This window comes from Microbacterium profundi (assembly GCF_000763375.1).
GTDB classification, from domain to species: domain Bacteria; phylum Actinomycetota; class Actinomycetes; order Actinomycetales; family Microbacteriaceae; genus Microbacterium; species Microbacterium profundi.
Genome location: NZ_JPSY01000001.1, coordinates 112,226 through 169,896, shown reverse-complemented (window position 1 = coordinate 169,896; position 57,671 = coordinate 112,226). Strand labels below are relative to the sequence as shown.

Genomic DNA, 57,671 nt, shown 5'->3' with positions numbered 1-57,671 from the left:
CCTCCAGAAGAACAAGGAACTGCAGGAGATCATCGCGATCCTCGGTGTCGACGAGCTCTCCGAAGAGGACAAGATCGTCGTGTCGCGTGCACGTCGCATCCAGCAGTTCCTCTCGCAGAACACCTACATGGCGAAGAAGTTCACCGGTGTCGAGGGCTCGACCGTTCCTCTCAAGGAGACGATCGAGTCGTTCGACGCGATCGCAAAGGGTGACTTCGATCACGTTGCCGAGCAGGCCTTCTTCAACGTCGGTGGCATCTCCGACGTCGAAGAGCGCTGGGCTCAGCTCCAGAAGGAGAACGGCTGATCATGGCTCTGAACGTCAGCCTCGTCTCCGCGGACGCGGAGGTCTGGACGGGAGACGCGACTCTCGTCGTCGCCAAGACCGTCGAGGGTGAGATCGGAATCATGAGCGGTCACGAGCCGATCCTGGCGATCCTCGCAGAGGGCCAGGTGCGCATCACGCGCGCCGACGGCAGCAAAGTGCTCGCGAACGCGCAGGACGGCTTCCTCTCCATGGAAGGCAGCCAGCTGACGATCGTCGCCGGCAACGCGGCCCTCATCGCCTGAGCGCAATCATCACGGACGCGTCCGCCTGTCACCCTCGAGTTGACGGGCGGGCGCGTTCTCGTCTGCTGCCACCGATCTGATTCGGCATCTCGAGCCCCATGAAAATACTCCTCCCTCCCTCCGAGACCAAGCGCCCAGGCGGGTCGGGTGCCCCGTTGGCGATCGACTCCCTCGCGCTGCCTGCTCTGGCTGCCGAACGAACTGCCGTCGTGACGGCGCTCATAGGACTCGCGGCGGATCCGGCCGCAGCCAGGCGCGTGCACAAGCTCAGCGACCGTCAACTCGGCGACATCGACCACAATGCCGCTCTGGGTTCCGCGCCGACCATGGCCGCGGTCGACCGCTACACGGGCGTTCTCTACGATGCCCTGGATGCGACGTCGTTGGACGCCGTTGCCAGGCGATGGTTGGACAGGCACGTGTGGATCCATTCGGCGCCGTTCGGTCCGATCGCCGCGCTCGATGCGATTCCGACGTATCGGCTCGCGGCGGGCACGTCGCTTCCCGGGATCGCGCCGTTGCGTCGGCACTGGGCGCTCGCGACGTCAGAGGCGATGGCTCAAGACGCGCCAGGGTTCGTCTTGGACCTCCGCAGCGAGGCCTATGTCGCACTCGGCCCGGTACCGGCATCCGTTCCGTACGCGTACGTGCGTGTCGTGACAGGTGAAGGACGTGCCCTCAACCACTTCAACAAGAAGGCCAAGGGCGAACTCGTGCGAGCGCTGGCCGAGGACCGACCCAGGGTGCGCTCCCTCGCAGCCCTGCAGGGATGGGCGCGTGCACGATCGATCATCATCCGGCAGGCGGAGCAGGCAGGCGTGCTCGAGCTCGTGACGGAGACCTGAGCGTCGTGTCGACACATCACGATGCGGGTGAGTGTGTCATTGCCAGTGAGCGGATGACCCCGCTACCATGGCCAATGCGCGAAGCGAAGGCTTCGTAACCGGGGGGCGAGGTTCGCTCCCTGTCTTCAAGGATTGAGAGTCTCATGTCCTCCTACGATTCCCAAGGCCTCGCGATACTCGGGGCGGTGTACCTCGTCGGGTTCCTCGTCGCCGTCGCCATCTACGTCATCGGTTCGATCTTCATGATGAAGATCTTCGAAAAGGCCGGCGTCCAGGGTAAATGGCGCGCGTGGATCCCGGTATACAACAGCATGGTTTTCCTCAAGCTGGGTGACCTCAGTCCGTGGTTGTTCCTCTACGCGATCGGTGCGACGATCGTGCTCGGCTGGATCCCGGTGATCGGCCAGGTCCTCGGCCTCGCATCCTTCGCCCTCATGACTCTCGCGGCTTACCGCATCGGTCTCAAGCTCGGCAAGACTCCGGCCTGGGTCGTGCTGTATGCCCTGGGTATCATCACCGCCGGCATCACGTCCCTCATCTGGCTCGGAATCAATGCGTTCGACAAGTCGCGCTGGAACCCGCAGATCCCGGCCTCCCCTTGGGGCGGCAACGCGTTCTTCGCCGACCGCACCGCGTGGGACGGCATCCCGGTTCAGCCTTCGGCGCAGGTCGCACCCGGTGCGGCCCCCGGCTACGGCGCAGCCCCGCAGGGATACGCACCGCCGCAGGGATACGGTCCGCCGCAGGGATACCAGCAGCCTGCTCCGGGTTACCAGCAGCCCGCTGCGCCCGGCTACCAGCCGCCGGCTGCTCCCGGATACCAGCCGCCGGCCGGCCCCGCGACGCCTCCCGCAGGGCCCGTGACGCCGCCGCCGGCTGCACCGTCCACGCCGCCGGCAGCACCGGCCACTCCGCCGGCCGCACCGACGACGCCGCCCGCGACTCCGCCGGCACCGCCCGCCGCTCCACCGGCACCGCCGACGCAGCCACCAGCCTGATGAGCTGAACGAAGGACCCTCGATCGTGATCGGGGGTCCTTCGTCGTACCCGGCGGAGATTCCGATAGCGTGGACACATGGCCATGTCGTAGTTCCACTACTATGTGTGAGAATCCTGCGGCCACTCGCACCGCCGCATCCAACCCGGAGGAACCCTTTGTCTGAGACGTCCACGCAGACCCATCGCGTCGCGGCCCCGGACGGCGGGGAGATCGTCCTGGTCTGGGCTGGAGTGACCGATACCGGGCGTCGCCGGGACAACAATCAGGATGCGTTCCTGGCGCAGTACCCGCTGTTCGTCGTGGCAGACGGCATGGGCGGGCACGCGGGCGGGGAGATCGCGAGTCAGAGTACGATCACGCGCCTGCAGGAGGTCGTCGACTCCGGCGAGGTCGGCACCGCTGCCATCGAGAATGCCCTCACGCAGGCTGTGGGCGACATCGCCTCGCACCCGGAGACCACTGACGAAGGAACCGGTACTACTCTCACCGGCATCTTCTTCGACACGACGGACGACGAACCCCGGTGGGTTTCGCTCAATATCGGCGATTCCCGTGTCTATCTGCTTCGTGATGAGCGGCTGGTTCAGGTCACGACCGACCATTCCGTGGTGCAGGAGCTGATCAGCTCGGGACGGCTCAGCGCGGAGGAGGCGGAGAGCCACCCCTATAGCAACGTCATCACACGCGCTGTCGGGGCGAGCGAGCTCACGCCGCCGGACTACCTCGGAATCGAGGTGCTCGACGGTGACCGGTTCGTGATCTGCTCCGACGGATTGACCAAGGAGCTCACCGATTACGGCATCCAGCATTTCCTGCGTGAGCAGGCGGACCCCGCAGTCGCCGCTGACGCGATGCTGGCTGCGGCGCTGGAGAACGGCGGCCGCGACAATGTGACGCTCATCGTCGTTCAGGTGGAGCGGCCGGGGCACGCTCCTGCCGCAGGTGATGACGCGGTCACGACCGAAGACGAATCATCCTCCGAATCTTCCTCCACAGCGGAGCCCACCGAAGAATAGCTCCGCGGAGCTGTGGACAACGGCATCCGCCGTGTTCGGATGCCGTGCAATGAGGTCATGGACCTCGAACCGCTCACGCTTCCCGCTGCTGCCGCCGAGCCACGACGGCAGTCCGTACCGGTGCTCGCCGCCGTCGTGCCGATCGCCGCGGGCATCGTGCTCTGGCTCATCACCGGATCGATATTCTCACTCGCTTTCGCGGCGCTCGGCCCGCTGATGATCGGCGCTTCGCTGCTGGACGGTCTGCGCACTCGACGCCGCGAACGACGGGCCGCAGCCGATGACGAGACGGCCGGGTGGCGTCGCGCAGAGCAGGACCTCATGCGACGGCATCAGACCGAACGTCGTGAGCTGCGGCGTGTCCATCCGGACGCGGCCGCGTCCGTCGTGGATGCGCCCCTGCGCGATCTTCGGCCGATCGACGATTCGACACCGATCGTCGTCGGTTCAGGCGCCAGGCGCAGTGCGCTCCGGGTGACCGGCGATGACGGCGAACGCGCACGTGCCTTCAGAGAGCGCGCATCGCAGGTGAAGGGCGTTCCGATCGCCGTCGCGATGGGACGCGGAATCTGCCTGCGCGGACCCGCGGCCGTCGCCGGCGCTGCCGCGAGGGCGCTGGTGGTGCAGCTGTGCCTGCGTCATTCGTCTGGACAGCTCGCACTCATCGGCGGGGGACTGGAGGTGCTCGGGCTCGCAGGCTTTCCGCACGCCGGAAGACCCAGGCGCGGGGCGTGGCGGCTCGCCGTAGTGGTGGGGGATGAGGAATGTCCGGATGCTTCCGCGCAGATACGCGTGTGCGAGACGGATGGCGAAGTGCCTGAGGGGGTGACGACACTCATCGACTTCGCAGATCCGGCACGAGCGCGGCTGCGTACCTCGGCAGGCATCGAGGGGATCGCTGTGGAATGCCTCTCCCGCGCGCAGGCGATGGCGATCGCCGCGGGCAGCGCCGAACGGGAGGGCGAGGCGGCACAGTTGCCGGACGCGGTGGCGCTGGGTGAGCTTGCGATGACTGCGGAGCCGGGCCGTGCAGGTCTTGCGGCCGTGATCGGTCGCACAGAGAGCACCGACGTCGTGCTCGACCTCGTAGAGGACGGCCCGCACGCCATCGTGACGGGGATGACCGGGTCGGGCAAGAGTGAACTGCTCGTGACCTGGATCGCCTCGATGGCGCGCTCGCACGGCCCGGACGAGGTGGCATTCGTACTGGCTGACTTCAAGGGCGGCACCGCATTCGACCCGCTGCGGGCGCTTCCGCACGTCGCCGCGGTGATCACCGATCTCGACGAGGAGGGCGCGCGGCGCGGAGTGGAGAGCCTTACGGCGGAGCTTCGTCGTCGCGAGGCGGTGCTCGCCGAACTCGGCGTGCGAAGTGTCTCCGAGGCGTCTGGTCGGCTCGGCCGACTCGTGATCGTCGTCGATGAGTTCGCCGCGCTTCTGCAGGAGCATCCGGACCTCGGCGCTGTGTTCTCAGACGTCGCAGCCCGTGGCAGAGCCCTCGGGATGCACCTCATCCTCGGCACGCAGCGAGCGGCCGGTGTCATCCGTGACGGGCTCGCGGCGAACTGTCCGCTTCGGGTGAGTCTGCGGGTGACCGAGGCCGCGGACAGCCGACTCGTCATCGGATCCGATGACGCGGCCGAGCTCCCGGGCGGCGCGGCCTCCAGGGGCCTCGCATTCGTCCGGCGTCCGCAGGACACGGCAGCGGTGGCCGTGCGTGTCGCTCTCACGGGTGCGGGCGACCTGCGCCAGATCGGCGCCCGCTGGTCTGACGCCGGCGAGCCGGCGAGCCCGTGGCTCGCGCCGTTGCCACGAAGGCTCGATCTCGATGAGCTGGTCACCGCCTACCCGCACGAGGGCGCATTGCTGGTCGGACTCACGGATGAGCCGGAACGACAGCGTCAGAGACCCATGCTGCTGCGGCCCGGAATCGACCGTGGGCTTGCCGTGATCGGGGGCAGCAGCTCAGGGCGCACGTCTGTGCTGCGCGCCCTGGCGACCCAGAGCACACGGTCGATGCTGTTGCGTGCCGAACCCGAGCGCGCCTGGGATGCGCTGGCCGAGCTGCTCGACGCCGGCGCGGACGCACCGGAACTCGTGCTGTGCGACGACCTCGATCAGCTCCTCGCAGCCTTCCCGGTGGAGTACGCGCAGGCGTTCCTGGAACGGATGGAGAAGCTGGTGCGGTCGGCTGCGGCGCGAGGATGCACCGTCGTCATCACGACAGGGCGCGCGTCCGGCCAGACTGCACGCGTGCTCGAGGCACTGCCGACGCGGATGCTGCTGCGGATGGGTACCAAGATGGAGCACCTCGCCGCAGGCGGGGACAACGACGGCTACCGTCGCGACCGTCCGGCGGGTCGTGCCAGAGTCGATGATCGTGAGGTGCAGGTCGTCTGGGTTGAAGCAACCGGCGAAACGGATGCCTCCGGAACCGGCGCCGTGGAACGGTGGACCCCGACCGCGCGCGTGGTCGGCGTGATCGCACTCGGCGTCCGACGGGTCGTGGAGGGCCTGCGAGCCGCCTATCCCGATCACGTGGTCTCGCCGGTCGCGGATCAGCATCAGGATGCTCCGTCGGCGCTGCCGGTCGTCGGAGTGCCGGGGGCCGCGATCTCAGCCGGGGCCGCGCCGACGATACTGATCGGCGACGCCGACAGCTGGCAGCGCCAGTGGCCGCTGTGGCAGCGGATTCGCCTCGAGGGCGAGATGCTGTTCCTCGCCGAATGCGGGGGAGAGCTGCGGTCATTCGCGAGCATCCGAGAGTTGCCGCCGTTCGCCGAGCCGCATGCGGGCCGGGCCTGGACGATCCATGACGGTCGCGCCCCGCAGCGCGTCGTCATCCCCGAACTGGACGCCTCGCGGTGATGGGCGCGCGCACGGCTGATTCCGCACCGGATCTCACAGCACGGATGCGATCGCGCTCGCCTCCAGGCCGTGGGCGACTGCCACGCCATCGTTGATCACGGCGCCCTTCGCGGTGTTGAGTCCGCTTGCGAGTGCGGCGTCCGCGCCGAGCGCGTCGCGCCAGCCGCGGGATGCGATCTGGCGCACGTAGGGCAACGTCGCGTTCGTGAGAGCCGAGGTCGAGGTGTTCGGCACCGCCCCTGGCATGTTCGCAACGCAGTAGAACACGGTGTCGTGCACCCCGAACGTCGGGTTGTCATGCGTTGTCGGGTGCGTGTCCTCGAAGCAGCCGCCCTGGTCGACGGCGATGTCGACGAGCACGCTACCGGGTCGCATCTGGGCCACCATCTCGTTCGTGACGAGCTTCGGCGCCCGCGCACCCGGGATCAGCACCGATCCGATGACGAGATCGGAGTCGATCACCGCGCGGCGCAGGTCCAGCGGATTGGAGGCCGCCGTCTTCACCCGTCCAGCGAAGTGGTCGTCCAGCATCCGCAGTCTCGGGATGTTCGTGTCGAAGATCGTGACATCCGCGCCCATGCCGCTCGCGATGACCGCGGCGTTCGCTCCGGCCACGCCGCCGCCGATCACTGTGACCGTCGCCGGTCGGGTGCCCGGCACGCCGGACATGAGCAGTCCGAGGCCGCCGTTGGAGCGCAGCAGGGTGTTGGCGCCGACGAGCGGGGCGAGCCGCCCGGCGACCTCGCTCATCGGCGCGAGAAGCGGAAGCCCGCCTCCGGGAAGCTGCACCGTCTCGTATGCGATCGCTGTGACGCGGTCGGCGAGGAGCCGGTCGGTCAGCGGACGGTCGGCGGCCAGGTGCAGGTAAGTGAACAGGGTGAGGTCGTCGCGGAAGTGGTGGTATTCACTCGCGATCGGCTCCTTGACCTTCAGCAGAAGTTCGGCGCGCGCCCAGACCTCTGCGGCGTCGTCCAGCATCGTCGCGCCGGCTTCGGCGTACTCGGCGTCGGGCATGGACGAGCCGACGCCTGCTCCGGACTGCACGAAAACCTCGTGACCGGAACGCACCAGATCGTGCACTCCCGCCGGTGTCAGAGCGACACGGTACTCGTTGTTCTTGACCTCGGTGGGGACGCTGATCCTCATCGTGGCTCCTCTCCTCCCTCGACTCTGAGGGGATACTGCCCCGGGTCAGGGCATCAGACGGCGGCGCCGGGACGGATCATCCCGACGTCGCTCCCTCCGCCGAGGACGGCGAGGGGAAGTGCGTTGGCGAGCGTCGCCAGATCGGCTTCGCTCAGTGCTCCGGCGCGAGCGAGCAGTGTCGCCGCGACGATCACGAGTGCGCGTGCGCCGCCGTCGAGCATCTTGAGCACGACGGTCGTACCGTCAGGGGCGACCATCGTCATGATCCCTTCAGCACCGCTCTTGGCGAACACGCCGAGTGTCTCGATCGCGATCGTGTCCGCTCGTCCGGAGCCCTCGATCGTCCACGGGTTCTCCTTGACAGCGCGGACAAGGGTGCCCGCGACCCGATGCAGGGCGAACGGCGATCGCTCGGAGGCGGACCCGATCCGGTGAATGGCACGTCCGAGCCCGGCGAGGGTGATCGCGTGGATCGGCGCACCGCATCCGTCCACCGCCGTGTGCGCGATCTTCTCGCCGCTCAGGCGTTCGACCACCTCGCGGATGTGAAGCTGCAGCGGATGCGACGGATGCAGATATCCCTCGGTCGGCCAGCCGGTGGCGACGCACGCGCGAAGCATCGCGGCATGCTTGCCGGAGCAGTCCATCCGGATGCGCGTGGGTCGTCCGTGCTCTCGGACGAGTTCGTCGCGCGTGCCGGTGTCTCGCGGCCACGTCGAGGGACAGCCGAGGTCGTCTTCTGTGAGACCGCCGGCGGTCAGGATCTCGCGGACCAGATCGACGTGACGATCGGTGCCGACGTGACTCGCCGTGGAGATCGCCAGCTGTTCACCCGCCAGCTCGGCGCCCGCAGTGACGCATGCGATGGCCTGAAGCGGCTTCAGACTGGAGCGGGGGAGGACCAACGCGTCAGGGTTTCCCAACCGGCGCACGACATCTCCGTCCGGCGACAGGACGATGGCCGAACCGGCATGGCGGGATTCGATGAATCCGCTGCGTTCGACGACGGCGAGTTCGACAGCATCCGCAACAGTGAAAGTCTCCAGCACGCCACCAGCCTAACGCCGACGTCGCCGACGGCACCGAGCCGCACCGAGCCGCACCGTGTCAGACTGACCTCATGACTCTCGGCGAACACCGGTACGCACTCACCGCCACCTGGCAGGGCAACCGCGGCACCGGAACGAGCGGGTACCGCGACTACTCCAGAGACGTCACGATCGAGGTCGAAGGCAAGCCGGTCATGCTCGCGTCGGCCGACAAGCCGTTCCGCGGTGATCCGGAGCGCTGGAACCCTGAGGACATGCTGATCGCCTCATTGTCCGAGTGCCACCTGCTGTCGTATCTGCATGCATGCGTCGGTGCAGGCGTGGTCGTCGTGTCCTACATCGACCGCGCCAGCGGAGTGATGCGCGAGGACGGCAGAGGCGGAGGCGCCTTCACCGAGGTTCTGCTGCGTCCTGAAGTCGTCGTCGCGGATGCGTCGATGATCGAGGCAGCCGAGAGCGCCCACAAGGACGCGCACCGGATGTGCTTCATCGCGAACTCGGTGAACTTCCCGGTCCGCCACGAGGCATCGGTCACGTCTCGCTGAGGGCGCTCGGGCCGGCCGGTCCCTGAGCCCGTCGAAGGGTCAGCGCCGCTCGTGCGGAAGAGCCTGTTTGATCTTCTCGATCGGGCCCTGAGCGGGGGGCTCGTTGTACATGCCGGCGAGTTCCTGGCCGCTGAGCGCGTGGATCGCCGCCATGATCTCGTCGGTCGCGAGACGTCGTGCCTTGCCGCTGCCGGCTGCGCCGTGCACCGTCACATCGATCGGATCCCCGAATCGGACGGTGATGCGCTCGCTGAGCGAAGGCATCTTCGCACCTTTCGGCATTGCCATGTCCGTGCCGACGAGTCCGACCGGAACCACGGGTGCACCGGTCTGCAGCGCGAGGAACGCCACCCCGGTTCGCCCTTTGTAGAGCCGGCCGTCCGTGGAGCGAGTGCCTTCGGGGTAGAGCGCGACGGCCAGTCCCTGCTCGAGCAGCAGACGCTGCTGATCCAGCGCATCGAGCGCGGCCTGTCCGGCGCCGCGGCGCACCGGTATCGCACCGATCGACTGGAAGAAGGTCCGCGACACGGCGCCCTTGAACCCTGGGCCCTCGAAGTACGCCGATTTGGCGAGGAAGTGCACCGGACGTGGCGCCGCGACCGGGATCGCGATCGAGTCGATGAACGACAGATGGTTGCTCGCGAAGATGACCGGGCCGTCGAGAGGGACGCGGTCGCGTCCCTCGACGCGCGGGCGGTAGACGAGCCGTGCCAGCGAGCCGATCACAGCTCGTCCGAACGCGTATGCGGCGCCGGCTCTGCGCGGCGATGATGCTTCCTCCCTGGTCTGCTCCTGATCCGATTCTTCGGTCGGCTCGGGAACGGCAGACTGCTCAGAGGTCATCAGATCAGGCTACTCCGCGATTCATGCCATCCGTGGAATGCGACGCGTGCGGTGCGATGCGCCCCGACGCCGGATGCTTCTCAGCGAGGGCAAAGGCGAATAAGACATCATGGAGTGTCCCTCCCCACGATCACGAGGTCTCACTTTGCGCAATCGCCCGCTCATCGCTCTGTCCACCATCGCCGTCGCGACCATGATTCTGGCCGGCTGCTCTGGCACGAAGGGCACGACCGCAGACGACACCGAGGCTCCGGCCGCCGACCTGTGCTCGGCGACCGTCGAACCGGGTGATGCCTCTGACGGAGTGAAGGTGGAAGGCGACTTCGGCACAGCTTCGACGGCGAACTTCCAGCTCGGCGAGAAGGTTGAAGAGGCGCAGCGGACGGTCATCAGCGAGGGCGACGGTGACAAGGCCGCCAACGGCGACTACGTCAGCTACGCCTTGAGCGCATTCGACGGCGACACGGGCGAGCGGCTCGGCGATGCGGGATACACCGAGGGAGAACTGCTTCCTGCCGCGCTGACCGCTGATGCGCCGCTCGGACAGCTCATCGGCTGCGCGAGTGTCGGGTCGCGCCTGTCCATCGTCTTCCCGACGACCGAGGACGCGGCCGCGCAGTACTACGTGCTGGACGTCCTCGACGTGGTCCCCACCGCAGCATGGGGCGAGGAGCAGGCACCGGTCGCCGGCATGCCCGTCGTCACGCTCGACGATGACGGTGCCCCCACGGTCGAGATTCCGGATGCCGCGGCTCCCACAGAAGTGCAGATCTCGGTACTGAAGCAGGGCGATGGCATCGCGGTGGGCGATGGGGACACGACGCTTCTCCAGTACCACGGCGTCGGCTGGGAGACCGGCGAGACCTTCGACTCGTCGTGGGCGAAGGGCGCCCCGATCACGAGTGAGGGCAACGGCTACGTTCCCGGGTTCGTCCAGGCACTCGCCGGACAGAAGGTCGGCTCTCAGGTGCTCGTCGTCGTCCCGCCGGCAGCGGGATACGGAGAGGGCGAGATCAACGACGAAGACCTCAAGGGTCAGACACTCGTCTTCGTGATCGACATCCTCGCCACGATGCATCCTGCCGCGGCTTAGCACTTCACGGCTTCGCACTTCGCGGTTTCGTCCTTGGCGGCTTCGCCGGGAAGGACGCGCCCGCGCATTAGGCTGACGGTATGCGTCGTATCATCGTCCTCGGCTCGACCGGTTCCATCGGCACTCAGGCACTGGATGTGATCCGCGCCAATCCTCGTCGTTTCGAGTTGGTCGGGCTCTCGGCAGGTGGCAACGCCGAACTGCTCGGCGAGCAGGCTGCGCAGTTCCAGGTCGAAGACACGGCATTGGGCGCGCACGAGTCGGAGCAGCTGGTGCGCGACGTCGAGGCTGATGTCGTGCTCAACGCGATCACCGGATCGATCGGGCTCGGTTCGACGCTCGCGGCGCTCAAGGCCGGTCGCACCCTGGCGCTCGCCAACAAGGAATCGCTCATCGTCGGCGGCGAACTGGTGAAGTCGGCAGCGGCCGAGGGTCAGATCGTGCCCGTCGACTCGGAGCACTCCGCGCTCGCGCAGGCGCTGCGCTCCGGGACGCATGATGAGATCAGGCGCCTCATCGTCACAGCATCCGGCGGTCCGTTCCGCGGACGCACGCGGGACGAGATGGCGGAGGTGACCCCCGCCGAGGCACTCGCGCATCCGACCTGGGCGATGGGGCGTGTCGTGACGACGAACTCCGCCACCATGGTGAACAAGGGGCTCGAGGTCATCGAGGCGCATCTGCTGTTCGATGTCGAGTACGAGGACATCCAGGTGGTCGTGCACCCGCAGTCGATCGTGCACTCGATGGTCGAGTTCATCGACGGCTCGACCATCGCTCAGGCGTCACCGCCGGACATGCGGCTGCCCATCTCGCTCGCTTTGGACTGGCCGCATCGTATCGGCGGGGTCGGACGTCCGCTGGACTGGACGAAGGCGAGCAGCTGGGATTTCGAACCGCTCGACGATGCGGCGTTCCCCGCCGTCGCGCTGGCCAAGAGCGTCGGACGCGCGGGCCGGACCTTCCCTGCGGTCTTCAACGCGGCCAATGAGCAGGCGGTCGAAGCGTTCCATGAGGGTCGGCTTCCATTCCTCGGCATAGTCGACACGATCGCGAGGGTGGTCGATGCCCATGAGTCGCCCGACCAGCTGACGATCGAGTCGCTCGCGCAGGCCGAGACCTGGGCGCGCGAGACCGCGGACCGCCTGATCGCGCAGCAGTAGACGCCTCGGTTCGTGAGCCTGTCGAACGCTCAGTCGGAGTACGGCACCGGCCAGTGCGGCTCCGGCACAGGCCACCCGGCGTCGCGCAGAGCGCGGCGGGCCAGCTCGCGAGCCGAGTACGGCGTGCGGACGCCGCGGATGTCCCGGTAGTCCTGATGTCCCGGGCCCGCCCAGAGGATCGCATCGCCGTCGCCGACAAGGCCCACCGCTGCGATGATCGCCTTCTCCGGCGGGGAGTACTCGTGGATCTCGGCATCCGGCCTGGCCATTCTTGCGCCCTCGATCAGCGTGGCGCGGATCGACTCCGGGTCCTCGAAACGGGGATGGTGGTCGGTGACCACGAGGATGTCACTGCCGAGCACGGCCGTGCGGCCCATGTCGTGACGCTTCGTGGCGTCGCGATCGCCGTCGGCCCCGAACAGCATGAGAGTGCGCCCCGGCGTCACGCGGCGGATCGCAGCCAGGGTCTTCTCGAACGCGTCGGGTGAATGGCCGAAGTCGACGAAGACCGCGGGGCCTTGTTCGCCGGAGACGAGCTCGGTGCGCCCTGGCAGGTACGCATCGATGCGTCCGTCTCGTTCGAGCGCCGCGGTGATGCGCTCCCACTCGTATCCGCCCTCGAGCAGCATGACGATCGCGAGGGCCGCGTTCGCCGCCATGTGCGGGCCGATCACAGGCACGACCGCGGTGAGGGTGCGCCCCTGCGGGCCGGTCATCGTGAAGCGGGTGCCGCGCTGACGCTCCTCGTCGATCGTGACCACCCAGTCGGCGTCACCGGCAACGGATGCGTCCGCGGCGATCGCGGGGGTGCCGACGGTCACGACGGGGATCTCGGCGGCTGCGACGACGTCGACGCCGGACGCCGAGTCGAGGCAGATCACCGCACGCCTGGCGCGGTCCGGCTTGAACAGGGGGAGCTTCGCGGCGAAGTACTCCTCCATGTCGGCGTAGTCGTCGAGGTGGTCGTGGCTGAGGTTCGTGAAGCCGGCGACGTCGAACACGAGTCCGTCGACGCGCTTGCGCGACAGCGCCTGAGCACTGACTTCGACGGCGACGGCTTCGACCGCTCGTTCGCGCATGAGTGCGAGGAGGGCGTGCATCTCGGATGCTTCGGGTGTCGTGAGCCTGGAGACGATGACCTCACCGGCGATGTGCCGTTCCGCGGTGGAGGAGAGGCCGGTCACGACGCCGAGCTGGTCGAGGATTCCCTCGAGCAGATGCGAGACGCTCGTTTTGCCGTTCGTGCCGGTGGTCGCGAACAGCAGAGGCAGCTCGTCATCGGCGCCGGTCCCGTAGACCCAGGCGCTGAGGGCTCCGAGCACACCGCGCGGATCGTCGACGATCACGATCGGCAGACCGATGTTGCCTGCGATGTCGGCGCCGGCCTCATCGGTGATGATGGCGACGGCACCCTTCTCCGCGGCCGCGGGTGAGAACACCGCTCCGTGCTGATTCACTCCCTGGATGGCGACGAATGCCTCTCCGGCGCGGAGATCGGCGGTCGCGAGGGTGATGCCGGTGAGGGTGACGCCTGCGGTGTCTCCGCGGGTGGCGGTGGCGAAGCGGGTGGCGAGATCCGTCAGGTTCCGCTGTGGCGGAGCGTCTGGACGGAGCACGGGAGGAAGGCTGGGCTGTGTGGTCGACATGGCATCACCATGATCTCATGAGCGGGTGCCCGAGACACGTTCAGGCGGGTCCCTCGCTGAGCGTCCTCCTGAGCATTCGAGTGCTCCGTGTGCGCAGCATCCGCCTTGCTCTCGTCGCCTGCGGCCACCGTCACGACCGGCGCCGGCGGATCCCGAGACGGATCGTCGGGTGGTGGCCGCCACTGATATGCGACGGCCGGCGTCAGCGGGGCGGGGCCATGACGCGGTGGCCCCGAATCCAGCCTATGCGGCGGATTCCTAGTTCGCGCGCAGTAGCGTTGGGACGTGGAAATCCTGCTGTACGTCACCGGCATCCTGTTCATGCTGGTCGGGCTCGGTCTGTCGATCGGTCTGCATGAGATCGGGCACCTCGTGCCCGCCAAGCTCTTTGGCGTGCGCGTGGGGCAGTACATGATCGGTTTCGGGCCCCGGCTGTGGTCGAAGAAGATCGGCGAGACCGAGTACGGGTTCAAGGTGCTGCCGCTCGGCGGATTCATATCGATGTCCGGCATGTATCCGGCATCCGACGGCAGGCCAGTGCGCGGGCTGTTCCGCACCCTCGTGCAGGACGCCCGATCCGCCAACGACGAGACGATCGCTGAAGGCGCCGAGGAACGCGTCTTCTACAGGCTGCCGATGTGGAAGCGGATCGTGGTCATGCTCGGCGGTCCGGTCATGAACCTGATCCTCGCCGTCATCATCTTCACCGTGCTCGCATCGGGCATCGGCCTCCAGCAGGGAACGACGACGATCGCAGGAGTCAACGAGTGCGTGCTGCCTGCGGGCACGTCACAGACGGAGTGCGAACCCGGCGATCCGGCGACGCCGGCTGCTGGGGCCGGGGTTCTCCCGGGTGACGTGCTGGTCTCGGTCGACGGCACGCCGGTGTCGACCTTCGCTGAGGCGAGCGACATCGTGCAGGCGGCTCCAGGGCAGCGCTTGGACATGGTCGTCTCGCGCGACGGCGAGAATGTGGATCTGACGATCACGCCCATCTCTGCGGAGCGCGAACTCACGGATGCGTCGGGGCAGCCCCTGCTCGACGACGACGGCGAGCAGATCGTCGCCGAGGTCGGCTACGTCGGCATGCTCTCGCAGATGGGGTATGTGCCGCAGCCGATCGGCGTGGGCCCGGAGCTCGCCGGGGAGAACGTCGGACGCGTGGTCGGCCTGATCGGGACGTTGCCGGTGAAGCTGTGGGATGTCGGGGTGTCGCTGTTCACCGGCGCCGATCGCGATCCTGACGGTCCGCTCAGCGTGGTCGGCGTCGGTCGCCTCGCCGGAGAGGTCGCCGCGACGGATGCTCCGGTCCTCAACCGGTTCGTCGTGCTGCTCAACCTTCTCGGGTCGCTCAACGTCGCGCTGTTCGTCTTCAACCTGATCCCGCTGCTGCCGCTTGATGGCGGTCACGTCGTCGTGGCGCTGTGGGACGGGATCCGGCGCGCGTGGGCGAAGGTGTTCCGTCGACCGCAGCCTGCTCCAGTCGACGCGACGCGGCTCGTACCGCTGACCGTGATCGTGGCGGTGCTGCTGATCGGGATGGGTGCGCTGCTTATGATCGCGGATGTCGTGAACCCGGTGGATCTGCTCGGATAGGGGCTCCAACTCTTCCTCCACGGGTGTGGGGTTTCGGGTGGTTGTGCACAGTTCGTGAAGGTGGTCTGATCTGGGGTTTGAATGTCGGTGGCCCCTTGTTGAATGGGGGTATGAGATCACTGGCGGAGGAGTTGGAGGGCATCGATCGGTTGTTGGCCGATGCGATGGGCTCCTCTGGTGCGGGTGGTGATCTTCGCGTCGCTGACGACGCCGAGCTTCTGGATGTGGTTCGGGTGTTGGGGCGTGTGCAGCGGCGGTTGGGTGGGGCGGTCGTCGCGGTCACGGATCAGGTGGTGGGGCGGGATCAGTGCGAGCGTGGCGGGCGGTTGTCGACGCGGGCGGGATGCCGTGATGCGGCCGAACTGCTGCGGCGCACCCTTCTCGTGGATGGGCCTGCCTCGCGCCGGTATGTGGCCGCCGCGGGGGCGGTGCACCGTGAGGTCGACATCACCTCTGGTGCGTTGCTGCCGGGGAAGTTCCCCGAGCTCGCGGTCGCGTTGGCGGACGGGGTGCTGTCGGTGGGCGGGTTCCTGGCATGCACGGTCCCGTTGATGAAAGCGGCGCGGATCGGGGTCGCGGATCGGTTGGCTGCGGATGCGGTGCTGGCCAGGTTCGCAGCCGGGCTGCCGCTGGATGGCACGGTGACGGTAAACGCTGAGCGGGCGCCGTTGCCGACGGTGGATGAGCTTGCCGCCCTGGCCGCGCATATCATCGCGAGGTTGGATCCGGATGGGGCGGAGCCGTCGGATCGTGCGGGCAAGCGGCGCCGGTTCTTCACGATCGGGAAACTCCGCGACGGGTCGGTCCCGGTGCGGGGCGAGGTGTTGCCGGAGGTCGCAGCACAGTTGCAGAAACTCATCGATTCGCTGTTGAACCCGAAAGCCGAAGACAAAGGCAGCAGCAGTACGGTGCGCTTCCGACCCTCAGACGACAGCGGCGACGGCAGCCGCAGCGCCGACGATCGCGACGGCAGCGGCGGCGATAGCGACGACGATGACTGGTTCGATGCGAAGTACTCCAGCAGCGCCGAGTACGGTGCTGGCGAAGACGTCTCGGATCGTGTGGACGGGCTCCCCGAGCACAAGGCGAAATCGCCGCCGGTGGAGTTGGCGGACATGCGCACGCACGCGCAGAAACGTCACGACGCGTTCGCGACCGCCCTGATGGTCGCCGCGGCCTCCGGAGGCATGCCCACCTTGGGTGGTGCGGCACCGACGCTGGTCGTCTCCGTCACCGCAGAGGACTACACGAACCGCACCGGGCGGGCCAGAGTCGAAGGCACCGGCTACGACGTCCCCCTCGGGGCGGCCGATCACGCCGGGTGTGCGGGCGGGATCCAGCGGGTGCTGTTCGACGACAAGGGTGCGATCGTCGCGATCAGCACCAGCGCGCGGTTGTTCACCGCGACCCAACGGCGGGCGATCGTGCTCAGAGACCGCGAATGCCTCATCCCCGGCTGCGACGTCCCCGCCGACTGGTGCGAGATCCACCACGTGCAAGAACACGCCCGCGGAGGGCCCACCCACACCTCTAACGGGGTTCCGTTATGTTGGCACCACCATCACACCCTCGATGAGGGCATCTGGAAGATCCGCATGCGAAACGGCCTCCCCGAAATCCGCGGACCCGGCTGGTGGGACCCCTACGCCAAATGGCGATCCCCCCACCTCGACTACCAAGCCGTCGACGAAGCCCTCGACCACGAACGCCACACCGAACCCGAATCCACGTGGAACACCCCGTGACAGCGTCTCGTGTACACGACGAGACGGTGCGGAATCGTGACCGCATCAGCGCCTTTCTCAGGCGAACGCGTCCGTGATCAGGCGCTCCAGCGTTCGAATGCCGTCGCGCGACAGGATCGATTCGAGGTGCCCCTGCACCGATGCGAACGACGGCCCGCGCAGGGCATAGACGTCACCGGTCGTCGCGTCAGCAGACACCTCCGCTGCGCCTGCAGCGGTGGTTCCGGGGGAGACCCGAGCGGTGAAGGTGTTGTAGAAGCCGATCGAGGCGTCCTCACCGAACACCGGCACGACCTTCTGCAGGCCCTGGTGCGGCGAAGCCAGCGGCGCGAGTTCGATGCCGAGCTGGTCGGCCAGGATCTGGTGGCTGAGGCAGACCGCGAGCAGCGGCGCACTGTGACCCAGGCGGCGGGTGACGATCTCGTGCATGCGCGCTATGCGTGCGATCGTCGCATCACGAGGGTCGCCGGGGCCGGGGCCGGCGACGACAAGCTGGGCGGCATCGACATCCGCATCGGTCACGGCGTGCCAGGGCATGATCTTCGCGTCGAGTCCGAGGTGACGAAGCTGGTGGGCAAGCATCGTCGTGAAGCGGTCCTCGGCATCGATCACGAGCGCGCTGCGCCCTGCGAACGGTCCGGCGGAGCCGTCCTCCTGGGGATTCAGCCAGAACTCGGCCAGCCGTGAATTGCGAGAGGCGAGCAACTCGGCGACCTCGGGATCGTCGGCGAGGGAAGTCTCTGCTGCAGGAGCATCCGGGTCGAGTCTGGTCTCGGCGACGACGTCTCGAGCGATCGCGCCGATGGCGCCGAGCACTCCGGCCGCCTTGCCGTGCGTTTCGCTGACCTCGCCATACGGATCGGAGTGCCGCACGAGCGTCGCTCCGACGGGGACGCGGAGCTGCCCGTCCTCCAGATACACCGTGCGGATGAGGATCGGAGCGTCGACGTCGTGGCCGCCCTCGGCGTTCGGGGTGAAGAGCGCCGCGACGCCCGAGTAGTAGCCGCGCGGCTTGGTCTCGTGACGGCGGATGACCGCACAGGCGTTCTGCATCGGCGAACCGGTCACGGTCGGGGCGAACATGGTCTCCCGAAGGATGTCGCGCGGGTCGAGCCTGCTGCGCCCGCGCAGCATGTACTCGGTGTGGGTGAGCCGCGACATCTGCTTCAGGTGCGGCCCAGTGATCCGTCCGCCGTCGGAGCACACGGCGCTCATCATCTTCAGCTCTTCGTCCACCACCATGAAGAGCTCCTCGGTCTCCTTGGTCGAGGAGAGGAACTCGATCAGCGTCTCCTTGGTCGCACCTCCTGACGGATGGCGGAAGGTGCCGGAGATCGGATTCATGGTGACGATGCCGTCACGGGCGACGACGTGCGCCTCAGGGCTCGCACCGACGGCGATGTGACCCGGCGTGATGACGGCGAATGTCCAATAGGCACCCCGCTCGTGCGTCAACAGCGCGCGGAACCAGGTGAGCGCCGCGGTACGTTCGGCATGCACAGGGTCATCGGAGCCGAGATCGACAGTGGCGGTGTAGTCGCGGCGAATGACGAAGTTCGCTCCCTCCCCACGTCCGATCTCGTCGGCTATCACGCGGGTCACGACCTGTGCGTAGTCCTCATCGCTGATGTCGAAGCCGGCGTCCTTCAGTGGCACAGCATCCTGCGGCAGCGCCTCCACGACATCGGGAAGGGGAAGATGCTCGTGACGGTCGACGACCAAGCAGCGCAGCGGAGTACCGTCATCCTGTGCTTCGAAGCCGCGCTCGCGCACCTGACGGTACGGCACCATCGCGAAGACCTCGCGGGAGACGCCCTCGAGCGAGAGGGGGATGTCAGCGAGCAGATCGACGTCTTCGATGTCACCCGTGAGCAACTCGACGCTCTGAGCTCCGTCCCGTGCGATGAGCACGAACGACGCGTCTGGATCATGCACGAGTGCGGCGAGCAGGGCTGCGGTATCGGTCATCGAGGTCTCCTGTGCAGGGCTCCGGCTCGGCTCAACGAAAAGACCGCCCCGGAGGCGGTCTGGATTCGTGGGAACGCGAACACACCGCCTAAGAGGCGGGCCACCAGGTGAAATTCGCGAGCATGGGCCGAAACTATCACAATGCGGCCGCCTGCTCAGACGCCCCAGCATCCGAAACCTGCCGCATGGAGCCGGGTTCCAGCCTCCGGTCGCCGCGGCGGCGTAACCTGGGTACGTGCCTGCAGTGAATCTTGGGATGCCGCGCGTCCCCGAAGTCCTGAGTCCTCGACGCAAGTCCCGACAGATCAGTGTCGGAAAGGTGCTCGTGGGCGGTGACGCTCCCGTCAGCGTTCAGTCGATGACGACGACGAAGACGACCGACATCAACGCGACGCTCCAGCAGATCGCCGAGCTCACCGCCTCCGGATGCGAGATCGTGCGCGTCGCCGTGCCGCACCAGGACGACGCGGATGCACTGAAGATCATCGCGATGAAGAGCCAGATCCCCGTGATCGCCGACATCCACTTCCAGCCGCGCTACATCTACACCGCGATCGATGCCGGCTGTGGCGCCGTGCGCGTGAACCCGGGCAACATCCGCGAGTTCGACGGCAACGTCGGCAAGATCGCCGAAGCGGCCAAGGCTGCCGGGGTCTCGCTCCGCATCGGCGTGAACGCCGGCTCCCTCGACAAGCGCATCCTGCAGAAGCACGGCAAGGCCACCGCGGAGGCACTGGTGGAGAGCGCCGTATGGGAGGCATCGCTGTTCGAGGAGCACGACTTCCACGACTTCAAGATCTCGGTCAAGCACAACGACCCGGTCGTGATGGTCAAGGCATATCGCCTGCTCGCCGAGCGCGGCGACTGGCCCCTGCACCTCGGTGTCACCGAGGCGGGGCCCGCTTTCCAGGGCACGATCAAGTCGGCGACCGCGTTCGGTATCCTCCTGTCCGAGGGCATCGGCGACACCATTCGCGTCTCGCTGTCGGCTCCGCCCGCGGAAGAGGTCAAGGTCGGGCACCAGATCCTGCAGTCGCTGAACCTGCGCGAGCGCAAGCTCGAGATCGTCTCCTGCCCGTCGTGCGGACGTGCTCAGGTAGATGTCTATACACTGGCGGACAACGTGACAGAGGGCCTGAAAGACATGACAGTGCCGCTTCGCGTCGCCGTGATGGGCTGCGTCGTCAACGGTCCCGGCGAGGCCCGCGAAGCCGACCTCGGCGTGGCATCCGGCAACGGCAAGGGCCAGATCTTCGTCAAGGGCGAGGTCATCAAGACCGTCCCGGAAGCCGACATCGTCGCGACCCTGATCGAAGAGGCGAACCGCATCGCCGCCGAGATGGGCCCGGATGCCAAGACCGGCACGGCGCAGGTCGTCACGGTCTGATCCGGACAGCACGAAGGAGACGAAGTTGTCCGATACTCCGGCACCCGTGCAGAGCATGGGGGCGACGAACGTCACCTTCGCATCCGGTGCCGTCAGCGGCGAAGGCATCATCACACGCGTTGAGCGGATGCCGTCCGGCGCCGTGGTCGTAGTCGATGAGACGCCCTTCCATCCGGTGGATCACACCTGGCCGGATCAGCCAGGGGATGCCGGTGAGCTGAGCTCCGGCGATGAGCACGTCGCTGTCACCGAGGCAGTGATGGCGGCCGTCAGCGATGCGGGCGAGTTCGCACTGGGCGCGGGGATCCCGGTGAAGCGCGGCGTCGAGGGATGGACGTGGCTCGTCGCCCACCGCCTCGACCGCGAAGCGCCGGACTGGCTCGCAAAAGGTACTGAGGTGCGTCTTGAAGTCGATGCCCGCCGCCGCGCGGGGCTGAGCCGGGGACACACCGCGTGCCACCTCGCCTCGCTGGCGCTCGACCTTGCGGTTGCTGATCTGTGGCGCAAGGATCCTGGCACGGATGCGCTGGGCTCGCCTGACTTCGAGAGGCGCGCGAATCAGACCAGCCGCATCGACGAGGACGGCAGCGTCGACGAATACCGCCTCGGCAAGAGCCTCCGCAAAGCAGGATTCGACACTGAGACATTCGCCGGGTCTCTTGCTGAACGCGAGGATGCCATCAACGCGAAGCTTGCGGAGTGGGTGGCGTCAGGTGGTGCGAGTCGGATCGAGGTCGATGGACCCAGCATCATCGATCGTCGCCGCTGGCGCTGCGAACTGCCAGAGGGCGAGGCCGTGATCCTGTGCGGCGGCACTCACGTCGCTTCGCTTTCGGAGTTCTCGAGCATTTCGGTCTCGCTCGACGTCAGCGACCCGCAGCTGCTCGTGATGAAGACGTCGGTCACTTCCGCAGTTGCCTGAAGCGCCTCCCGCTACGGGGTACAGTCACCAGCCGCGCGCCGGCATCCCGCCAGTCGGCCGTCAACGACCCGTCACGGGTGCATCCGCTCCGGCGAACTCCACCTCGCCCTTGCCGATATCCGAACGCACCAGGCGAACCGACACCGTGTCACCGGGCTTCGCACCCGCAGGCAGAGGAGCGGATGCCGTCACGGCAGGATCCGCGATCTGAATCGTGGCGCGATTCTCCCGAACCTCGATCACGGTGGCCTCGATCGTCGAACCGACCAGCGGTGCCAGCAGAGCAGCCTCCACGCGGTTGACGGTGTCGGCGTTCAGCCTGGAGGCGCGCTGGCCCGATGCCTGCATCAGCGCCGGCAATTCCTCGAGCGACTCGCGCACCCACGCGGGAACCTCTTCGCCGCGTGACACTGCGAGACAGATCGCGAGCGCCCAGCGATCCACCAGTCGCCGCAGGGGAGCGGTGGCATGCGCATACGGTGCCGCGATGGCCGCCTGCTCGATATCGGCGGGGACCGAGCCGTCGAACGTCACATAGCCCGCACCGCGGAACAGCGACGCCGCGGCCTCCAGAACCGGCTGCGTGAGCGGGTCGTCACGATCGAGAGAACGGAGGTACTCGCCGTACTCACCGTCCTTCCACGGCCGTCCCAGCGCCTCGGTCTGCAGACGGAATGCCCTGAACGCCTTCTCGTCCGGCTCCGGCATCGTGCGCAGTACTCCCACCTCGGCGTCGATCATCAGCGATGCCGCGGCCATCCCGGTCATGAGCGACAGCTGCGCGTTCCAGTCTTCGAGGGGGAGCGGATGCCGACGGTCGATGTCGTACGTGCCGTCATCGCGCTGCACGACCTCCGAATCGGGAAGGTTCAGGCTGGCGCCTCCGCGCTGCGCCTCGAGTTCCTGACGCAGTCCTCCGATCACGGGAAGCAGTGCAAGAGGAGACTCGTCGCCGCGGTCGAGCGCTTGCTGCGCACTCTCGTAGTCGAGTTGCGCGCGCGATCGGATGAGTGCGCGTTCCAGCCGGAACTCCGACACGACGCCGGCCTCGTCGAGCTCGAATGTCCACACGAGGGCTGGCCGGTCCTGCTCCGGCAGCAGGGACGCGCGATCCTCGCTGAGAACCCTCGGATGCAACGGGATCGACCCGTCTGCCGCATACAGGGTCTGACCGCGCTCACGGGCCGCGGCATCCACCGCCCCGCCGGGCGTGATGAAGGCTGGAACGTCCGCGATCGCGTAACGCACCTCGAAACCCGAGCCGCTTCGGGCGAGATGCATCGCCTGATCGAGATCCTTCGCGCCCAGCGGATCGAGTGTGACGAACGGGACGTCGCGCAGATCGAGATCGGGTTCCGGTGCGGTGGCGGCCTCGGATTCGGCCATGGCTTCCGGCGAGAACTCGGTGGGCGTGTCCAGGTCCTCGCGGAGCGCGGCGAGCGCGGCAGCGAGTTCGCTCTCGACGGCGGACGGAGCGATGTGTGATCGACGCTGAGGCATGACTTCAGCCTAAGCCGACCCGCGCCCGTGTCCGCGGTATTAGCGTTGAGCCATGACCACTGCAGACAAGGCTCAGAAGCTCGTCGACCTTTACAACGCACCGGAGATCCTCCGTGTCGTCAACGTGTGGGATGTGATCTCGGCGAAGGCTGTCGCCGACGTTTCGCAGACCACAGCCCTCGCCACCGCAGGGCACTCCATCGCCGCAACCTTCGGGTATGCCGACGGTCAGATCCCGCGCGAACTCATGCTCGACATGGTCGGCCGGATCGCGGCATCCACCGAGCTGCCCGTCTCCGCCGACCTCGATGACGGCTACGACGACGCGGGCGACACCACTCGTCTCGCGATCGCCGCCGGCATCGTCGGCGCGAACGTCGAAGACCGTCTGAAGCCGCTTGCAGAATCCGTCGCCGTCATGGCGGCGATCGTCAAGGCCGGCGAAGCGGAGGGCGTGCAGTTCGCGCTCAACGCCCGCACCGACGCCCTCGTGCGCGGCGGCGACCGCCCGATCGAGGCGAGCATTGCGGATGCCATCGAGCGCGGCCGCGCGTTCCTCGACGTCGGCGCGACCAGCGTCTTCGTTCCCGGCATCCTCGACACCGACGTCACGCGCCAGCTGGTCGAAGGCATCGGCGAGCGCAAGGTCAGCGTCATCGGCCTTCCAGGCGCCCTGACCGCCGCCGAGTACGAAGCACTCGGCGTGGCACGCATCTCGTACGGACCGATGATTCAGCGCGTCGCGCTCACGGCCGTGCAGGACGTGGCCAGTAGCCTGTACGCAGACGGCGTCATCCCCGCCAGCACCCGCGCGCTGAACTGATCGCAGCGCTGAACAGAAGTCCGAGAACGGGTGACCACGGTCACTAGACTTGACGCGTGGTCACTCGTCTCTCGAAATTCTTCCTCCGCACGCTCCGTGAAGACCCCGCTGAAGCGGAGGTCATCGGTCACAAGCTGCTGCTGCGCGCCGGGTACATCCGTCGCCAGGCCGCCGGCATCTTCGCCTGGCTCCCGCTGGGCCTGAAGGTCAAGGCGAAGATCGAGACGATCGTCCGTGACGAGATGGCGAACGCCGGCGCCCAAGAGGTGCATTTCCCGGCCCTCATGCCTCGTGAGCCCTATCAGGCCACCGGACGCTGGGATGAGTACGGCGACCTGCTGTTCCGTCTGCAGGACCGCAAGGACGCCGATTATCTGCTCGCACCCACGCATGAGGAGGCCTTCACCCTGCTGGTGAAGGACCTGTACTCGTCGTACAAGGATCTGCCGCTGACGCTCTACCAGATCCAGGACAAGTACCGTGATGAGGCGCGTCCTCGCGCGGGTCTGCTGCGCGGACGCGAGTTCACCATGAAGGACGCGTATTCGTTCGACGCCACAGACGAAGGACTCGACGTCAGTTACATGGCGCAGCGCGACGCCTACGAGCGCATCTTCCAGCGCCTCGGCCTGGAGTACGTGATCGTGCAGGCGGATGCCGGCGCCATGGGCGGCTCGCGCAGCGAGGAATTCCTGCACCCGACTCCCGTCGGCGAGGACACCTTCGTCCGCAGCGAAGGCGGCTACGCAGCCAACGTCGAGGCGTTCACCACTGCGGTCCCCGACGCCGTTCCGTTCGACGACGACGCCGCCGCCGCGACGATCTTCGACTCTCCGAACACCCCGACGATCGAGACGCTCGTCGCGCATTCGAACGCCGTGCTCGATGGCGACTACACCGCTGCCGACACTCTCAAGAACGTCGTGCTGGCGCTGACGCACCTGGACGGCACTCGCGAACTCGTAATCGTCGGCCTTCCGGGCGACCGCGAGATCGACGAGAAGCGCGCTGAGGTCGCGTTCTCTCCCGCTGAGGTCACCACTGCAACCGATGACGACTTCGAGAACAACCCGCTCCTCGTGAAGGGCTACATCGGGCCCTGGTCGCCCACCGGCGCCGTGTTGGGTGAGGAGTCGGCCACCGGTATCCGCTACCTCGTCGACCCCCGCGTCTCTGAGGGAACCCGCTGGATCACCGGCGCGAACATCGATCAGAAGCATGCCCACACCGTGATCGCCGGCCGTGACTTCGAAGCCGACGGCATCGTCGAGATCGCGAACGTCCGTGACGGAGACCCTGCACCCGATGGATCGGGCCCCGTCTCCCTCGCGCGCGGCATGGAGATCGGGCACGTGTTCCAGCTCGGTCGCAAGTACGCCGAAGCGCTGGGGCTCAAGGTCCTCAACGAGAACGGCAAGCTCGTCACCGTCACGATGGGATCGTACGGCATCGGCATCACTCGCATCCTCGCGATCATCGCCGAGCTGCACAACGATGACAAGGGCCTGATCTGGCCGGCGTCGGTCGCGCCGTTCGACGTGCACGTCGTGGCGGCCGGTCGCGATCAGATCGCATACGACGTCGCCGAGAAGGCCTCGGCTGATCTCGAGGCCGCCGGGCTCGACGTGCTCTACGACGATCGTCCGAAGGTGTCGCCAGGTGTGAAGTTCGGCGACGCCGAGCTGGTCGGCGTCCCGCGCGTGCTCGTGATCGGACGCGGCGCCGCTGACGGCCAGGTGGAATTCTGGGATCGTCGCACGGGGGAGCGCGACACGCTCTCGCTCGACGACGCTATCGGGAGATTGACCTCCTGACATGAGCGACGCGCAGCCGGACCAACTCACCGCGGCGGTCGATGAGATCATGGCCGATGCCGGGATCACGAGGAACCGTTCGCTGATCCGACGGATGCTCAGCACCGGCATCCTGCTCGGCCAGGAGGACACCGACCGCCTCGATCTCAAGATCGCCTCGGCGGCGCTCGTCGAGATGCGCGATGCCTTCCGCCTGTTCCAGCCGTACGCCGACGTGCCGAAGGTCACGGTGTTCGGCTCGGCCCGCACCACACAGGACGACCCGCTGTATGTGCAGGCGCGTTCGGTCGCATCCGTGCTGGCGGAGCGCGGCTGGATGGTCGTCACCGGCGCAGGGCCCGGCATCATGCAGGCGGCCGCCGAGGGTGCGGGGGAGAAGATGGCGCTCGGCGTGTCGATCCGTCTTCCGTTCGAGGAGAAGCCGGATGCCGTCGTCGCCGATGACACGCACCGCGTCGAGATGAAGTACTTCTTCACCCGCAAGCTCATGCTCGTCAAGGAATCCACCGGCTTCATCTGCCTCCCCGGCGGCTTCGGCACCTTGGACGAGATGTTCGAGCTGCTGACGCTGCAGCAGACCGGCAAGGCGGAGCCCATGCCGATCGTGCTGCTCGACCAGCCGGGCGGCACTTTCTGGAAGGGCCTCGAGCGATTCGTCGTCGAGAGCCTGATCCCGGCACGTGTCATCTCGGCCGACGACTTCGACCGTGTGCTCGTGACCGACTCCGCCGAGGAGGCGGTCGCCGAGATCACCGGTTTCTGGCGCAACTACGACTCGTTGCGGTGGGCCGATGATGTGCTGGTGCTGCGGCTCAAGAACACGCCGACGGATGCCGAGATCGAAACGCTGAACGATGAGTTCGCGTCGCTGCTGGTCGGCGGTCGGATCGAGTCGACAGGAGCACTCCCGATCGAGCAGGCCGACCACGACCGCGTCGACCTGCCTCGACTCGCGCTGCGTCTGCGCCAGCGGGAGGTCGGTGGCCTCTACCGCCTCATCGACGCGATCAACGCACTCGGCTCCGCACGCTCCGACGGCTGACACCCTCGTCTGCTCGAGCGGGTATCGTAGTACGGTGCCGCGCGTGCAGGATGCTGCGGCGAGAGCTGAATAGGGAGGCCGTTATGGACATCGAATTGGGGCTGCTGCGCGGGATCGAGAAGGAGAAGGCGATTCCCTTCGACGAACTCGTCGCGATCATCGAGCAGGCCGTTCTGACGGCATACGGCAAGCACGTCTCGGAAGAGGGCACCATCCCTGAGGGCGTCCGCGTCGAACTCGACCGCAAGACCGGTCACGTGGCCGTGCTGCAGCCGGTCAAGGACGACGACGGCGCCATCATCGGTGAAGAGGACGCCACCCCTGACGACTTCGGCCGTATCGGAGCCTTCGCCGCCAAGCAGGTCATCAGCCAGCGTCTGCGCGACATCGCCGATGAAGCCGTGCTCGGCGAGTTCAAGGGCAAAGAAGGCGACATCGTCGCCGGCGTCATCCAGCAGGGTCCGAACCCGCGCATGATCCACGTCGACCTCGGCAGCGTCGAGGCCATTCTCCCGCCCGAGGAGCAGGTGCCCGGCGAGGACTACGCCCACGGCTCCCGCCTGCGCGTCTACGTCACCGCGGTCGCGAAGGGTCTCAAAGGACCGCAGATCACCGTCTCGCGCACCCACCCGGGGCTCGTGCGCAAGCTGTTCGCGCTCGAGGTGCCCGAGATCGCCGCCGGGCTCGTCGAGATCGTCTCGCTCGCCCGCGAAGCCGGTCACCGCACCAAGATCGCCGTCAGGTCGGACGATCCTTCCATCAACGCGAAGGGCGCATGCATCGGAGAACTCGGTCGTCGAGTGCGGGCCGTCACGGAAGAGCTGTCGGGGGAGAAGATCGACATCGTCGACCACGATCCCGATCTCGCCACCTTCGTCGCCCATGCGCTCTCGCCGGCCAAGGTCACGAGCTCGTTCGTACTGGATGCGAACACCAAGGCCGTGCGCGCTCTTGTGCCCGACTACCAGTTGTCGCTCGCGATCGGCAAGGAGGGCCAGAACGCCCGGCTCGCGGCCAAGCTGACCGGCGCGAAGATCGACATCCAGCCAGACAGCATCTTGGACTGACGGCGGGGGCTTGGAGTTGCCACCCACCGCCGCGGTGTAAGATGGAACCTGTACGAACGTGCGTCGGTTGTCGCGTGCGTGCTTCCCGATCCGCTCTTCTCAGAGTGGTTTCCCATGACGGCGTCCTCATCATCGATGAGCGTGCCGTGATGACAGGGAGGGGCGCCTGGCTGCATCCGACGCAGGAATGCATGGCTGCCGCACTGCGGCGCCGCGCTTTCGCACGAGCCCTCCGTGTGTCCGAACCACTGGACACGCAGACCATCGAGAAACGGCTGAATGGCTATGGAAACAAAGTGAACGGCTCGAAATGAGACCCGTCCGCAACTAGTGGTCTGCCCTGCCTGGGTAGACCGACCCAGACAGGAGAATTGTGGCTGCCAAACCACGCGTACACGAGATTGCCGCTGAGCTCGGCGTCGACAGCAAGTTCGCACTCGCAAAGCTGAAGGAGCTCGGCGAGTTCGTCAAGAGCCCTTCGTCGACCATCGAGCCCCCAGTGGCTCGCAAGCTCCGTGCGGCCATCGAGGCCGACAGTGCTTCCAAGCCCAAGGCTGAAGAGAAGCCTGCCGCTGCGGCGAAGCCCGCAGCCGCGAAATCCGGTGCGGCCAAGCCCGGTGCTGCGACGCCAGGGCCGAAGTCCCCGACGCCGGGCCCCAAGCCCGGCCCGAAGCCGGCGCCCGAGCCTGCACCCGCAGAAGCGCCGGCTGCAGAAGCACCAGCACCGGCTGCAGAAGCATCCGCTGCTCAGGCACCCGCTGCTGCCGAGGCTCCCGCAGCTGCGAAGCCCGTTGCGGATTCCGACGACAAGGGCGGCGCCCCCAAGCCCGGAGCCCCCCGCCCCGGCAACAACCCGTTCTCGTCCGCGCAGGGCATGGGCCAGCGCCCGGCCGGCCCGCGTCCGGGCAACAACCCCTTCGCATCCGCTCAGGGCATGGGCCAGCGCCCGACGCCTGGTAACATCCCGCGTCCGCAGGCTCCGCGTCCAGGAGCACCCCGCCCGGGCGCTCCGCGTCCGGGGGCCCCGCGTCCCGGTGCTCCGCGCTCCGGCGGTCCCGGTCGTCCCGGTGGTGCACCGTTCCAGCAGCGCTCAGGCGGCCCCGGTCGTCCAGGCGCCGGTGCAGGCGCACCAGGCGGCGGTCCCGGTGCTCGTCCCGGCGGCGGCTTCGCTGGTCGTCCAGGCGGCGGCGGTGGCCGTGGTCGTGGACCCGGCGGTGGAACCGCAGGCGCCTTCGGTAAGGGAGGCGGCAAGTCCAAGCAGCGCAAGTCGCGTAGGGCGAAGCGGCAGGAGTTCGAAATGCGGTCGGCTCCGGTCGTCGGTGGCGTCAACGTCACCCGCGGCAACGGAGAGATCATCCGCATGCGCCGCGGCGCATCGATCGCAGACTTCGCCGACAAGATCGAGACGCTGACCGGCTACACCGTGCAGCCCGGAACCCTTGTCACGATCCTCTTCAACCTCGGCGAGATGGCCACGGCCACCGAGTCGCTAGACGAGGCGACCTTCGAGGTCCTCGGCGAGGAGCTCGGCTACAAGATCCAGATGGTCTCGCCCGAGGACGAGGACAAGGAGCTCCTCGAGGGCTTCGGTCTCGATCTCGCCAAGGAGCTCGAAGAGGAGAGCGAGGACGACCTCGAGATCCGTCCGCCGGTCGTCACCGTCATGGGTCACGTCGACCACGGTAAGACGCGCCTCCTCGACGCGATCCGTCAGACCAACGTCATCGAGGGTGAGGCCGGAGGCATCACCCAGCACATCGGTGCCTACCAGGTGTGGACCGAGCACGAGGGCCACGAGCGCGCCATCACCTTCATCGACACCCCCGGGCACGAGGCGTTCACCGCCATGCGTGCCCGTGGTGCGCAGGTCACCGACCTCGCGATCCTGGTGGTCGCGGCCGACGACGGCATCATGCCGCAGACGGTCGAGGCGCTCAACCACGCCCAGGCCGCCGGCGTCCCGATCGTGGTCGCGGTGAACAAGGTCGACAAGCCGGACGCCAACCCGGTGAAGGTTCGTCAGCAGCTGACCGAGTACGGCCTCGTCGCAGAGGAGTATGGCGGAGACGTCATGTTCGTCGACGTCTCGGCGCGTGCAGGCACCGGCATCCAGGAGCTTCTGGACGCTGTTCTGCTCGCGGCCGACGCGGGCCTGGACCTCACCGCGAACCCGAACAAGTCCGCACGTGGAGTCGCCATCGAGGCGAAGCTCGACAAGGGACGCGGTTCGATCGCGACAGTGCTCATCCAGTCCGGAACGCTGCGCGTCGGTGACTCGATCGTCGCAGGCACCGCCTACGGCCGAGTCCGTGCGATGCTCGACGAGAACGGCGAAGCAGTCGACGAGGCATACCCGTCCCGTCCGGTGCAGGTGCAGGGTCTCAACTCGGTGCCGCGCGCCGGTGACGTCTTCATCGTCACCGAAGAGGACCGCATGGCTCGCCAGATCGCTGAGAAGCGTGAGGCCGTCGAGCGCAACGCCCTGCTGGCCAAGGCTCGCAAGCGCATCTCGCTCGAGGACTTCACCCGTGCTCTCGAAGAGGGCAAGGTCGAGACGCTCAACCTCATCATCAAGGGTGACGTCTCCGGTGCCGTCGAGGCGCTGGAGGAGTCGCTGCTCAAGATCGAGGTCGACGACACTGTGCAGCTGCGCATCATCCACCGCGGTGTGGGTGCTGTCACCGAGTCGGATGTGAACCTGGCGACGATCGACAACGCGATCATCGTGGGCTTCAACGTCCGCCCCGACCCCAAGGCCCGTGAGGCTGCGGCTCGTGAGGGCGTGGATGTCCGGTTCTACTCGGTCATCTACTCCGCGATCGATGAGATCGAGAGTTCACTCAAGGGCATGCTCAAGCCGGAGTTCGAAGAGATCCAGTCCGGTGTCGCCGAGATCCGCGAGGTGTTCCGCTCCTCGAAGTTCGGCAACATCGCCGGTGTCATCGTGCGATCGGGAACGATCACGCGAAACGCCAAGGCTCGCATCATCCGCGACGGGGTCGTGCTCGCCGATGGCCTCGCCATCGAGTCGCTGCGCCGATTCAAGGATGACGTCACCGAGGTGCGCACGGACTACGAGGCCGGTATCGGCCTCGGCAAGTTCAACGACATCCAGATCGGCGACGAGATCGAGACCACCGAACTGGTCGAGAAGCCTCGCGGCTGATCTGATCAAATATGAGGGGCGCCCACGGGCGCCCCTCATTCGTCACACGGAAGAAGAAGGAAATGGCTGGAGAACGACAGGCACGCCTGGCGGATCGGATTCGCGTCATCCTGGCGGAGCGTCTCGAGAAGGGCCTGCGCGACCCGCGGCTCGGCTTCGTGACCATCACCGACGTCCGCGTCTCCGGTGACCTGCAGCACGCATCGGCGTTCTACACCGTGCTCGGCACCGACGAGGAGAGAGCATCCAGTGCTGCGGCACTCGCCTCTGCGACCGGCATGCTGCGCAGCGAAGTCGGAAAGCAGCTGAGCACTCGTCTGGTGCCGACCCTGGAGTTCATCCCCGATGCGCTTCCGGAGAACGCCGACAACATCACTGCGCTGCTTCACCAGGCGCAGATGCGAGACGCCGAGGTGGCCAAGCTCGCATCATCAGCCACGCACGCCGGCGACGCCGACCCGTATGTGCGCGCCGATGAGGACGACCAGCAGTAGTCCGCCCGCCGGTCAATGCGGCAGCCGGAGCGACTGCTCCGACGCCTCGGCGAGTCCGTCTGCGATCAGGGAATCGATCGCGCGGTCGCGCTGTGCGCCGTCCCGCCAGTCGTGAATGACCTCATCGAGCGGCATCTCACCGGCATCCGAGTGGCGCAGCGCCTTCAGCACCGCGCCACGGGCCTGCCGATCCGAGCCTTCGTATCGCGCCTGCCGCCGGCGTCCGTCGCCGGTGTCCGGGCGTCCGGATGAGAGCCACGTGCACTGCGTCGCCAGTGGGCACACCTCGCACTTCGGCGCGTGCGCAGTGCACACCGTCGCACCGAGTTCCATCATCGCGGCGTTGAAGACCGCCGACTCGTCGTCGGCGTGCGGCAGCAGCGCATCCATAGCCACGAGATCACGGCGCGCGGCCGGCCCCGGTTGAGACCTACCGTCCACGGCGCGTGCGATGACGCGACGCGTGTTGGTGTCGACGACCGGATGCCGGTCGCCGAAAGCGAACGCTGCGACCGCCCGAGCCGTGTAGTCGCCGATGCCCGACAGCGCGAGCAGAGCGTCGACGTCCCGTGGGACGTCCCCACCGTGACGCTCGGAGATCTCGATCGCGGCGCGGTGCAACCAGAGTGCGCGGCGGGGGTAACCCAGATTCGCCCACTGCATCACGACCTCTGCCGGCGTCGCAGTCGACATCGCGGTCGGTGTCGGCCACCGCCCGAGCCAGGCCTCGAGATGAGGGATCACCCGGTTCACCGGTGTCTGCTGCAGCATGAACTCGCTGACCAGCGTTCCCCATGCACCGAATTGCACATGGAACTCGGGCCGGCGCCACGGGAGATCCCTGGCACCCGAGCGATACCAGTCCGCGAGCACCGGAGACAGGTGCGGGGGAGGTGTCGAGATGGCTTGCACCTCACCAGCCTATGTCGACGGACACGGCGGCGATCTTCATCGGTCGCGGGACCGACACGGCGATCAGACGACTGCCGCAGTCTCGGTAGGCTGGGGGGATGGTCGCACCCGGCATCCTCCTCGTCGACAAGCCCGGTGGGCTCACCAGCCACGATGTGGTCGCGCGTACGCGTAAGGCGTTCGGCACACGCAAGATCGGGCACGCAGGCACCCTCGATCCGATGGCGACCGGTCTGCTGGTGCTCGGCATCGAAGGCGCCACCCGGCTCCTCACGTACGTCGTCGGCGCCGACAAGACCTACGTGGCGACGATCCGGCTCGGGCAGGCGACGGGCACGGACGACGCAGAAGGCGAGATCACCCGCGCAGCAGACGCCGCCGACGTCGATGCAGTGGCGGGCGAGCAGATCCGCGCCGGGATCGCCGCGCTCACCGGCGAGATCTCCCAGGTGCCCAGCGCTGTGTCTGCGATCAAGGTCGATGGTCGTCGGGCCTATGACCTCGTTCGCGCCGGCGAACAGGTGGAGCTCAAGGCGAGGGTGGTCACGGTCTCGAGATTCGACGTCATGGATGAGCGTCGCGGTGACGGTCTCATCGATCTCGACGTGGTGGTGGACTGCTCATCGGGCACATACATCCGTGCACTCGCCCGCGACCTGGGGGATGCGCTCGGCATCGGCGGACACCTCACCGCTCTCCGCCGTACGCGGATAGGACCTTTCGAGGTCGCGGGCGCCGTCGACATCGATTCCCTTGCCGAGGCGGAGACGCTGACGCCCGCCGCAGCGGCGTCGACCATCATGCAGCCGCTCGAGGTCTCTGCAGACGATGCACGAGACCTGCGGCACGGAAAGCGACTGGGAGATCAGGCCGTCAGACTCGAAGGTGCTCTTGCCGCGGCGATCGATCCCGAAGGCGGACTCGTCGGGATCGTGCAGAAGCGCGGCGGCGACCTCAAGAGCGTCATGAACATGCCGGAGGCACGATGATCATCTGGTTCACCACGTTGCAGATCGTGGTCGCCGTGGCAGCCGGCGCGTTCTGCGCGATTGCCGGCCTCGCGGGCCGGCGTCCGAGCGACTTCTCCGTCGGCGCGCTCGCGCTCGTCGAGGTCCTGCTGATCGGGCAGATCGTCATGGCGATCGTCGCACCGTTCGCCGGAAACCCGCCATCGGGCGATCCGCTGGAGTTCTGGGTCTATCTCGTGTCGGCCGCATTGCTGCCGATCGGCGGTGTGATCTGGGCGCTGCTCGAGCGCAGCCGCTGGAGCACCGTCATCCTCGGCGTCATCGCCCTCGCCGTCGCCATCATGCTCTGGCGGATGCAGGTGATCTGGACCGTGCAGGTCGGCTGAGCGTGCGGCCATCGAGCATTCCTCGCGCGCTTAGAATGGAGGATGCTATGAGCACCACTGCAACCCGCAATCAGATGACCGGCATAGGCCGCGTCCTCGTCATCGTCTACGCCGTGATGGCGCTGGCTGCCACCGGCCGCAGCTTCGTGCAGATCGTGCGGAAGTTCGACGAGGCGCCACTGGCGTACTCGCTCTCGGCGATCGCCGCCGTCGTGTACATCCTCGCGACGCTGGCACTGGTGCTCGCCGGCCGACGCGGCTGGTACACGGTGGCCTGGGTCGCGATCGTCTTCGAGCTGGTGGGCGTGCTCGTGGTCGGGGTGCTGAGTCTTGCAGTTCCAGAGCTGTTCCAGCACGACTCGGTCTGGTCGGTGTTCGGCCGCGGCTACCTGTTCATCCCGCTGGTTCTGCCGATGTTCGGCATCTGGTGGCTGCGCACGCATCGCCCTGTCGATGCGGCACGCACCGCGGAGGTGATGGCGTGATCGTCTTCCGCGACCCGAGCGAGGTGCTGGCCGATTTCGGTCCCTCAGTCGTCGCGATCGGCAAGTTCGACGGCGTGCACGCCGGACACCGTGCGGTGATCGAGCGTCTCATGGCGGATGCCGCGGCATCCGGGGCCCGCGCCGTCGCGGTCACGTTCGACCGGAACCCGCTCGCGCTGCTGCGACCGGAGATCTGCCCGGAGAACGTGGTCTCGGTGGAGCGCAAGCTCGAGCTGCTCGGCGAACTCGGACTCGAGGCGACGCTGCTGCTGACGTTCGATCGCGAACTGGCCTCGCGCACGCCGGTCGAATTCGTGGAGAAGATCCTGGTCGACGCGCTGCACGTGTCCACCGTGCTCGTGGGACGCGACTTCCGGTTCGGGCACAAGGGAGCGGGCACCCCCGACCTCCTGCGCGAGCTCGGGCCGCAGTACGGCTTCACGGTTGACGTGGTCGAGGACGTTTACGTCGAGGGCTCCGAGCGCCGCGTCTCATCCAGTTGGATACGCGAACTGCTCGCCGAGGGTGATGTGAACAAGGCCGAGGCGGTCCTCGGGCGCTCGGTCGACGTGCGCGGCGAGGTCGTGCACGGACTCAAGCGCGGGCGTGAGCTGGGCTTCCCCACGGCGAACCTGTCGGCGAGTGTCGATTCGCTCGTGCCGGCGGACGGCGTGTACGCGGGATGGCTGGTGGATCGCGACACGGACATCAGATATCCGGCGGCGGTCTCGGTCGGGACGAACCCGACCTTCGACGATGTCCTGGTGCGTCAGGTCGAGGCGCATGTGCTCGATGAGGACTCCCTCGACCTCTACGGGCACGACGTCACTGTGGAGTTCACCGAGCGCCTTCGCGGCATGGTCGCATTCGAGGGCATCGATGCGCTCATGGCGCAGATGGCGGCCGATGTGGTGGCAGCTCGCGCCCTTCTGACGGGTGACGTGCGGGCATAGTCGTCCGCCGAGCGATGATTTGCCGCGAGAATGACGTAAACTTCTCGCAGAGTCGTTTTCAGAGCGCGCCACACCGGCACCAGGAGAACGACCGCACAACGTTCGCACGGTCCTGGCTGGCGCCACACGCGGACGACTCGTACGGCACGAACCGACCTTCACGGCGGTTCGGTATTCACGCTCAGGAGGAGCATGCCGACTACGGCAACCGCCGCCACGCGGCGCAAGAAGACGTCACGTCGTGATGACGACGCCCCGCTGATCCCGATCCTCGCCCGCAAGGTGCGCGAGATCGAGGCCAAGGCTCAGCGCGGAAAGCTCGGGCCGACGAACCGGGTGAAGTTTCAGGTGATCGCCTTCCTGGTGCGCGAGGAGCGCGCCAGAGTGAAGACGGATGCCGCGTTCGTGGACTCGACACGCGCCGAACTGCTCAAGCGGCTCGACGGCGTCGCGACGATCCTCGCCAAGACCGCCGCGCGCGACACCTCTCTCATCCAGTTGCTCGAGGCGGACTCGGCCACCAGCCCGGTGGCCAAGCGCATGCGTCGCGACTGGCTGCTGGAGTCCGGCGCCGAGCTCGCACCGGAAGAGCTCATCATCACCGACATCGCGCCGGTGCAGGCCCCCGTGGTACCGGCGGCACTGGCCGAACGCCAGGTGATCCCGGCCGCGGTGGAATCACGACAGCTCGCGAACCCTTTCCTGGCACCCGACCTCACGCCCCGGCGCCAGACGGCCCCGCGGCGCAGGCTCGACGACTGGGAGCTGATGGGCCCTCTGTACAAGGCGTTCGAGACAGGTGCAGGCGGGTCGGCAGCGACCATGGAGCTCCCGCCGACACCTGAGTACGATCACATCTCGCCCAGGGGCCTCGAGGTCATGGTGCACCAGTCGCGATTCCTCGAATCCGTGCGTGCAGGTCACCGCAGCTTCCTCCTGGCGGACGAGCCGGGCCTCGGCAAGACCGCGCAGTCGGTTCTCGCCGCATCCATCGCCGATGCATACCCCCTCCTCGTCGTCGTGCCGAACGTGGTGAAGATGAACTGGGCTCGAGAGGTCGAACGCTGGACCCCGCAGCGCAAGGCCACCGTGATCCAGGGCGACGGTGCCGATATCGACGCGTTCGCCGACGTCTTCATCGTGAACTACGAGATCCTCGACCGTCACCTGTCGTGGCTCAGTTCGATCGGGCTCAAGGGCATGGTCGTGGATGAGGCGCACTTCATCAAGAACCTCTCCTCGCAGCGTTCGCAGAACGTGCTCGCGCTGGCCTCGCGCATCCGTGAGCGCTCCCACGACCCGCTCATGATGGCGCTCACCGGTACGCCGCTGATCAACGACGTCGAGGACTTCGACGCGATCTGGCGTTTCCTCGGCTGGACCACAGGCGACAAGCCAGGCGTGGAGCTGATGGAGAAGCTCGATGCCACCGGACTCACACCCGCAGACAAGTCCTTCTACGCCGAGGCGCGCGATGCCGTCATCTCGATGGGTATCGTCCGACGCAAGAAGAAGGACGTCGCCGCCGACCTTCCGGACAAACTGATCGCAGACCTGCCCGTGCAGCTGGACGACGAGTTCGGCCGCGGCATCCGACAGGCCGAGCGCGAACTGGGGGAGCGGCTGGCCGCGAAGTATCGTCGCATCCTGCAGGCCCGTGGCGATCGAGGGCTGGAGCCCGGTGAGATCGACGAGGACATCGTCCGTCTCGTGGCGCACAATGAGCTCGAGGAGTCGAGGGCCGCGGGAACCGGCGGAGACAACGTCTTCACGATGGTCCGCAAGATCGGTCAGGCCAAGGCCCAGCTCGCGGCGGATTACGCCGCCCAGCTTCAGCGGTCGGTCGGCAAGGTCGTCTTCTTCGCCAAGCACATCGACGTCATGGACCAGGCCGAGGCGCACTTCAGGGCATCCGGCATCCGCTACGTCTCGATCCGCGGCGATCAGACGACACCGGCACGACAGCAGGCGATCGACGACTTCAACGCAGATGAGAGCGTCGGCATCGCGGTGTGCTCGCTCACCGCCGCCGGCGTCGGTCTCAATCTGCAGGCGGCGTCCAACGTCGTCCTCGCAGAGCTGAGCTGGACCGCCGCAGAGCAGACGCAGGCGATCGACCGCGTGCACCGCATCGGGCAGGACGAGCCGGTCACGGCATGGCGGATCATCGCCGCGCACACGATCGACACCAAGATCGCCGAGCTCATCGATCAGAAGCAGGGCCTCGCGGCCAGGGCGCTGGACGGCGAAGCGGTGCTCGAGACCCCGAGCGAGTCCGTGCAGCTGGCGGCGCTCATGCACCTGCTTCGGCAGGCGCTCGGCGTCTGACGCGCGGAAGCGTCGCGGCGGAGGGTTAAGAAACACGGTTCTTGAGCGTCGTTTCCGGGTGAATCAGCGACGTTCGCAGAAGATCGGCATGCTCGCGTTTCCGGCGCTGCAAGATCATCGGTTTTCGCGACCCCTGGAATGGCATCCGCCGGTGATGCCCACTAGGGTCGAGAGCAGGCAGCGTCGCCCGTCCCCCTCCCGAAAACGTCTGAAGGCACCAGCATGAAGATCGGCATCCTCACCAGCGGCGGCGACTGCCCCGGACTCAACGCGGTCATCCGCGGCATCGTGCTCAAAGGCACGACTTCGTACGACCTGGAGTTCGTCGGAATCCGCGATGGGTGGCGCGGCGTCGTCGAGGGCGATTTCATGCCTCTCACGCGTCACGAGGTCAAAGGGCTCTCCAAGGTGGGCGGGACGATCCTCGGAACCAGCCGCACCAACCCCTATGAGGGCGAGCGCGGCGGCGCGGAGAACATCGCCAAGACGCTCTACGGCCACAAGATCGACGGGATCGTCGCGATCGGCGGCGAGGGCACTCTGGCTGCGGCGGACCGGCTGGCCAAAGACGGGCTGAACGTGCTCGGCGTGCCCAAGACGATCGACAACGACCTGCGCGCGACGGACTACTCATTCGGCTTCGACACCGCTGTGAACATCGCGACGGATGCGATGGATCGCCTGCGCACCACCGGCGATTCGCACCAGCGCTGCATGGTGGCCGAGGTCATGGGCCGCCACGTCGGCTGGATCGCGCTGCACGCCGGTATGGCGGCCGGTGCACACGTGATCTGCATCCCCGAGGTGCCGATGTCGATCGACGAGATCGCCGAACTCGTCACCAGCGCACACGACCGCGGCCGGGCGCCGCTCGTCGTCGTGTCGGAAGGCTTCAAGCTCGAGGGCATGGACGAGGCGTTCAGCGACAAGGGCATGGACGCGTTCAACCGTCCGCGCCTCGGCGGGATCGGCGATCAGCTCGCCCCCGCGATCGAGCGCATCACCGGCATCGAGACCCGTGCGACGATCCTCGGGCACATCCAGCGCGGCGGTTCGCCGTCCGGCTTTGACCGGGTGCTCGCGACTCGGCTCGGCCTGCACGCGGCTGACGCGATCGTGGAGGGCGCCTGGGGCAAGATGGTCGCGATGAAGGGGACCGACATCGTGCGAGTACCGTTCGAAGAGGCGCTCGGCGAGCTCAACACCGTTCCGCGCTACCGCTACGACGAGGCTGCCGCGCTGTTCGGCTGACAGCCGCGAAGCACTCAGGCTGCGCACAGGCGGCCCACAGGAGCGACGAAAGCTCACCACCTATCGTCGGTTCGATGATGCGCGCCGATTCACGTCTTCCGCACGGCAGGCACTTCGCCCTCACGTGGGGGATCAGCGACCACTACGGCGGCATGACGAACGCCATGTTTCGTCGCTCGCGATCGTTCAGGCGGATCGGCGGGGTCGATGTGGACATCCTCACGCTCGACGATCGTCCCGACTATGCCGAGCTCGATGAGCGCCTCCGTGCTGCGGGGGAGCTGATCGACGGGCTCAGGATCCGCAACATCTGGGATGAGCTGCGCCGGCGCACGCCGCCCGCGAAGGGCACTGACATCGACCCGGTGGCGCTGCTCGTACCGGCCGACGATGACGTCGTCCACGAGCGCGACGGCGTGGTGCTGTCGAGACGGCGCTCCAGGGCCGACGGCGCGCCGACAGCAGTCGATCGGTTCCGGTCGGACGGAACCCTTCTCGCCACCGAGCGAGCAGACACCCCGTCGCGCCGCATCGTGTTGTACGCGGAGGACGGCACTCCCGTCCGTGCATGGAAAACGAGCTGGACTCTCTACCGCTGGTGGTTCGACCGTCTGACCGCCGGCAAGACGAGCTACATGCTGGTGGACTCGAAGACCGCTGCGCGCTGCGTCGCCGGATACCGGAGAGAGAACGTGACGACCGTGCACATCGTGCATGCATCGCACCGGCTCGGTGGACGAGCAGAGACGCTGCGATCGTCGCGTGCCTCAGTGCTGCGTCGCGCGGGGGACTACGACGACATCGTGGTGCTCACCGAGAGGCAGCGCGACGACCTGGTCGACGATCTCCGGGCATTCGATGTCACGGCCAGGGTCCGTGCCATCCCGAACGAGGCGGAGTTCCTGCCGCATTCCGGACGACCGCGTTCGAACACGTACGGCGTCGTCGTCGCGTCGCTCGAGACCCGCAAGCGACTCGAGCACGCAGTGGATGCCGTCGCCAGGGCGAGGGAACTCGATCAGCGGATCGAGTTCGACGTCTTCGGCGACGGCCCTCGCGAGAGTGACATCCGCAGACGTGTCAGGACGCTCGGTGTCGAGGAGCACGTTCGTCTGCGCGGCTTCGACCCCGAAGCACGCGGCGTGTTCCAGGTGGCCGGATTCAGCCTGCTGACATCCACGTCCGAGGGGCTCCCGCTGGTGCTGATCGAGAGCATGGCGGCGGGCTGCATCCCGATCGCATACGACATCCGGTACGGACCGGCCGACATGATCCGCGACGGTGTCGACGGCTTCGTCGTTCCGGAACGGGACATCGAGAAGATGGCGCAGCGGATCGTGGAGCTGCAGTCGATGCCTGCGGCCAGGATCGAGGCGATGCGCAGACGTGCGATGGCCAGGGCCGCCGAGTTCTCAGACGTGGCGGTGACTCGTCAGTGGGCGCGTGAGCTGCGCTCGGCATTCGACGCGAAGCGGATCGAATCCGCGCGGGAGCTGCCGGTGCGGGTGCGACTGCGCCGACGTGCAGGGGTTCTGCGGCGACGGATCCAGTGGATGACAGGACGCTGATCAGGCGGTGCGCGGCTCCAGTCGTTGAGCGACGTACCCTCCGACCCGTCGCGCGATACGGTGCGATGGACGCTCGGCCCACCGGTAGAACGCGGCGGCGACGGCGAGCGAGACCGGCACGCCGATCAGGCATACCAGCCACCACTGCTCGCGTCCGAGCAGATAGCCGAGGGTGCCGAGGATCGGCGCGTGCACCAGGTACAGGCTGAAGGAGACCTTTCCCAGCCAGAGCGCGGTCGGTCGTTCGCATCCGCGGCGCAGCCTCGGCCACACGATCACAAGCAGCACTATGAGGGCGGCTCCCACACCGGCGAGCCCCCACAGCACATCGGCGATGCCGGAGTCGTTTTCGACGAAGGGCCGTGCAAGCCAGCTGGCGATGAGCAGCACTCCCGCGAGCACGGCCAGAGCCGGCCACAGCATCCGCGTGTGCACACGCTGTGCGAAGGCGCGGATGCCATCGAGATTGATCGCGATGATCGTGCCGAGGAGGAACACGGGGAAGTACACCAGTGCATCCATCTCAAGCATCCTGCCCGCGACGGTGGCACCGGCGGCGAGGGCCGCGAGATAGGGACTGGCCCGCCGGAATCGGATCGCGATCCACACGAACACCGGCAGCAGCAGGGAGAAGAACAGCTCCCAGCGCAACGACCACAGCACGTTGTCGATGTCGTAGGACTCCCGCAGGAGCGACGCCTCCGTCAGAAGGGAGACCGGAGTGACCGTGGTCGCCTGTGCATCTCGCAGCCATGTCCCGGTCGGCATCGTCGCCGGATCGCGGGGAATCGCGATGATCAGGACGGCCGCGAGGATCAGTGCGCCGAAGACCGGCAGGTACAGCCGCAGCAGGCGCGACGGGTAGTAGCGCGTCCACGTGAAGTCGGAGCGCAGTGCGGGCAACGCGACGACCAGACCGGACAGGGCGAAGAACACCAGCACCGACTCCGTGCCGGGAAACAAGATCTTGAGCGGACTCTGCGTCAGCCACGCCCACGTCGTCTCGCTCAGCTCGGGTCTGGCGATGAGGGTGAGGTGATAGAGCACGACGGCGAGAGACGCGAATCCTCTGAGCCCATCGAGACCTGTGATTCTGGCGGAGGTGTCGGACATCCCGCGCCATGCTAGACGCCCGATCTGCGAGCGCCCTGATCAGTCGGTGGGCGTCTTCTCAGCGAGACCGAGGGCGTCGAGCATCCAGGCGAGCTCGAATGCACGCTCCTTCCAGGCGTTGTACCTGCCGCTCACACCGCCGTGCCCGGCCGCCATCTCGCACTTGAGCAGAACGTCGTCCGCCCCGGCCTCGCGAAGACGCGCGACCCATTTCGCGGGCTCCACGTAGAGCACCCGAGTGTCGTTGAGCGATGTCATCGCGAGGATGCGCGGGTAGGCGACGCCGTCCTGCACGTTCTCGTACGGCGTGTACGACTTCATGTAGGCGTAGACGTCTGCGTCGTGCAGCGGGTCGCCCCATTCGTCCCACTCGATGACGGTGAGGGGGAGTGAGGGATCGAGGATGCTGGTGAGAGCGTCGACGAACGGAACGGATGCCAGGATGCCGGCGAACCGCGAAGGGGCGATGTTCGCGACGGCTCCCATCAGCAGACCGCCGGCGCTGCCGCCCTCCGCGACCATGCGCTCCGCGGTGGTGATGCCTTCGGCGATGAGGTGCTCCGCACAGGCGACGAAGTCCGTGAACGAGTTGCGCTTGTTGAGCATCTTGCCGTCGTCGTACCAGCCGCGACCCATCTCGCCGCCGCCGCGCACGTGTGCGACGGCGAAGATCACACCCCTGTCGAGTTCCGACAGGCGGGCGACGGAGAAGCCGGGGTCGATCGAGTGCTCGTACGACCCGTAGCCATAGAGGTGCACGGGCCGGATGTCGTCTCCAGGCGCGCCGAACGCCTTCTTCCACACCAATGAGATCGGAACCTGAGTACCGTCCGGGGCAGCCGCCCAGGCGCGCTCCTGGTCGTACTCGGCGGCGTCGTAACCCCCGAGCACCAGCTGGCGCTTGCGCAGCACGAGTTCCCGCGTCGACAGATCCAGGTCGTAGACCGTGCTCGGGGTGACGAACGAGGTGTACCCCAGGCGCAGGAACGGCGAGTGCCATTCCGGATTGCCCGACGGCCAAGCGGAGAACAGCGGCTCGTCGAAGCGGAGCTCTTCCACGCTGTCGTCGGCGTACTCCAGCATGCCGATGCGCTCGAGGCCCTCGCTGCGGTAGCCGACGACGGCGAAGTCGCGGAAGCAGTCGACGCCGAGGATGCGTCGCCCTGCCTCGTGCGCCATCACGACGTGGCGGGCGCCCTGCGGGTCATCTGCGGCGACCGAGACGAGTTCGAAGTCGACGGCATCCTGATTGTGCAGGATCAGCAGCCGATCGTCGCCGTCGATCACGGCGTGCTCGAGCGAGTACTCGACGCCCTCCGTGCGCGGCCAGACGAGTCGCGGTTCCGCGGTGATGTCACCGCGGAGATCGACGAGGTACTCCTCGCTCGTGATGCTGGATCCGACCCCGATCACGAGGTATCGCCTGCTTCGGGTGATGCCGGCACCCAGCCAGAAGCGCTCATCGCCCTCGTGGAACAGCTTCACGTCGTCTTCGACGGGAGTGCCGAGCAGGTGCATCCACAGCGTGTCCGGGCGCCACGCCTCGTCGCGGGTCGTGTAGATGATGCCGGTGCCGTCAGGCGTGAAGAACCCGCCGCCGGTCTTGGGGATCTCATCGGAGAGCGTGTCGCCGCTCACCAGATCGCGCACCTTGATCGTGTACAACTCATCGCCCTCGTAGTCGGGCGCCCACAGCATCCTGGTCCCGTCATCCGAGGTGTCGAAGGCGCCGAGCGAGAAGAACTCGTGGCCTTCCGCTTCGACGTTGCCGTCCAGAAGGATCTGCTCGCCGGGAACAGGCACGCCTGGTTCGAGCACCGGGGGAGTCCAATCGTCCGCTCCGGCTGCGGCGCGGCACTGGATGCCGTACTGCGAGCCCTCCTCGCTGCGGCTGTAGTACCACCAGTCGCCCTTGCGAGTGGGGACGGACAGGTCCGTCTCCTGCACGCGGCCCTTGATCTCCTGGAACAGCGTCTCGCGCAGTTCCTCGAGATGTGCCGTCGCGCTGTCGGTGTGCGCGTTCTCTGCCTCGAGGTGCGCGATGACCTCTGCCGAATCCTTCTCCCGCAGCCACTCGTACGGATCGTCGAACGTGTCTGCGTGGTGAGTGCGGATGTGGGAACGGCGAGCTGCGATGGGGGCGTTGGTCACCACACCACGCTAACCCAGGTCGAGTTGACCGGAGTCGAGCAGGGTGCAAGGATTTGTCGGGGCCGGTTAACGGAAGTCAAACCCACGGTGAACTCTTCGTTCGTCACGCCGATCACGTCGGCAGCTCTCTTCCTTTCACACAACCGAAAGCGAACGGTGGAAACCGCAGCCCTCATCGTCGTGCTGGTCATCGTGCTAGCCCTCTTCTTCGACTTCACGAACGGCTTTCACGACACCGCGAACGCGATGGCGACGCCCATCGCGACGGGTGCCCTCAAGCCGAAGACCGCAGTGCTCCTGGCGGCCGGACTCAATCTCGTCGGCGCCTTCTTATCGACTGAGGTCTCCAAGACCGTGTCGCACGGCATCATCAACGAGGACGCCATCCGGGACGCGGGCGCCGAGCTGTTCTTGTCCGTGATCTTCGCCGGCCTGATCGGCGCCATCACCTGGAACATGCTCACGTGGCTGCTCGGACTGCCCTCGAGCTCGTCCCACGCCCTGTTCGGAGGCCTCATCGGGGCCACGATCGTGGGCGTCGGGCTCGGCGGCATCGACTTCGGAATGGTGCTCTCGAAGATCGTGCTCCCTGCGCTCATCGCCCCGATCACAGCCGGCCTCATCGCGTTCGCCGCCACGAAGATCGCCTACTCGATCACCCGTCGCTACGACGGCAAGCCGGACGGCCGCGACGGATTCCGCTGGGGTCAGATCTTCACGTCGTCCCTGGTCGCTCTCGCCCACGGCACGAACGACGCGCAGAAGACGATGGGCGTCATCACGCTCGCGCTCATCACGGTGGGCTGGCAGAACTCCGAGCAGTCGGACCCGTACTTCTGGGTCATCTTCGCGTGCGCGTTCACGATCGCCCTCGGCACGTATCTGGGCGGGTGGCGCATCATCCGCACGCTCGGCAAGGGACTCACTGATGTCAAGCCCGCTCAGGGTTTCGCTGCGGAGAGCTCGACGGCGGCGACGATCCTCGCCTCGAGTGCGCTCGGCTTCGCGCTCTCGACCACTCAGGTCGCCTCCGGATCGGTGATCGGCTCCGGCCTCGGACGGCGCGGGTCGACGGTGCGCTGGAGGACTGCAGGACGAATCGGCATCGGCTGGCTGCTCACACTTCCCGCCGCCGCGGCGGTCGGTGCACTCGCAGCGCTCCTCGTCGTGTGGTGGGGCAACTGGGGCGTGGCGATCGATGCGATACTCGCGCTGGTCATCATCGTCGGTCTGTTCCTGCGTTCCCGGCGCAACGCGGTCACCGCAGAGAACGCGATGAGCGATGTCGCCGAGTCCGGCCTCGCGATCGAACTGCCCGACATGCCGCCGCCGACGCGGCGTCGGCTGAGGATCGAGCAGGCCCGTGCGAAGGCGAAGGCCGAGCACAAGGCGAAGGTCGAGCACAAGGCGCAGGCGAAGGCAGCGAAGAAGGGGTCAGAGCAATGAGCGTCGTGATCGACTGGCTCGCATTCGTGCAGGTCTTCGCGGCGGCGCTGATCGGCGCAGCCGCCATCGTGACCTTCTACGCACTCGGACTGCGGCTGCTCGTGCGCTCGGGGCGTGCACCGGTCGTGAGCCCTGCCGAGTTCACCGATGCCATCACGGTGATCACCGAGAAGGAGGCCCGCCGCGCTGCGAAGCAGGCGGCGAAGGCGGCCAGGAAGAGCCCGCTCACCGACGTTCAGAAGCGCATCGCGCTGATCGGTGCGTACGGATGCTTCGCCCTCTGCGCCTTGGCCGTGGCAAGCGGCATCCTGCTGATCGTCGTGGGCCGCTGAAGCTCAGACGCGGTGTCTGCGACGCTTCTCGCGGTGTACGCGCGGCATAGACTGGAGACATCCCTCGTTCCCTGATCCGCCACGACCCACAAGGATGTGACATGGCTTCTGCCGCGCCTGCCCCCACCCGTACCGAGACCGATTCCCTCGGGAGCATGGAGGTCCCCGCCGACGCGTACTGGGGCATCCACACCGCCCGCGCAGACGCGAACTTCCCGATCACGAAGCGACCGATCTCGGTGTATCCCGATCTCATCCGGGCGCTCGCGATGGTGAAGCAGGCCAGTGCAAGGGCGAACAAGGACATCGGCGCACTCGACGCCATGCGGGCCGATCTCATCGATGAAGCAGCGCAGCGGGTCATCGACGGCGAGTTCCACGATCAGTTCACGGTCGGAGTGATCCAAGGCGGCGCCGGGACCTCGACGAACATGAACGCGAACGAGGTGATCACCAACATCGCGTTGGAGATCGCCGGGCGGGAGAAGGGCGATTACGATTTCCTCTCTCCGATCGACCACACCAACCGCAGCCAGTCCACGAACGACGTGTATCCGACGGCTGTCAAGATCGGCCTCTCCCTCAATCTCCGTTCCCTGCTTGATGAGCTCGACCTGCTGCGCCGCTCGTTCCTGGCCAAGGCCGTCGATTTCCACGACATCCTCAAGGTGGGGCGCACCCAGCTGCAAGATGCCGTGCCGATGACGCTCGGGCAGGAGTTCCACGGCTTCGCCACGACTCTCGGCGAGGACCACAGCCGTCTCACCGAGAACGCGTCGCTGATGTTCGAGATCAACATGGGTGCGACCGCGATCGGCACCGGCATCACCACTCACGTCGACTACGCACAAGCCGTACTCGACCACCTGCGCGAGATCACCGCCCTCGATCTCGAGACGGCGACCGACCTGGTCGAATCCACCAGTGACACCGGCGCGTTCATGTCGTTCTCGTCGTCGCTCAAGCGCAACGCGATCAAGCTCTCCAAGATCTGCAACGATCTGCGACTGCTCTCCTCCGGGCCGCAGGCCGGTTTCGGCGAGATCAACCTCCCGGCCAAGCAGGCGGGCTCGAGCATCATGCCGGGCAAGGTCAACCCGGTGATCCCCGAGGTCGTGAATCAGGTCGCGTTCGCCGTGGTCGGCGCGGACATGACCGTCACGATGGCTGTCGAGGCGGGGCAGTTGCAGCTGAACGCCTTCGAACCTGTGATCGCGCACTCGATCTTCCAGTCGATCACCTGGATGCGTCAGGCCATGTGGACTCTGCGCGTCAACTGCATCGACGGCATCACAGCGAACACCGATCGCCTCGGAGCGATGGTGGGCGCCTCGGTCGGCGTCATCACTGCGCTGACCCCGTTCATCGGCTACGCCGCTGCGGCCGCTCTCGCGAAGACCGCGCTGCTCACGAACCGCAACGTGGCCGACCTTGTCGTCGAGGCGGGACTGATGTCACGCGAGGAGGTCACGAAGCAGCTGTCGCCGGCGCGTCTTTCGGGGCTCGAGGCGGTCACCGCTGCGATCTCCGTGATCCCGCCGGAGGGCCTGATCGAGATCTGACGTCCCACGAGTGCGGCCCGCGCCCGGATCTCGGATTCAAGGACGGGCACGGGCATCCCTCGTGCACGGCGCTCAGTCGTGAATGCGGCAGTGCGTCGTGAGCTCGCCGATGCCGTCGATGCCGACGGTCACCGTCGAGCGGTCCCGCAGGAAGATCTGCGGCTCGCGCGAGTAGCCGGCACCACCGGGGCTGCCCGTGGAGATCAGCGTGCCTGGCTGCAGGGTGATCGACTGCGACAGATGCGCGATGAGCGTCGCGACCGAGCGGACCATCTGACCGGTCGAGGCGTCCTGCACGGTGTGGCCGTCCACGACGGTCCAGATGTGCAGATCCTGCGGGTCCGGGATCTCATCCGCCGTGACGACGAACGGGCCGGTCGGGGTGAAGCCGTCGAACGACTTGCAGCGCGACCACTGCGCCTCGGAGAACTGGATGTCGCGAGCCGTGATGTCGTTGACGACCGTGTAGCCCCATACGCTGTCGAGCGCGTCTGCCTCGGCCACGTTCTTCGCCGGTCGCCCGATCAGGACGCCGAGTTCGGCCTCGTAGTCGACGGACTCGCTCAGAGTGCGAGGCCACCCCGTCGTCGCCTCATGCGACGTCAGTGAGTTCGGCCAGAGAGTGAAGACGGTCGGTGCGGTGTCGGTCTTCAAGCCCAGTTCGCTGGAGTGGGCGGCGTAGTTCAGGCCGATCGCGAGGATCACAGGCGGATCGAGAACAGCCGATGCGAAGTCGAAGCCGGCGAGCGGATGCCGCGGTGCGGTGCGCTCGTCGAGTGCGGTGCGCAGTGCGTCGAGGCCGTCGTCACCTGCTTCGATGAGCTGCTGGAGGGTCGATGGTGCGGGGTCGATCAGATCCGAGACCAGAATGGCCTCGGCATCCTGGATCACCGCGAGCTGGGCATCAGGGGAGTCCGGTCGACGCAGATGGGCGAAACGCATGTCCCCTACGCTACCGTCCTGTCGCCCGGAGCAGAGTGGAGGGTACCTCTAGGCTTTGGCTATGTCATTCGGAGGACCCTCGGAGCCGCAGCACTCGCCGCCCCCGGCCCAGCCCCAGCATTCGCAGCAGCCGAATTCGCAGCAGCAGTACGCGCAGTCGCCGTACACGCCGGCTCAGTTCAACCAGCAGCCGGTGTATGCGTCCGCGCTCGCACAGCCGACCAACTATTCGCCGCCCGCTCCTGCCGCGCCCGCTCCTGCCGGAGCGCTGCCCATGCTGCCGGTTCCTTCGAAGAAGGGCAGGACGGTGTCGATCTGGCTCTTCGGCGTGCTCGGCTTCGCACTCGTGGCGCTGATCGGCTACTTCGTGTGGGCGCTCGGAGTCGTCGCATCCGGCATGGGACTCGTCCTCGCGCTCATCCCGCTCGCGATCGTCTTCCTCGGCGTCCACATCATCGACCGCTGGGAACCGGAGCCGAAGCTGCTGATCGTGTTCGCGATCGCATGGGGCGGCATCGCAGCAGTCGGACTGACACTGCTGGTGGACCTCGGCATCACGCTCGCAGTCGGCATGCGCTCGGAGGTGCTCAGTGCGATGATCCAGGCGCCGATCGTGGAGGAACTAGCGAAGGGTCTCGGGATCTTCATCATCTTCCTCATCGGCAGACGTGCTTTCGACGGCCCGATCGACGGGATCGTATACGGGGCGCTGATCGGCGGGGGATTCTCCTTCACCGAGAACATCCAGTACTTCGCGATCAGCCTGATCGAGGGCGGCGGTGAACAGCTCACGGCCACGTTCGTGATGCGCGGTCTGCTCTCGCCGTTCGCGCACGCGATGTTCACCGCTCTCACCGGCTTCGCGATGGGGCTTGCAGCCAGGCGCAGTGCGTCGAAGGGCGCGGTGCTCGGTGCTGGACTGCTCGGGCTGCTGGGCGCCATCATCCTGCACGGATTCTGGAACGGCTCGGCCACGTTCGCCGACTTCTTCGCGCTCTACATCACGCTTCAGGTGCCGCTGTTCATCGGCTTCATCCTGGCCATCGTGGCGTTGCGCAAGGAAGAGGCCCGCGTGACGAGGGAAAGGCTGGGCGACTACGCGGCAGCCGGATGGTTCACGCCGGAGGAGATCACGATGCTCGCGACTCCCGCCGGGCGCAAAGTCGGACTCAGATGGGCCGCGAGCCTGCGCGGTGACCGCAGGTCCTTGATGAAGAGCTTCATCAAGGATGCCGCAGCCCTCGCCGCAGTGCGCCAGCGGGCTATCGTCGGCCGCGACCCCCTTGCCGCGGATGACGAGCGGGCATTGCTCACGCGCACCCAAGCGACGAGAGCGGCCCTCCTGGCGTATTGACGAGCGGCATCGCGTTGACTCTTGACACCCGTGGAGTAGGGGTGCAATCTGAGTACAGATCAACTCAGCGCCCGGTAGACATGCAGGCATCGCCGCAGCACCGGGCGCTGAGTCTTGATATGGGCCGGGGCTGTTCGCTCTGAGCAGGCGCCCTCGCATTGACCACGTCCGAGCGCTCCGGTTGTATGGAGTCATGACTGATCGCACAAAGCCCGAGTTCGACGCCCCCACAGCTCCCGCTCCTGCAGAGCTCGTCACCCGAGACATCATCGAGGGCGACGGCGCAGCCGCGAAGCCCGGCGACACCGTGACCGTGCACTATGCCGGTGTCGAGTACGACTCCGGCGAGGAATTCGATTCCTCCTGGGGGCGTGGCGAGACCATCCAGTTCCCGCTTCGCGGATTGATCCAGGGCTGGCAGGACGGCATCCCCGGCATGAAGATCGGTGGACGTCGTGAGCTGATCGTTCCTCCGCACCTCGCGTACGGCCCCGCGGGTTCAGGACACTTCCTCTCCGGTAAGACCCTCATCTTCATCATCGACCTGGTCGCCGTCGGCTGATCGGACTCACAACTGCGGAGGGCCTCTGTTCCACATCGGATCGGAGGCCCTCCGTTTTTTTGTCGACAGACTCGGAATACATGCGCTCGCATACGAGTTGTCTCCTTGTGAACGCAATGAGACCCCACACTTCAAGGAGAGAACCCGCATGACCACGATCGACATCCCCGGCTACCGTGCAGGCACCTGGATCCTCGACCCCGCCCACAGCGAGGTCACCTTCAGCGTCCGCCACATGATGATCTCGAAGGTGCGCGGCTCGTTCGGCATGAAGAGCGCGACGCTGGTCGCCCCGGAGAACCCGCTCGACGCGAAGGTCGAGGCGACCGTAGACGTGACGTCCCTCGACACCAACGACGACGGTCGCGACGGACACCTGCGCTCAGCGGACTTCTTCGACATCGAGAACTTCCCGACGATGCAGTTCGTCTCCACCGGCGCACGTGTCGCGTCAGATGACTTCTTCATCGACGGCGACCTGACCATCCGCGGCATCACCAAGCCGGTGAGCTTCGCGTTCGACTTCGGGGGATTCGGCACCGACCCCTACGGCAACTACAAGGCCGGCGCGTCGGCGACGACCACCATCAACCGTGAAGACTTCGGCCTCACCTGGAACGCCGCACTCGAGACCGGCGGCGTCCTGGTCGGCAAGGACATCACGATCAACCTCGACCTGCAGGGCGCTCTGCAGCAGGACTGATCTTCGTCATCGAGGACCCCGTGCCGTCAGGGCACGGGGTCCTCTGCGTCATATGCGCGGAAGCTCGGCGTGAGGCGCACCAGCACACCGACCAGCGCGATGACGAGCAGTCCGCCCAGAAGCGGGGGGAACCAGAGCACTGTGAAAGTGGCGAGCGCGCCCGCATAGAGTGCGCCGAGGCGAGGTCCTCCGGCGACGACGATGATGAAGATGCCCTGCAGTCTTCCGCGAATGGCGTCCGGCACCGACGCCTGCATCATCGTGTTGCGGTAGATCGAGCTGATGTTGTCGGCAGCTCCTGAGAGAGCCAGGGCCGCGGAGGCCGCGACGATGAGTGCGATGTTCGCATGGGTCTCGTCGGCCCCCGGCGCCCACGTCGCGATCAGGAGAACCACCCCGAAGAGCAGTATCGCCGCACCGTAAGCCTGAACTGCACGTGCGATTCCTCGTCCGTGCCAGCGGTAGCGCACGATCCGGCCGGAGAACAGGCTGGACAGGAACGTACCGGCCGCGACCGCTGCCGTGAGCGCACCCGTGGTCACGGCGCCTCCGCCGAGAAGCACCGCGCCCAGCGCGGGGAACAGCGCCAGCGGCTGCCCGAACGTCATCGCGACGATGTCGACCAGATACTGCATCCGGATGTTGGCCGCACGCTTGAGGAACCGCCAGCCGTCGACCAGCGACTCCAGTCCTGGGCGCACGATCTCGCCCTCCGGCCGCAGGACAGGCAGGGTCCAGAGCCCGAGGAACATCGCGAGCATGAGGACGACGTCGATGGTGTAGGTCCAGCCGTAGCCGGTGAGGGCGACGAGGATGCCGGCGAGTGCCGGGCCGACCATGACCATCACTCCGATCGTGATGCCGTTCAGAGCGGATGCCGCTGCGAGGAGCTCGCGAGGGATGAGGCGCGGAACGATCGCCGTGCGCGTTGCCATGCCGACCGAGTTCGCGGCTGAATTGATCATGCTCAGCGCATACAGCCACCAGATGGTCTCGAGCTGACCCCACGTGAGGACGGCGAGCAGAAGGGTCGAGACGAAGGTGACGATCGCCGCGACGATCGCGACCATGCGGCGGTCGAAGGCGTCGGCGAGCATCCCGCCGTAGAGGCCTGCGAGGATCATCGGGATGAGCCCGGCGACGGCGACCATCGAGACCGCGAACGTGCTCTCAGTGAGCTCGAACACATGCAGCATCACAGTGACGATGGTGAGTTGACCGCCGAGTCCGGCCAGCGTCGACCCGATCCACATCCTCGTGAACGCACCGCTGGCGCGGAACGGACGAAGGTCGATGAGTGCCCCGCGGGCACCGCCGCTCACGCGTCGACCTCGACCGGCGATCTCCGGTCGGTTGCGGGATCATCCCGCATCTTGCACTGCACGTTTCGAGGCTATCGGCTCATCGAAGCTCGACGGCTCATAGCGAGGCCTGGATCGGCCGTCGGGGCTGGTAGACTCTACAGGTTGCCGTTTGATCGGCCGCGGATAAAGAGAGCCCACACATCAGGTGTTGGGCGCCGCGCAACGAACTGAAAGGGGATCCCATCTATGCCACTCGAGTCTGACGCCAAGAAGGCGATCATGGAAGAGTACGCGACGCACCCCGGTGACACCGGATCCCCCGAGGTGCAGGTCGCGATGCTGACGCAGCGCATCAAGGACCTCACCGAACACCTCAAGGATCACAAGCACGACCACCACTCGCGTCGTGGCTTGTTCCTCATGGTGGGTCAGCGCCGTCGTCTGCTCGGCTATCTCCAGGACATCGACATCGCGCGTTACCGCACGCTGATCGAGAAGCTTGGTCTTCGCCGCTAAGGCAGCGCACCAGCGTAAAATCGCACTTCTTTCGAAGGCCGTCCCAGGTGTGGGGCGGCCTTCGTCGTCTCCAGAACCTCGAGAGAAGGATGGCTTTCCTGATGGAAAGCGCGTAGTCTCCTTCGGGATTCCAGTTTCCAGGTGGAAAGCTGACGCGGAGGTGCAATGGATCAGCGACCGATCGAGGGAGCCGCGCCGTTGCCGGTGCCGAACTCCGATATCGCCCAGGCGTACCTCGACCAGGTGAGGGCCGTGCGTGAACGGCGGGAGGCAGGTGTCGACCGTCGCGGTGCGGCGTGGATCGGACTGGTGAATGCGATCACGCTCGCCGTGTACATCACCGTCATCTCGCCGCGGTGGGGCATCGCGATCGTGCTCGGTGTCGTCCTGCTGGTCGCGCTTGCCGTCTTCTTCATCGCGGGCATCCTCGGCGTGGAGATGCCGTTCTTCGTGAGGCTGATACCGGGGGCGCTGGCGCTCGTCGTGCTGGGGGCCCCGGCGCTGCGCAGCATTCTCGGGTACGGCCCGATCGGCGCGGCCGTCGTCTTCTGCCTGTATGCCGGCAGTGCATTCCTGGACGGGCGCGATGGCTGACAAGCACCCGCGCCTGCGTCTGGACGACAACTTCGCCAGCCCGATCCGCTTCTCGCTCATGGCTGCGCTCCTCGACGGGAACGAGCTCGACTTCGCCACTCTCGCCCGGATCCTGCAGGTGGGCGACTCGGCGTTGAGCAAATCCATCTCGCACCTGCACGTGACCGGTTATGTCGCGACGCGCAGAGGGGACGTGGGAAGCCGGCCCCGAACCTGGGTGCGATCGACGGCGAAAGGCGAACGCGCCTTCGCCGCGCATCTGCACGCTCTGCAGGAGATCGTCGAGTTCGGCGGTCGTGCGCCAGCCCACAACGTATCGACGAACGCCTCGATCGTCCGATTCGAGTGAGCGACGGTGAGCAGCGGCGACGGGATCCGACCGCCTGGTCGTGGTCTACGTCGCCCGTGACGTCAGGCGGATGCCCCCGCGAGGTCGGAGTGGTGGATCGCGGCGACGTCAGGATGCGCACGGAGCCGTGACTTCAGGGCGTTCTCGCCGTACAGGCTGTGGATCGGATTGCGGGGATCCTCAGTCACTCCCTGCGCCTCGGCGGCCAGCTCCGCCGGCAGCTCGATGAGAGGGAGCTTCGCGTCGAGGGCAGGGCTGAAGAAGAACGGCACCGAGATGCGGTCGGCGGGAGCCTTGGGGGAGATCACCCGGTGATTGGTGGCCTTGAGGTAGCCACCGGTGGCGTACTCGAGCATCTCGCCGATGTTCACGATGAACGCGTCGTCGACGGGCGGAGCATCGACCCACGCCCCGTCGCGTTCGACCTGCAGACCGCCCTTGCCGGGCTCCACCCAGAGCAGCGTCAGCACGCCGGAGTCCTTGTGCGCGCCGACGCCCTGCTGGGGCTCCGGCGCATCCGTGCCGGGGTAGCGCACGATCTTCATCAGGCTCGCCGGATCGCCGAAGTCAGCGTCGAAGTGCGTCGGCTCGGCGCCGAGCGCTTCTGCCCAACTGCGAAGAAGCCTGCGGGAGATGCCGGTGAGGTGCTCGCGCCATGTCTCTGCGACCTCGCGCAGCTCGGGCTGCGCCGCCGGCCAGAGGTTCGGGCCGATGAGGCGGTTGAAGGCCGGGCCGTCCGAGACGGGCTCCCGTTCCGGTCCGATGTCGATCTGCTCGCGCCAGTCGACTTTGCCCTGGGTGAGTTCGCCTCCGATGCGGGTGTAGCCCCGGAATTGCGCGCTGTGCACGTTCTCGATCGCGAGCTTCTGCTCCTCGGGCAGGGCGAAGAAGTCGCGGGCGGCCTGCTGCAGCCCACGGAAGATCTCGGGGGCGATGCCTGTGCCGATCAGATAGAAGAATCCGACGTCATGGGCGGCGGCGGCCAGCTCGCTTCGGAACTTCGCGGCGGCGTCCGGGCCGTCGTCCAGCTGGGAGAGGTCGAGGACGGGGAGGTTCAGTTCAGCCATAACACGAGCGTACGACCAGTTCGCACGGTCGGAGTCATGTGTTTCAGACGGTTACCACCTGATAGCGGGTACATCGTTCAGATGGCGGGTCGACTCCGAACTCAGCGAGCGATCAGCGCACATCCGGGATGATCAGCCCTCGCGCGAGCGCCGAGACCCCGTCGGATCGTTCCGACGGGACACATCCGCCGACAGCCGTGCATCGGAGAACAACCAGCGTGCACGTGGCTCCACCAACGGTCGGACCAGCCACCGTACCGGCCGCGTCGCGAGGAGGAGCGCGATGAGCACCGACAGCAGGATCAGAGCGGGCAGCCAGACCCACGTCGGTTCCGCATCACGCAGGATGCCTGACTCGCGGAACGGGTACAGCACGAACGAGTGCAGCAGATAGACGTACATCGTGTACTGGCCGAACTTGGTCCACCAATACCTGCCTCGCGGGATCAGGACGAAGAACGCGGCGCTCAGCACCAGACCGATCGCGATGAGCAGCAGGCGGATACCGCCTGACCACCACGCATCACCGCCGAGATCCACGTACGTGTCGTTGTAGAAGAACCACTTGTTGAGATTGATGCTCTCCCACAGGTCGACCCAGTTCCATGCGGCGAACGCCCCCACGGCGAAGATGAGCACCGCGATCGCGCGGAGCCACCAGGGCCGGAAGTCGATCAGGCGGAAGCGGTTGACCAGGTCGTGCTCCCGCAGCCACCACCCCAGCACGAAGAACGGCAGGAAGCCGAGGGTGCGCGAGAGCGAGAATGTGCTGTCGACGTTGCTGAGGTAGCCGGCGCCCACCGAGATCAGCACGCTCCACACCAGCGGCCAGCGCAGCAGTGCGAGGTACGGCAGCACCAGTCGGAAGATGCCGAGGGCGAGCAGGAACCACAACGTCCATGACGGCGTCGTCAGGTTCGGCTGGACCTCTTGCCCTTCGACCAGCCATTTCGTGAGGGTCCAGAGCAGCTCGAAGATCACGTACGGCACCAGGATGTCGGTGATGACCCGCGCCATCTGCTTGCGCGTGGGCGGGGCGGACTTCGAGAAGTAGCCGGCGACGATCGCGAAGGCCGGCATGTGGAACGCGTAGATGGCCAGGTAGAGTGCCATCGCGATGCTGGAGTCGTAGGTGAGGCGCTGGATGGCATGGCCGAGCACGACGAGCACGATGCAGGCATAGCGCGCGTTGTCCCAGAACGGCACGCGTCGACGAGGCCGCGCGATCGCCCCGGTGATCGGGCCAGTCGGAATCTGTGCGGCGGTGCTCATCCTCCGAGGCTACCGGCCTCTCCTTGGCGGGCAGGGAATAATGTGGCGCGGGTTGCGTTGTGACATATACATGCATTTGAATAGAAGCGTCATGCCAGCAGCATCCGCCTCGAGAACCCGGGAGCACCACATGAGCGAGCACGCCGACACCTCAGGCATCCAGTTCGGCCTCTTCACCGTCAGCGACATCACCCAGAACCCCGTGACGGGCGAGACGCCTAGCGAACGGCAGAAGATCAAGGACGCGATCACGATCGCGAAGCACGCCGAAGAAGTCGGCCTCGATGTCTTCGCCGTGGGCGAGCACCACAACCCGCCGTTCTGGTCCTCGTCGCCCACCACCACCCTCGCCGCGATCGCCGCGCAGACCGAGCGCATCATCCTCTCCACCTCCACGACACTGATCACGACGAACGACCCGGTGAAGATAGCCGAGGACTTCGCCATGCTCCAGCACATCTCCGACGGGCGCACCGATCTCATGCTCGGCCGAGGCAACACCGGCCCCGTGTACCCGTGGTTCGGCAAGGACATCCGCCAGGGGCTGCCGCTGGCGATCGAGAACTACGCGCTGCTGCGCAAGCTCTGGGATGAGGACGTCGTGGACTGGGAGGGCAAGTTCCGCACGCCGCTGCAGGGCTTCACCTCGACTCCTCGCCCGCTCGACGGCGTAGCTCCCTTCGTCTGGCACGGGTCGATCCGCACCCCGGAGATCGCAGAGCAGGCCGCGTACTACGGCGACGGCTTCTTCGCGAACAACATCTTCTGGCCCAAGGAGCACTACCAGCGCCTGATCGAGCTGTACCGCCAGCGCTACTCGCACTACGGACACGGCACGCCTGAGCAGGCCATCGTCGGCATCGGCGGACAGGTGTTCATGCGCGCGAACTCTCAGGATGCTGTGAACGAGTTCCGTCCGTACTTCGACAATGCGCCGGTGTACGGCCACGGCCCGAGCATGGAGGACTTCACCGAGATGACTCCGCTCACGGTGGGATCGCCGCAGCAGGTCATCGACCGCTACGCCGCGATGCGCGACACGTTCGGCGATTACCAGCGTCAGCTCTTCCTCATCGACCACGCCGGTCTCCCGCTGAAGATCGTGCTCGAGCAGCTCGACATCCTCGGCGGCGAGGTCGTGCCTGCGCTGCGCAGGGAGCTCGCGAAGAACCGTCCGACGAGCGTTCCGGATGCTCCGACCCACGCGTCGCGCGTCAAGGCGGTGTTCGGCGACGGACCCGCGCGCGAGGCGCGCCCCGGTGCGAACCGCGGAGACAACCTGACAGCCGGCTCCCCGTATCAGGACACGCCGGCACCCGCCGGAGCCGCGTTCGGCGTCGGCCGGAAGGAAGCGTGATCATGACTGATCGTCGCATCGCCGTCATCTCGGCGGGTCTGTCCAACCCGTCCTCCACGCGCATGCTGGCCGACCGCATGGCTGCGGAGACCGTGAAGCAACTCGCCGAGCGCGACATCGAGGTCACCGTCGATGTGATCGAGTTGCGCGACCTCGCGCACGACATCATGAACAACCTGCTGACCGGGTTCGCGCCGGCGGCGCTCGAATCGGCGCTCAACTCGGTGTACTCGGCGGATGCCGTGATCGCGGTGACGCCGATCTTCTCCACGAGCTATTCGGGACTGTTCAAGTCGTTCATCGACGTGCTCGATCCTGACGCGCTCACCGGCAAGCCGGTGCTGATCGGTGCGAACGCGGGAACGCCGAGGCACTCGCTGGCGATCGACTACGCGATCCGTCCGCTGTTCGCCTACCTGCATGCCGAGACCGTCTCCACCGGAGTGTTCGCGGCATCCAGCGATTGGGGCGGAGCCGGCGACGATGTGGCACCACTGGCCAAGCGGGTGGAGAAGGGGGCACGCGAGCTCGCGGACGCCATCGCCCGCAAGGATGCCGCGACATCGAGCGACCCGTTCGACCCGGCGAACTACCTGGGCGAGGGGCGGTCCTTCGGCCACCTGCTCGGCGGGCTCGCGGGGGAGTAGCGCCTTCAGCGCCACCGGTACTCGGTCTCAGGGCGACCGCGACCGCGGTACCGGGCGGCGCGCTCGAGCCTGCCCTCGTCGGCGAGGTGCTCGAGGTAGCGGCGCACGGCCACACGCGACATCCCGAGCTGTTCTGCCGCCTCGCTCGCCGACAGCACCCCGGCATCGCGGGCCGCCGCGGTCACACGTGCCAGCGAGGCGGCGGACAGCCCCTTCGGCACCCTGATGCTGCCGGTGGGCC

52 protein-coding genes (2 of these 52 running past the window's edge) are annotated in these 57,671 nt (G+C 66.8%); 38 read left to right on the top strand and 14 right to left on the bottom strand.

What is annotated here, in order from left to right; translation table 11 throughout:
* From atpD to JF52_RS0100790, 6 genes are all read left to right on the top strand, one after another.
* Nucleotides 1-307 carry the end of a F0F1 ATP synthase subunit beta gene (atpD, locus tag JF52_RS0100815; RefSeq protein ID WP_033104653.1) on the top strand. It extends 1,145 nt beyond the left edge of the window, so only the last 307 of its 1,452 coding nucleotides appear in the window; its start codon lies beyond the left edge, outside the window; the stop codon is at nt 305-307.
* Between the two features lie 2 nt (nt 308-309).
* Entirely contained in the window at nt 310-570 is a 261-nt protein-coding gene (locus JF52_RS0100810) for a F0F1 ATP synthase subunit epsilon (RefSeq protein ID WP_033104652.1), read from the top strand.
* 98 nt (nt 571-668) lie between these two features.
* Nucleotides 669-1,415 carry a YaaA family protein gene (locus tag JF52_RS0100805; protein WP_033104651.1) on the top strand — a complete coding sequence of 249 codons (747 nt, stop codon included), beginning with the start codon at nt 669-671 and terminating at the stop codon, nt 1,413-1,415.
* A 143-nt stretch (nt 1,416-1,558) separates the two neighbouring features.
* A complete protein-coding gene (locus tag JF52_RS17380) occupies nt 1,559-2,413 on the top strand; it encodes a hypothetical protein (protein ID WP_052166650.1) in 855 nt (284 codons plus the stop codon).
* Nucleotides 2,414-2,570: 157 nt separating this feature from the next.
* Complete coding sequence (locus JF52_RS0100795; RefSeq protein ID WP_033104650.1) at nt 2,571-3,431, top strand: PP2C family protein-serine/threonine phosphatase; 861 nt, start codon at nt 2,571-2,573, stop codon at nt 3,429-3,431.
* 57 nt (nt 3,432-3,488) lie between these two features.
* Nucleotides 3,489-6,299, top strand: a complete 2,811-nt coding sequence (locus tag JF52_RS0100790) for an FtsK/SpoIIIE domain-containing protein (RefSeq protein WP_052166649.1) — start codon at nt 3,489-3,491, stop codon at nt 6,297-6,299.
* Nucleotides 6,300-6,332: 33 nt separating this feature from the next.
* Here JF52_RS0100790 and ald read toward each other — a convergent pair whose 3' ends face one another.
* Nucleotides 6,333-7,445 (bottom strand): alanine dehydrogenase, encoded by a 1,113-nt coding sequence (ald, locus tag JF52_RS0100785; protein ID WP_033104649.1) that lies wholly within the window; start codon nt 7,443-7,445, stop codon nt 6,333-6,335.
* Between the two features lie 53 nt (nt 7,446-7,498).
* Entirely contained in the window at nt 7,499-8,494 is a 996-nt protein-coding gene (locus JF52_RS0100780; RefSeq protein WP_033104648.1) for an asparaginase, read from the bottom strand.
* Nucleotides 8,495-8,565: 71 nt separating this feature from the next.
* Between JF52_RS0100780 and JF52_RS0100775 the strand changes: the two genes are divergently transcribed.
* Nucleotides 8,566-9,039, top strand: coding sequence for an OsmC family protein (locus tag JF52_RS0100775; RefSeq protein ID WP_033104647.1), 474 nt, complete (start codon nt 8,566-8,568; stop codon nt 9,037-9,039).
* A gap of 39 nt (nt 9,040-9,078) precedes the next feature.
* Here the strand turns inward: JF52_RS0100775 and JF52_RS0100770 are convergent, their stop codons facing one another.
* A complete protein-coding gene (locus tag JF52_RS0100770; RefSeq protein WP_033104646.1) occupies nt 9,079-9,882 on the bottom strand; it encodes a lysophospholipid acyltransferase family protein in 804 nt (267 codons plus the stop codon).
* Between the two features lie 145 nt (nt 9,883-10,027).
* Here JF52_RS0100770 and JF52_RS0100765 point away from each other — a divergent pair, with 145 nt between their 5' ends.
* Nucleotides 10,028-10,975: an FKBP-type peptidyl-prolyl cis-trans isomerase gene (locus JF52_RS0100765; protein WP_033104645.1), complete on the top strand. Its 948-nt coding sequence runs from the start codon at nt 10,028-10,030 to the stop codon at nt 10,973-10,975.
* Nucleotides 10,976-11,055: 80 nt separating this feature from the next.
* A complete protein-coding gene (dxr, locus tag JF52_RS0100760) occupies nt 11,056-12,138 on the top strand; it encodes a 1-deoxy-D-xylulose-5-phosphate reductoisomerase (RefSeq protein ID WP_033104644.1) in 1,083 nt (360 codons plus the stop codon).
* Nucleotides 12,139-12,167: 29 nt separating this feature from the next.
* Here the strand turns inward: dxr and JF52_RS0100755 are convergent, their stop codons facing one another.
* Nucleotides 12,168-13,784: a Mur ligase family protein gene (locus JF52_RS0100755; protein WP_033104643.1), complete on the bottom strand. Its 1,617-nt coding sequence runs from the start codon at nt 13,782-13,784 to the stop codon at nt 12,168-12,170.
* Nucleotides 13,785-14,069: 285 nt separating this feature from the next.
* On the opposite strand from JF52_RS0100755, the gene JF52_RS0100750 reads away from it, so the two are divergent.
* On the top strand, nt 14,070-15,380 hold the full coding sequence (locus tag JF52_RS0100750; protein ID WP_033104642.1) for a M50 family metallopeptidase: 1,311 nt from the start codon (nt 14,070-14,072) through the stop codon (nt 15,378-15,380).
* Nucleotides 15,381-15,490: 110 nt separating this feature from the next.
* Complete coding sequence (locus JF52_RS0100745; protein WP_033104641.1) at nt 15,491-17,125, top strand: HNH endonuclease signature motif containing protein; 1,635 nt, start codon at nt 15,491-15,493, stop codon at nt 17,123-17,125.
* Between the two features lie 57 nt (nt 17,126-17,182).
* On the opposite strand, the gene JF52_RS0100740 is transcribed toward JF52_RS0100745, so the two are convergent.
* Nucleotides 17,183-19,093, bottom strand: coding sequence for an anthranilate synthase family protein (locus tag JF52_RS0100740; protein ID WP_033104640.1), 1,911 nt, complete (start codon nt 19,091-19,093; stop codon nt 17,183-17,185).
* Nucleotides 19,094-19,328: 235 nt separating this feature from the next.
* On the opposite strand from JF52_RS0100740, the gene ispG reads away from it, so the two are divergent.
* Both ispG and JF52_RS0100730 read left to right on the top strand, forming a co-directional pair.
* Nucleotides 19,329-20,480, top strand: coding sequence for a flavodoxin-dependent (E)-4-hydroxy-3-methylbut-2-enyl-diphosphate synthase (gene ispG / locus JF52_RS0100735; RefSeq protein WP_188436842.1), 1,152 nt, complete (start codon nt 19,329-19,331; stop codon nt 20,478-20,480).
* A 25-nt stretch (nt 20,481-20,505) separates the two neighbouring features.
* Entirely contained in the window at nt 20,506-21,402 is an 897-nt protein-coding gene (locus JF52_RS0100730) for an alanyl-tRNA editing protein (RefSeq protein WP_234000149.1), read from the top strand.
* Between the two features lie 60 nt (nt 21,403-21,462).
* Here the strand turns inward: JF52_RS0100730 and JF52_RS0100725 are convergent, their stop codons facing one another.
* On the bottom strand, nt 21,463-22,902 hold the full coding sequence (locus JF52_RS0100725) for an RNB domain-containing ribonuclease (RefSeq protein ID WP_033104637.1): 1,440 nt from the start codon (nt 22,900-22,902) through the stop codon (nt 21,463-21,465).
* Between the two features lie 52 nt (nt 22,903-22,954).
* On the opposite strand from JF52_RS0100725, the gene JF52_RS0100720 reads away from it, so the two are divergent.
* The 7 genes from JF52_RS0100720 (at nt 22,955) to rbfA (ending at nt 31,308) form a co-directional block, all read left to right on the top strand.
* Nucleotides 22,955-23,725, top strand: coding sequence for an isocitrate lyase/PEP mutase family protein (locus JF52_RS0100720; RefSeq protein WP_033104636.1), 771 nt, complete (start codon nt 22,955-22,957; stop codon nt 23,723-23,725).
* A 56-nt stretch (nt 23,726-23,781) separates the two neighbouring features.
* A complete protein-coding gene (locus JF52_RS0100715) occupies nt 23,782-25,539 on the top strand; it encodes a proline--tRNA ligase (RefSeq protein ID WP_033104635.1) in 1,758 nt (585 codons plus the stop codon).
* 1 nt (nt 25,540) lies between these two features.
* Nucleotides 25,541-26,581, top strand: coding sequence for an LOG family protein (locus tag JF52_RS0100710; RefSeq protein WP_033104634.1), 1,041 nt, complete (start codon nt 25,541-25,543; stop codon nt 26,579-26,581).
* Between the two features lie 83 nt (nt 26,582-26,664).
* Nucleotides 26,665-27,648: a transcription termination factor NusA gene (nusA, locus tag JF52_RS0100705; protein WP_033104633.1), complete on the top strand. Its 984-nt coding sequence runs from the start codon at nt 26,665-26,667 to the stop codon at nt 27,646-27,648.
* Between the two features lie 41 nt (nt 27,649-27,689).
* The gene (locus JF52_RS0100700) at nt 27,690-27,962 is read left to right on the top strand and encodes a YlxR family protein (RefSeq protein ID WP_052166648.1); all 273 of its coding nucleotides are present in this window, start codon (nt 27,690-27,692) and stop codon (nt 27,960-27,962) included.
* 59 nt (nt 27,963-28,021) lie between these two features.
* Nucleotides 28,022-30,814, top strand: a complete 2,793-nt coding sequence (gene infB / locus JF52_RS0100695; RefSeq protein ID WP_033104632.1) for a translation initiation factor IF-2 — start codon at nt 28,022-28,024, stop codon at nt 30,812-30,814.
* Nucleotides 30,815-30,876: 62 nt separating this feature from the next.
* Complete coding sequence (rbfA, locus tag JF52_RS0100690) at nt 30,877-31,308, top strand: 30S ribosome-binding factor RbfA (protein WP_033104631.1); 432 nt, start codon at nt 30,877-30,879, stop codon at nt 31,306-31,308.
* 12 nt (nt 31,309-31,320) lie between these two features.
* Here the strand turns inward: rbfA and JF52_RS0100685 are convergent, their stop codons facing one another.
* Nucleotides 31,321-32,220, bottom strand: coding sequence for an HhH-GPD family protein (locus JF52_RS0100685; RefSeq protein ID WP_307823386.1), 900 nt, complete (start codon nt 32,218-32,220; stop codon nt 31,321-31,323).
* Nucleotides 32,221-32,318: 98 nt separating this feature from the next.
* Between JF52_RS0100685 and truB the strand changes: the two genes are divergently transcribed.
* The 7 genes from truB to JF52_RS0100650 all read left to right on the top strand — a co-directional run bounded on the left by truB (nt 32,319) and on the right by JF52_RS0100650 (nt 40,159).
* Nucleotides 32,319-33,209, top strand: a complete 891-nt coding sequence (truB, locus tag JF52_RS0100680) for a tRNA pseudouridine(55) synthase TruB (RefSeq protein ID WP_033104630.1) — start codon at nt 32,319-32,321, stop codon at nt 33,207-33,209.
* On the top strand, nt 33,206-33,574 hold the full coding sequence (locus JF52_RS0100675) for a hypothetical protein (RefSeq protein ID WP_033104629.1): 369 nt from the start codon (nt 33,206-33,208) through the stop codon (nt 33,572-33,574). The genes truB and JF52_RS0100675 overlap by 4 nt, the downstream gene beginning before the upstream one ends.
* Before the next feature lie 74 nt (nt 33,575-33,648).
* Nucleotides 33,649-34,059, top strand: coding sequence for a hypothetical protein (locus JF52_RS0100670; RefSeq protein ID WP_200880987.1), 411 nt, complete (start codon nt 33,649-33,651; stop codon nt 34,057-34,059).
* Nucleotides 34,056-35,012: a bifunctional riboflavin kinase/FAD synthetase gene (locus JF52_RS0100665; protein ID WP_033104627.1), complete on the top strand. Its 957-nt coding sequence runs from the start codon at nt 34,056-34,058 to the stop codon at nt 35,010-35,012. Before JF52_RS0100670 ends, JF52_RS0100665 begins: the two co-directional genes overlap by 4 nt.
* A gap of 192 nt (nt 35,013-35,204) precedes the next feature.
* Nucleotides 35,205-37,340 (top strand): DEAD/DEAH box helicase, encoded by a 2,136-nt coding sequence (locus tag JF52_RS0100660; protein ID WP_033104626.1) that lies wholly within the window; start codon nt 35,205-35,207, stop codon nt 37,338-37,340.
* A 222-nt stretch (nt 37,341-37,562) separates the two neighbouring features.
* Nucleotides 37,563-38,591 carry a 6-phosphofructokinase gene (locus JF52_RS0100655; RefSeq protein ID WP_033104625.1) on the top strand — a complete coding sequence of 343 codons (1,029 nt, stop codon included), beginning with the start codon at nt 37,563-37,565 and terminating at the stop codon, nt 38,589-38,591.
* Between the two features lie 74 nt (nt 38,592-38,665).
* Complete coding sequence (locus tag JF52_RS0100650) at nt 38,666-40,159, top strand: glycosyltransferase (RefSeq protein WP_033104624.1); 1,494 nt, start codon at nt 38,666-38,668, stop codon at nt 40,157-40,159.
* Here the strand turns inward: JF52_RS0100650 and JF52_RS0100645 are convergent, their stop codons facing one another.
* Nucleotides 40,160-41,272, bottom strand: coding sequence for an acyltransferase family protein (locus JF52_RS0100645; protein ID WP_033104623.1), 1,113 nt, complete (start codon nt 41,270-41,272; stop codon nt 40,160-40,162).
* A gap of 39 nt (nt 41,273-41,311) precedes the next feature.
* Nucleotides 41,312-43,423, bottom strand: coding sequence for a S9 family peptidase (locus JF52_RS0100640; protein WP_033106129.1), 2,112 nt, complete (start codon nt 43,421-43,423; stop codon nt 41,312-41,314).
* 156 nt (nt 43,424-43,579) lie between these two features.
* On the opposite strand from JF52_RS0100640, the gene JF52_RS0100635 reads away from it, so the two are divergent.
* The 3 genes from JF52_RS0100635 (at nt 43,580) to JF52_RS0100625 (ending at nt 46,763) form a co-directional block, all read left to right on the top strand.
* Entirely contained in the window at nt 43,580-44,869 is a 1,290-nt protein-coding gene (locus JF52_RS0100635) for an inorganic phosphate transporter (protein WP_052166887.1), read from the top strand.
* Nucleotides 44,866-45,201 carry a hypothetical protein gene (locus tag JF52_RS0100630; protein ID WP_033104622.1) on the top strand — a complete coding sequence of 112 codons (336 nt, stop codon included), beginning with the start codon at nt 44,866-44,868 and terminating at the stop codon, nt 45,199-45,201. The genes JF52_RS0100635 and JF52_RS0100630 overlap by 4 nt, the downstream gene beginning before the upstream one ends.
* Before the next feature lie 101 nt (nt 45,202-45,302).
* Nucleotides 45,303-46,763 (top strand): aspartate ammonia-lyase, encoded by a 1,461-nt coding sequence (locus JF52_RS0100625; RefSeq protein WP_033104621.1) that lies wholly within the window; start codon nt 45,303-45,305, stop codon nt 46,761-46,763.
* 72 nt (nt 46,764-46,835) lie between these two features.
* Here the strand turns inward: JF52_RS0100625 and JF52_RS0100620 are convergent, their stop codons facing one another.
* Nucleotides 46,836-47,705, bottom strand: coding sequence for a fumarylacetoacetate hydrolase family protein (locus JF52_RS0100620; RefSeq protein WP_033104620.1), 870 nt, complete (start codon nt 47,703-47,705; stop codon nt 46,836-46,838).
* Nucleotides 47,706-47,766: 61 nt separating this feature from the next.
* Between JF52_RS0100620 and JF52_RS0100615 the strand changes: the two genes are divergently transcribed.
* The 3 genes from JF52_RS0100615 (at nt 47,767) to JF52_RS0100605 (ending at nt 50,324) form a co-directional block, all read left to right on the top strand.
* Entirely contained in the window at nt 47,767-49,059 is a 1,293-nt protein-coding gene (locus tag JF52_RS0100615; protein ID WP_235272303.1) for a PrsW family intramembrane metalloprotease, read from the top strand.
* Nucleotides 49,060-49,252: 193 nt separating this feature from the next.
* Nucleotides 49,253-49,621 carry an FKBP-type peptidyl-prolyl cis-trans isomerase gene (locus tag JF52_RS0100610; protein ID WP_033104619.1) on the top strand — a complete coding sequence of 123 codons (369 nt, stop codon included), beginning with the start codon at nt 49,253-49,255 and terminating at the stop codon, nt 49,619-49,621.
* 148 nt (nt 49,622-49,769) lie between these two features.
* Complete coding sequence (locus JF52_RS0100605) at nt 49,770-50,324, top strand: YceI family protein (RefSeq protein ID WP_033104618.1); 555 nt, start codon at nt 49,770-49,772, stop codon at nt 50,322-50,324.
* Between the two features lie 26 nt (nt 50,325-50,350).
* Here the strand turns inward: JF52_RS0100605 and JF52_RS0100600 are convergent, their stop codons facing one another.
* Complete coding sequence (locus JF52_RS0100600; RefSeq protein ID WP_268746238.1) at nt 50,351-51,646, bottom strand: MFS transporter; 1,296 nt, start codon at nt 51,644-51,646, stop codon at nt 50,351-50,353.
* A gap of 228 nt (nt 51,647-51,874) precedes the next feature.
* Between JF52_RS0100600 and rpsO the strand changes: the two genes are divergently transcribed.
* The 3 genes from rpsO to JF52_RS0100585 all read left to right on the top strand — a co-directional run bounded on the left by rpsO (nt 51,875) and on the right by JF52_RS0100585 (nt 53,087).
* Nucleotides 51,875-52,144, top strand: a complete 270-nt coding sequence (gene rpsO, locus JF52_RS0100595) for a 30S ribosomal protein S15 (protein WP_033104617.1) — start codon at nt 51,875-51,877, stop codon at nt 52,142-52,144.
* A gap of 165 nt (nt 52,145-52,309) precedes the next feature.
* Nucleotides 52,310-52,738: a hypothetical protein gene (locus JF52_RS0100590; RefSeq protein ID WP_033104616.1), complete on the top strand. Its 429-nt coding sequence runs from the start codon at nt 52,310-52,312 to the stop codon at nt 52,736-52,738.
* Nucleotides 52,731-53,087 (top strand): transcriptional regulator, encoded by a 357-nt coding sequence (locus tag JF52_RS0100585; RefSeq protein ID WP_052166646.1) that lies wholly within the window; start codon nt 52,731-52,733, stop codon nt 53,085-53,087. Before JF52_RS0100590 ends, JF52_RS0100585 begins: the two co-directional genes overlap by 8 nt.
* Nucleotides 53,088-53,149: 62 nt before the next feature.
* Here JF52_RS0100585 and JF52_RS0100580 read toward each other — a convergent pair whose 3' ends face one another.
* Together JF52_RS0100580 and JF52_RS0100575 are read right to left on the bottom strand one after the other, a co-directional pair.
* Nucleotides 53,150-54,154: an isopenicillin N synthase family dioxygenase gene (locus JF52_RS0100580; protein WP_033104615.1), complete on the bottom strand. Its 1,005-nt coding sequence runs from the start codon at nt 54,152-54,154 to the stop codon at nt 53,150-53,152.
* Between the two features lie 132 nt (nt 54,155-54,286).
* A complete protein-coding gene (locus JF52_RS0100575) occupies nt 54,287-55,426 on the bottom strand; it encodes an acyltransferase family protein (RefSeq protein WP_152594782.1) in 1,140 nt (379 codons plus the stop codon).
* Between the two features lie 130 nt (nt 55,427-55,556).
* On the opposite strand from JF52_RS0100575, the gene JF52_RS0100570 reads away from it, so the two are divergent.
* Entirely contained in the window at nt 55,557-56,783 is a 1,227-nt protein-coding gene (locus JF52_RS0100570) for an LLM class flavin-dependent oxidoreductase (RefSeq protein ID WP_033104614.1), read from the top strand.
* Between the two features lie 2 nt (nt 56,784-56,785).
* Complete coding sequence (locus tag JF52_RS0100565) at nt 56,786-57,430, top strand: FMN reductase (RefSeq protein WP_033106123.1); 645 nt, start codon at nt 56,786-56,788, stop codon at nt 57,428-57,430.
* A gap of 5 nt (nt 57,431-57,435) precedes the next feature.
* Here the strand turns inward: JF52_RS0100565 and JF52_RS0100560 are convergent, their stop codons facing one another.
* Nucleotides 57,436-57,671: the 3' end of a response regulator gene (locus tag JF52_RS0100560; RefSeq protein ID WP_033104613.1), read on the bottom strand. The gene runs 445 nt beyond the window's last position; the window shows 236 of its 681 coding nt (coding positions 446-681); its start codon lies beyond the right edge, outside the window; its stop codon occupies nt 57,436-57,438.

Bases quoted from the DNA above. Each gene is read 5' to 3' on its own strand.
- JF52_RS0100745 (WP_033104641.1), top strand. From the start codon at position 15,491: ATGAGATCACTGGCGGAGGAGTTGGAGGGCATCGATCGGTTGTTGGCC.
- nusA (WP_033104633.1), top strand. From the start codon at position 26,665: ATGGACATCGAATTGGGGCTGCTGCGCGGGATCGAGAAGGAGAAGGCG.
- rbfA (WP_033104631.1), top strand. From the start codon at position 30,877: ATGGCTGGAGAACGACAGGCACGCCTGGCGGATCGGATTCGCGTCATC.
- JF52_RS0100605 (WP_033104618.1), top strand. From the start codon at position 49,770: ATGACCACGATCGACATCCCCGGCTACCGTGCAGGCACCTGGATCCTC.
- ald (WP_033104649.1), bottom strand. From the start codon at position 7,445: ATGAGGATCAGCGTCCCCACCGAGGTCAAGAACAACGAGTACCGTGTC.
- JF52_RS0100755 (WP_033104643.1), bottom strand. From the start codon at position 13,784: ATGTCGACCACACAGCCCAGCCTTCCTCCCGTGCTCCGTCCAGACGCT.
- rpsO (WP_033104617.1), top strand. From the start codon at position 51,875: ATGCCACTCGAGTCTGACGCCAAGAAGGCGATCATGGAAGAGTACGCG.
- JF52_RS0100580 (WP_033104615.1), bottom strand. From the start codon at position 54,154: ATGGCTGAACTGAACCTCCCCGTCCTCGACCTCTCCCAGCTGGACGAC.
- JF52_RS0100700 (WP_052166648.1), top strand. From the start codon at position 27,690: ATGGAACCTGTACGAACGTGCGTCGGTTGTCGCGTGCGTGCTTCCCGA.
- JF52_RS0100655 (WP_033104625.1), top strand. From the start codon at position 37,563: ATGAAGATCGGCATCCTCACCAGCGGCGGCGACTGCCCCGGACTCAAC.
- JF52_RS0100770 (WP_033104646.1), bottom strand. From the start codon at position 9,882: ATGACCTCTGAGCAGTCTGCCGTTCCCGAGCCGACCGAAGAATCGGAT.
- JF52_RS0100645 (WP_033104623.1), bottom strand. From the start codon at position 41,272: ATGTCCGACACCTCCGCCAGAATCACAGGTCTCGATGGGCTCAGAGGA.
- JF52_RS0100615 (WP_235272303.1), top strand. From the start codon at position 47,767: ATGTCATTCGGAGGACCCTCGGAGCCGCAGCACTCGCCGCCCCCGGCC.
- JF52_RS0100590 (WP_033104616.1), top strand. From the start codon at position 52,310: ATGGATCAGCGACCGATCGAGGGAGCCGCGCCGTTGCCGGTGCCGAAC.
- JF52_RS0100805 (WP_033104651.1), top strand. From the start codon at position 669: ATGAAAATACTCCTCCCTCCCTCCGAGACCAAGCGCCCAGGCGGGTCG.
- JF52_RS0100620 (WP_033104620.1), bottom strand. From the start codon at position 47,705: ATGCGTTTCGCCCATCTGCGTCGACCGGACTCCCCTGATGCCCAGCTC.
- JF52_RS0100660 (WP_033104626.1), top strand. From the start codon at position 35,205: ATGCCGACTACGGCAACCGCCGCCACGCGGCGCAAGAAGACGTCACGT.
- JF52_RS0100710 (WP_033104634.1), top strand. From the start codon at position 25,541: ATGAGCGACGCGCAGCCGGACCAACTCACCGCGGCGGTCGATGAGATC.
- JF52_RS0100675 (WP_033104629.1), top strand. From the start codon at position 33,206: ATGATCATCTGGTTCACCACGTTGCAGATCGTGGTCGCCGTGGCAGCC.
- JF52_RS0100625 (WP_033104621.1), top strand. From the start codon at position 45,303: ATGGCTTCTGCCGCGCCTGCCCCCACCCGTACCGAGACCGATTCCCTC.
- JF52_RS0100630 (WP_033104622.1), top strand. From the start codon at position 44,866: ATGAGCGTCGTGATCGACTGGCTCGCATTCGTGCAGGTCTTCGCGGCG.
- JF52_RS0100610 (WP_033104619.1), top strand. From the start codon at position 49,253: ATGACTGATCGCACAAAGCCCGAGTTCGACGCCCCCACAGCTCCCGCT.
- JF52_RS0100775 (WP_033104647.1), top strand. From the start codon at position 8,566: ATGACTCTCGGCGAACACCGGTACGCACTCACCGCCACCTGGCAGGGC.
- JF52_RS17380 (WP_052166650.1), top strand. From the start codon at position 1,559: ATGTCCTCCTACGATTCCCAAGGCCTCGCGATACTCGGGGCGGTGTAC.
- JF52_RS0100575 (WP_152594782.1), bottom strand. From the start codon at position 55,426: ATGAGCACCGCCGCACAGATTCCGACTGGCCCGATCACCGGGGCGATC.
- JF52_RS0100670 (WP_200880987.1), top strand. From the start codon at position 33,649: ATGACCGGCATAGGCCGCGTCCTCGTCATCGTCTACGCCGTGATGGCG.
- JF52_RS0100570 (WP_033104614.1), top strand. From the start codon at position 55,557: ATGAGCGAGCACGCCGACACCTCAGGCATCCAGTTCGGCCTCTTCACC.
- truB (WP_033104630.1), top strand. From the start codon at position 32,319: ATGGTCGCACCCGGCATCCTCCTCGTCGACAAGCCCGGTGGGCTCACC.
- JF52_RS0100810 (WP_033104652.1), top strand. From the start codon at position 310: ATGGCTCTGAACGTCAGCCTCGTCTCCGCGGACGCGGAGGTCTGGACG.
- JF52_RS0100650 (WP_033104624.1), top strand. From the start codon at position 38,666: ATGATGCGCGCCGATTCACGTCTTCCGCACGGCAGGCACTTCGCCCTC.
- JF52_RS0100790 (WP_052166649.1), top strand. From the start codon at position 3,489: ATGGACCTCGAACCGCTCACGCTTCCCGCTGCTGCCGCCGAGCCACGA.
- JF52_RS0100565 (WP_033106123.1), top strand. From the start codon at position 56,786: ATGACTGATCGTCGCATCGCCGTCATCTCGGCGGGTCTGTCCAACCCG.
- JF52_RS0100585 (WP_052166646.1), top strand. From the start codon at position 52,731: ATGGCTGACAAGCACCCGCGCCTGCGTCTGGACGACAACTTCGCCAGC.
- dxr (WP_033104644.1), top strand. From the start codon at position 11,056: ATGCGTCGTATCATCGTCCTCGGCTCGACCGGTTCCATCGGCACTCAG.
- JF52_RS0100725 (WP_033104637.1), bottom strand. From the start codon at position 22,902: ATGCCTCAGCGTCGATCACACATCGCTCCGTCCGCCGTCGAGAGCGAA.
- JF52_RS0100740 (WP_033104640.1), bottom strand. From the start codon at position 19,093: ATGACCGATACCGCAGCCCTGCTCGCCGCACTCGTGCATGATCCAGAC.
- JF52_RS0100720 (WP_033104636.1), top strand. From the start codon at position 22,955: ATGACCACTGCAGACAAGGCTCAGAAGCTCGTCGACCTTTACAACGCA.